We start from the raw sequence: 54,356 nt of genomic DNA on the forward strand, positions 1-54,356 counted from the left end.
TCGACCTGATCGACGACCGACAGTTTAAAAGCCAGCGTGTAATCCCGCTGACTGCGCCTTTTGCCTGAATCCATTGTGTCCTCCTGAAAATAGGTCAGAAGGTGTAAACCTTATTCAGGACGGGACACAGTAACAAAAAAGGCCAACGCTCAGCGTTGGCCTTTTTTTTCGATCGCCTCTAACCGTAAAAACTCGTTACTCGCTCACCGCCGTGACGCTTTCCAGGCGGTAGCCGTAGCCATAGATAGTCAGCAGCTGCCAGCCACGATCAGCGGTCAGGCCGAGCTTGTTGCGCAGGCGATAGATGTGGGTATCCAGGGGCCTGGAAGACACCATTTCTTCATGGGACCAGAAACGCTCATAGAGGTACTCCCGCGACAGCGGTCGGCCGAGGTTGGCAAACAGGCAGCGCGCCAGGCGGTACTCGCGTTCGGTGAAGCTGATGGGGTTGCCGGCACGGGTGACGGTCAGCTCTGCGTCATCGAACACCAGGTCATTGAAGCTCAATACTTCACTGGCCGTGCCGCGCTGCAAACCATGGCGACGCAGCACGGCGTTAACGCGGGCTTTGAGTTCATTGGGGCGAAATGGCTTGCTGACGTAATCGTCCGCTCCGGCGTTGAGCGCCTGAACGATGTCGCTTTCAGCGTCCCGGCTGGTGAGCATGATGGCGGCCGGGGGCGCCTCCATGTGCTCACGGGTCCAGCGCAGTAGCGCCAGCCCACTGATGTCGGGCAGTTGCCAGTCGAGAATCAGCAAGTCGAAGGTTTCGCGGCGAAGCTGACGCAGCAGGTCCTCTCCTCGCTCGAAACTGTGCACGCCCCAGGCATCTTCCCCGGCTTCCGGCATTTGTCGCAGTGTCTGTTCCACCCGGCGTAGCTCGGCGGGCTCATCATCCAGTATTGCGACACGCATGCGGAGTGCTTCCTTCATCTCGGAGAGTGCTGTGGGTAAATAGTCCTACAGTGCCGAGTTTAGGCTGATTGTTCGAATCTGAACAATTATGGCGATTTGCTGCAGAGGCTTCAGGGCTGGGTAGGCTGATATCAATTAGTCGGTAATCGGCAGGTATCCGCTCGAAGGTGCAAGGAAGGAACGATGGGGAACAGGCTGAATCCTCGTGCAGTGATGGCGACGATGAACCGAGGCATCGCGATGAAAGCTAGTATGTCGTTGGTGCTCATTGCCTGCCTGGGAGCCGCTTCGCCCGCGGTGAACTCAAGTCATGCCGCGTCGGATAAACCCGTGTCGCCGCGTTACTACAGCCCCGTTGTGGCGTATGCAGGCTTCAGCGACTCACGGGGATTCGCACCGGTGAGTACGTCCGGGGATGAAGCGTATTCGGCACCGCTGCACACGCAGGGGGAGCAACCACGCTGGGTGTTCTGAAATGCTGAACGGGCAATTCTGAAGAAATATTGAGAATTGCCTCACCGCGTGTGGGTGTTGGTAACTTCTCAAGTGTTGAGAGAGGCACAGGGGCATTGGGATGTGCCCCGACACAGGGAGTGTCATCGCCAGCCTGGCGGGACCGCCGATCGCCGGTTCGCTTGCGGTCTGCAGTTCAGGGGAAAAAATGGAGTGCCTTCTCACATGTTAACCGGGTCGATTCGGATTCGATCCGACACAGGGACGTGTCACTTTCCCCTTTCGAGGGGGACGCGTTCAAGGAAAATCGCGACAGCTTTTTTATATCGATGATGGCGTTATGTATAGGCACGGGCTATCTGTTGCAGAGCCCTGTCAGGTATGGTGCGCAAGGCTGACGAATCAGTGGGTCCGCCAGGTCTTCAAAAAAAGTGTGAAAAGCGAATCCTATGAACTCAATCACTTCTTTGCACTGCCGCCGTTTCGGCATCCTATTGTTGCTGGTCGCGGGCTTGTCGGGTTCGTTGACCCAGAGTGCATCTGCCGCTTTTTTCACCGCCAAGCGCCTGCCGTACATTGATGATAATCAGCAGTGTCGCGGACAACCCCTGCCTGCCACGATCGAACACCTGACGGGCGAAGCCTGGAAGCTTGATCGCAAAGGCAAGCAGGTTGCCCTGGAAGAAGGGATGACGGTGGATGAACACGAAAGTGTAAAGACCTCCCCTTCGGCCTTTGTCAGCCTGTCGCTGGGCGATGGGTCGCGCATCGTCCTGCCATCCAGTTCCCAGGTGACCTTGAGCCTTAACGAAGAGCTCAAGGTGGCACAGGTGATCCTTGATCAAGGCCAGGTCGAGTCCTATGTCATCAAGCGCGCCAGCGACTATGATCGTTTCCAGATCGTGACGCCGGTGGGCGTGCTCGGTGTTCGTGGCACGCACTTCCGGGTACGCAATGAAGACAATGGGCACTCACTGATTGAAGTGCTCAATGGCCAGGTTGCCGTTGACCGCGATGAAGGTGACGCACCGCTGAAAAAGTCGCCGGGAAAACCATCGCCCCAGGCCGATACGGATGCTGACGTGCAGGTGATGGCCCGCCAGGGATTACGGATCCAGAAGGAAGGCACGTTGATACCAACCGACCTGCTGCCTCCGCCACGATTGCTCGGACAGGCGGGACAGACCGGGCCGGCACCGGTCTGGCAACTGATCATGCAACCGGTGGAAGGCGCCACGCGCTATCGGGCGCAAGTTGCCACGGACACCTCATTCATGAACATCAAGCAGGAACAGTTTTCCAGTACGCCTGAGATAAACTTCATCGGGTTGAAGGCGTTCTACTACCATGTTCGGCTCTCTGCATTTGACGCGCAGGGGCTTGAAGGAGAAACCGGGGTATATGACATCTTCTATTACCCTCGGACCACGCGGGCTCAATAAGCGTCCGGCGCTTTGCCGATGAGGCGTTGGCCAAGGAAGGAAGGTCGCGAGCCCACTCAGGCGCAGCGATTGTTTCGCCGGTTGGTCCGTGAATGGCTATGGGTCAGCCTGATCCTGCTGCCGTTGACGGCCGTATTGTCCTTGAGCCAGGGACTGACGCTGAGCAATCTGCTGTATGACAACCTGCGGCGCCTGAGCCCACTGCCAGTTGACCCGCGCATTCTCATCATCACCATCGACGACTACAGCTTGCAGCAGTTAGGGCAATGGCCCTGGCCGCGGACAATGCACGCCGACCTGCTTGATCGGTTGTCGGCCGCCGGGCCCCGGGGCGTTCTGTTTGACGTCATCTTCAGTGAGCCGGCCAAAATCCCTGAGCATGATCTTCGCCTGGCCCAGGCGATCTGCCAGGCTGGCAATGTGTTTATCCCGTTGTTGCGTGAAGGGGTTGCCCGCTATGGGCAGCCATTGGGTGAGATCGAACCTGTTGCACCGTTGAGCCACTGCGTCAAGGGTGTCGGGCATATCAATGCCGAGGCAGACGCGGATGGCATTGTGCGCAGTGTGTACCTGCGTGAGGGCCCTGAGCGCGCCCCGAGAGCGCAATTGGCGTGGTTGCTCTACGAGACGACCACCGATGGCCCGGATGCCCTCCCCGGCTCGTCCGTGGTGTCGATGGTGCAAGGTTGGCAGCGAACCCACCGCATTCGAATTCCCTTTATCAGCATGAATGCAGGGTTTCCCAGCGTTCCGTACGTCAGCGTGCTGCGTGGTGAAGTACCGCCTCAATTGCTGCGTGATCGCCTGATCCTGATCGGTTCCACCGCACCAGGGTTAGGCGATCGCTACGTCACACCGCAATCAGCGAGTGTCGGCACGACAGCGGGTATCGAGATTCAGGCCAACCTGCTGAACGGTCTGCTCCAGCAGCGCAGCATTGTGGTGCTGGGCGATGGCTGGAGGGTTTCGCTGTCGACGGCCATGGTCGCCTTGTTGCTGGCCTTGCTGTTGTTCCGCCCACGACGAGCCTTGTGGCTGACCCTGGGCGCTATGGTAACGGCCCTGCTTACTTCGGCACTCATGCTCAGGGCGGGCTGGTGGTGGTCACCGGCCGCGAGCGTGCTGGGGATGTTGCTGGGTTACCTGATCTGGAACTGGCGCCGGCTGAGCGCTGTGCTCGCCTATTTCGGCTGGGAACTGGCACGGCTCGACAGCGAGCCAAAAGTGTTCCCCGAACGTCGTCGCACGGCCTCTCCGGCCGGTGATGTGCTGCAGGGGCAGATCGTTGCGCTGGAGCAGGCGATGAGCCGGACCCGCGACACACGGCGTTTTATCTCGGACGGTCTTGAGTACTTGCCCGTGGCCACCCTGATCAGTGGACCGGATGGGCGTATTCTGCTGGCCAATCGAAATGCCCGGAGTCTGTTTGCCGGTGACCTGGTCGGCGAAAACTTGCTGTCGCAGCTCGCGACCCTGGGTTATCCAGGCCTGCTTGAAGGGGCACGTCCCGCGCTATCGGCCCTTGAAAGCAATGAGTTCCGTGATATCCATGGCCGAAGCCTGCGCCTGGACGTGGCATCGCTGTTTCCGGCCGAAGGTGGAGCGGCGATTGGCTGGTTGCTCAGTTTCACGGATTTGAGCGTCGAACGTGAGGCCGAGGAACAACGCGCAGTGCTGATGCGCTTTCTCTCCCACGACCTGCGCGCGCCGCATTCGGCGATTCTGGCGCTGCTCGACGTCCAGCATTGCCAGGGGGCGGGAGACACGCAGTTGTTCGCCCAGATCGAGTTGCAGGTACGCAAGGCCCTGGGCCTGACCGAGGCGTTTGTACAGCTGGCCAAGGCCGAGTCCGAGGCCTACCAGTTCGAGCCGAGCATGTTCGCGATGCTGGTACTCGATGCCTTCGATCAGGCAATGAGCATCGCGCAGCTCAAGCAGATCGAGTTGCGGCATGACCTGGATGACGATGCCGAAGGCATGGTGCTGGCGGATCAGTCATTGCTGACCCGGGCGCTGTTCAACCTGCTGGAAAACGCCATCAAGTACAGCCCATCTGGCTCAAGGGTCACGGTGCGGGTGAGTTGTGCGCAGGGCTGGTTGACCTGCGACATCAGCGATCAGGGCAAAGGTCTATCGGCGGCGGAGTTGCCGGAATTGTTCAGCCAGTACCGACGTTTTGCCTCAGCGCAGGGCAGTGACGGATTGGGCCTGGGGTTGTCGATGGTCAAAGCCGTGGTGGATCGTCATGGCGGACGGATCCTTTGCGAAAGCCAGGTCGGGCAAGGCACGACCTTCAGTGTCCAACTGCCGTTGCTGGATGAATGAGAAGGGCATAAAAAACCGGCATCCAGTGCCGGTTTTTTTATGACTGCGAAAACTTATGCACGTTTTACGGCGTTTTATTAGCTTAAGAAATATGTATGTAAATCATAGATTTAGATATCAATTATGTCTTTTTCCAATGAAACCGTGCACAGGTTATCCACAGAATCTCAGATCGCTTCCTTGTCCGTTGCGGTGGACAGAGGCGGCAGCGAACCCATGTCGCGTTGGGTCTGCTCATTCCAGGCCGCGGCGCGGTCGTTGAGCTCGGCAACCGCCCGTGGCCCGCTACCCTCGGCGTACATCGGCGCACCGATGACCACCGTGATCGTGCCGGGGGTTTTCGCCCAGCCGGTCTTTGGCCAGAACTTGCCGGCGTTGTGGGCGATTGGCAGTACCGGCAACTGGGCATTGACTGCCAATGCCGTCCCGCCGCGAGAGAACTTGCCCACCGTACCGAACGGAACGCGGGTGCCTTCCGGGAAGATCAACACCCAGACGTTATCCTTGAGCAACTCATCGCCCTTCTTCGCCACGTGCTTGAGTGCGGCTTTCGGGTTGTCGCGATCGATGGCGATCGGTCGCAGCATGGCCATCGCCCAACCAAAGAACGGCACATACAGCAGTTCGCGCTTGAGCACCTGGCTCAGGGGCTCGAAATAGGCCGAGAGGAAGAACGTTTCCCAGGTGCTCTGGTGGTTCGACAGAATCACACAGGGCTGTTCAGGGACGTTTTCAGCGCCTTTGACTTCAAAGCGGATGCCCAGGAACACCTTGCTCAGCCACAGTGCGCAACGGCACCAGTAGACGTTGATGAAGCGATAACGCGCCTTGAACGGCAGGAACGGCGCGATAAAAAAGCTCAGGCTGCACCACAGCAACGAGCTGGTGCCCAGCAGCAGGTAAAAAAGAAAGGTTCTGATTGCCTGCAAGATCAACATGGTCGCGTTTACCGTTGCGGGGCAATGCCCGCCTTCTAAAAAGCGCGCTCCCGAACAGTCCTTGATCAGGATGTCAGAATCGCCCTAGTTGTTGATAAGTTCTGCGGCAATCGCCGCCAGATCGTCAAAAATCAAAGTGCCTGCCGGCAGGGTCAAGCCCTGAGTCTTCTCGCCTTTCCCGGTTTTTACCAAAACTGGCTGACAGTCGACGGCTTCTGCCGCCTTCAGGTCACCGAGACTGTCGCCGACGAACCACAGGCCCGTCAGCGCCACGTCGTAATGTGCGGCAATGGTTTTAAGCATGCCGGGTTTGGGCTTGCGACATTCACAGCCTTCGTCAGGCCCGTGGGGGCAATAGACGATCAGGCCGAGTTCACCACCCTGCTCGGCCACAAGCTGGCGCAGGCGCGCGTGCATGGCGTCCAGGGTGGCGACATCGTAGTAGCCTCGAGCAATGCCCGACTGGTTGGTAGCGACCGCTACCGTCCAGCCGGCCTTGCTCAACCGCGCGATGGCTTCGATCGAGCCGGGCAGAGGAATCCACTCCTCCACCGACTTGATGTAAGCGTCGGAGTCGTAGTTGATCACCCCGTCCCGATCGAGTATCAGCAGTTTCAAGCCGTCTTACCCCAGCAACGAAATGTCGGCAACGCCCAGGAACAGGCCACGCAGACGTGCCAGCAGCGCATAACGGTTGGCACGCACCTTGGCGTCTTCTGCGTTGACCATCACGGCTTCGAAGAACGCATCCACCGGCTCGCGCAAGGCGGCCAGGCGTGCCAGCGATTCGCTGTACTGACGGGCCGCGGCCATCGGCTGCACCGCTTGATCCGCTTGCTGGATCGCCGAGTACAGGGAGAACTCGTTGGCATTGTCGAAATACTTGGCTTCGACAGTGGTCGGCACGCTGCCTTCGAGCTTGCTCAGCAGGTTCGACACACGCTTGTTCACGGCAGCCAGTGCAGCCGCTTCCGGCAACTGGCGGAACGCTTGTACCGCTTGTACACGCTGGTCGAAGTCCAGGGCAGAACCCGGCTTCAGGGCACGTACCGACAGGTAGGTGGCCACATCCACGCCTTCGTCTTCATAGCGGGCACGCAGACGGTCGAAGATGAACTCCAGGACCGAATCGGCCAGGCCGGCGCCCTTGACCTTGGTGCCGAACGCAGCGACGGCGAATGCCACGGCATCGGTCAGGTCCAGGTCGAGCTTCTTGTCGATCAGGATCCGCAGCACGCCCAATGCGGCACGGCGCAAGGCATAGGGGTCCTTGCTGCCGGTAGGCAGCATGCCGATACCGAAGATACCGACCAGGGTGTCGAGTTTGTCGGCGATAGCCACCGCCGCCCCGGTCAGGGTGACTGGCAGTTCAGCACCGGCACCGCGCGGCATGTACTGCTCGTTCAGCGCCAGCGCGACATCTTCCGGCTCGCCATCGTTGAGGGCGTAGTAGTAACCGGCAACACCTTGCATCTCCGGGAACTCACCGACCATCTCGGTCGCCAGGTCGCACTTGGACAACAGGCCAGCACGGGCCGCCCACTGTGCGTTGCCGCCAATGTGCGGGGCAATGAAGGCGGCGAGTTTGGAAACACGCTCGGCCTTGTCGTAGACGCTGCCGAGTTTTTCCTGGAACACCACGTTCTGCAGGCGCAGGTTGAAGTCTTCGAGTTTCTGCTTCTTGTCTTGCTTGAAGAAGAATTCGGCGTCGGTCAGGCGTGGGCGAACCACTTTCTCGTTACCGTCGATGATCTGCTGCGGGTCTTTGCTCTCGATGTTGGCCACGGTAATGAAACGTGGCAGCAACTTGCCGTCGACATCCAGCAGGCAGAAGTACTTCTGGTTGTCCTGCATGGTGGTGATCAGTGCTTCTTGCGGCACATCGAGGAAGCGTTCTTCGAACGAGCAGACCAGCGGCACCGGCCATTCAACCAGGGCGGTCACTTCGTCGAGCAAGGCCGGTGGCACGATCGCGGTGCCTTCCTGCAGCGTGGCAAGCTCGGCGGTACGCTTGCTGATCAGCTCGCGACGCTCGTTGGCATCGGCCAGTACATAGGCCGCGCGCAGGTCATCGAGGTAGTTGGCAGGCGAGGTGATACGCACGCTGTCCGGGTGATGGAAGCGGTGACCACGGGAGTCGCGACCGGCCTTCTGAGCGAGGATGGTGCAGTCGACCACTTGGTCGCCGAGCAGCATCACCAGCCATTGGGTCGGACGCACGAACTCTTCCTTGCGAGCGCCCCAGCGCATGCGCTTGGGAATCGGCAGGTCGTTCAGCGAGTCTTCGACGATGGTCGGCAACAGGCTGGCGGTCGGCTTGCCGGCGATGCTTTGGCTGTAACGCAGCTTGGGCCCGCTCTGGTCGATTTCGCTCAGGTCCACGCCACATTTCTTGGCGAAGCCCAGGGCCGCTTGAGTCGGGTTGCCTTCGGCATCGAAGGCCGCCTGGCGTGGCGGGCCGTCGAGGTTGATGCTGCGATCCGGCTGCTGGGTGGCCAGCGCGGTGATCAGCACGGCCAGGCGACGCGGCGCGGCGTATACGGTTTTGCTCTCGTAATTCAGGCCAGCGGCTTGCAGGCCCTTGTCGATACCGGCCAGGAATGCCTCGGCGAGGGTGTTCAGGGCCTTGGGTGGCAGCTCTTCGGTGCCCAGTTCAACCAGGAAATCTTGAACACTCATTGTGCAGCCTCCAGCTTAGCCAACACTTCATCACGCAGATCCGGGGTTGCCATCGGGAAGCCCAGCTTGGCGCGAGCCAGCAGGTAGGCCTGGGCAACGGAACGGGCCAGGGTGCGCACACGCAGAATGTATTGCTGACGAGCGGTCACCGAGATTGCCCGGCGCGCATCCAGCAGGTTGAAGGTGTGCGAGGCCTTCAGGACCATTTCGTAGCTTGGCAGCGGCAGCGGTTGCTCCAGCTCGATCAGGCGCTTGGCTTCGCTTTCATAGAAATCGAACAGTTCGAACAGCTTCTCGACGTTGGCGTGTTCGAAGTTGTAGGTCGACTGCTCCACTTCGTTCTGGTGGAACACGTCGCCGTAGGTCACCTTGCCCATCGGGCCGTCAGCCCAGACCAGGTCGTAGACCGAGTCCACGCCTTGCAGGTACATGGCCAGACGCTCGAGGCCGTAGGTGATCTCGCCGGTCACCGGGTAGCACTCGATGCCGCCTGCTTGCTGGAAATAGGTGAACTGGGTCACTTCCATGCCGTTGAGCCAGACTTCCCAGCCCAGACCCCAGGCGCCGAGGGTCGGCGATTCCCAGTTGTCTTCGACGAAACGGATGTCGTGCACCAGCGGATCCAGGCCCACGTGCTTGAGGGAGCCCAGGTACAGTTCCTGGAAGTTGTCCGGGTTCGGCTTCAGGACTACCTGGAATTGGTAGTAGTGCTGCAGACGGTTCGGGTTTTCGCCGTAGCGGCCGTCAGTCGGGCGACGACTGGGCTGCACATAAGCGGCGTTCCAGGTTTCCGGGCCGATGGCGCGCAGGAACGTGGCAGTATGGAAAGTGCCGGCGCCTACTTCCATATCGTAGGGCTGAAGTACCACACAACCTTGCTCGGCCCAGTATTGCTGGAGGGCGAGGATCAAGTCTTGGAAGGTACGCACGGCTGGCGTAGGCTGGCTCACGAAATTCACCTGTTTCTTGGGCTGCGATTTAAAGAGCGGGAGTATACCCGATTCGTTCGTGCGCACGCCCCCTGGAGCCTTATGCCACGCTGCTTTTGGTGTTCCGACGATCCGTTGTACATGGCTTATCACGATCAGGAGTGGGGCGTACCGCTACGCGATGCGCAGCGCTTGTTCGAGTTGCTTTTGCTCGAAGGGTTCCAGGCGGGCCTGTCGTGGATCACCGTACTGAAGAAGCGCGAGCGCTACCGTGAGGTGCTGTTCGGCTTCGACGTGCAGCGCGTGGCGCAGATGAGCGACGCCGAAATAGACGATCTGATGCTCGATCCGGGGATCATTCGCAACCGTCTGAAACTCAACGCCGCCCGGCGCAATGCCCAGGCCTGGCTGGCGCTGGAAGACCCGGTGGCGTTTCTCTGGTCGTTCGTCGGGGACGCGCCTGCGATCAACCATTTCAAGGATCGCAGTCAGGTTCCGGCCGTGACGCCGGTCGCCGTGGAAATGAGCAAAGGCTTGAAAAAAGCCGGGTTCACCTTTGTCGGGCCGACCATTTGCTATGCCCTGATGCAGGCATCGGGCATGGTCATGGATCACACCACCGATTGTGATCGTTACGCCACATTGGCGGCACGCGGTTAGAATGTGCGGTTCGCACACAGCACAAGAGATCAGGAGTGACCTGTGGATAAGTTGAAAGGCGCCTTGCTGGTAGGCGCTCTGCGGTTGTTTGCCCTGCTTCCGTGGCGGGCAGTACAAACGGTCGGTGCCGCGATTGGCTGGATGATGTGGAAAATCCCCAACCGCTCCCGCGACGTGGTGCGGATCAACCTCGCCAAGTGCTTCCCTGAAATGGACGCCGCCGAGCGCGAACGCCTGGTCGGGCAGAGTCTCAAGGACATCGGTAAATCCCTGACCGAAAGCGCCTGCGCCTGGATCTGGCCGGCTCAGCGCTCCATTGACCTGGTGCGTGAAGTCGAAGGCCTCGATGTGCTCAAGGCGGCGTTGGCCTCGGGCAAGGGCGTGGTCGGCATCACCAGCCATCTGGGCAACTGGGAAGTGCTGAACCATTTTTACTGCAGCCAGTGCAAGCCGATCATTTTCTACCGCCCGCCCAAGCTCAAGGCCGTGGACGAGTTGCTGCGCAAGCAACGGGTGCAATTGGGCAACCGGGTTGCCGCTTCGACCAAGGAAGGCATCCTCAGTGTCATCAAGGAAGTCCGTAAAGGCGGGGCTGTTGGCATTCCGGCCGACCCGGAGCCGGCCGAATCCGCCGGTATCTTCGTGCCCTTCTTCGCCACCAAGGCCCTGACCAGCAAGTTTGTGCCAAACATGCTGGCCGGCGGCAAAGCCGTTGGTGTGTTCCTGCATGCCCTGCGCCTGCCGGATGGTTCAGGTTACAAAGTGATTCTGGAAGCGGCGCCAGAGGCCATGTACAGCACCGATACCGAGACCTCCTGCGCGGCCATGAGCCAGGTGGTCGAGCGGTACGTGCGCGCTTATCCGAGCCAGTACATGTGGAGCATGAAGCGCTTCAAGAAACGCCCGCCGGGTGAAGCGCGCTGGTACTGAGTTGGCCAGGCCGACCTGTGGATAACCCGGCTCAGGCGCACGCTACTCACTGCGCCTGGCGTTCGAGCTTTTTCAGAAACACGGTCATTTCCTTTTCTGCCTGCTTGTCGCCATGGACGCGGGCGGCTTCAAGTCCTTGCTCCCAGGCCTGGCGTGCGGCTGGATAATCCTTCAGCGCCAGATGGGCCTTGCCCAATAGCTTCCAGGCCGCGGAGTATTTCGGATCGAATTCGACGCAGCGCTGGAAATGTTCGGCAGCCTTGGCATTTTCCCCAAGATCCAGATAGCCCTTGCCCAACCCGAACCGCAGCAGCGAGTTATCCACACCCTTGGCGAGCATTTTTTCCAGGGATTCGAGCATGGGTAATGTCCTTCAATTGGAAGTGAAAGGCTTCTGTGGCGAGGGAGCTTGCTCCCGCTCGAGCGCGAAGCGGTCGCAATCCGCAATCCGGGTTGTACCTGACAATCCGCGATCAAAGGTTTTACGACTGCTTCGCAGCCGAGCGGGAGCAAGCTCCCTCGCCACAAATGAGCGTCAGCCGGGGATCAGAAGAAGCTCAGCCCCACGTGGAACAACTTCTCCACATCGCGAATGTGCTTTTTATCCACAAGGAACAGAATCACGTGGTCGCCCGCTTCGATCACGGTGTCGTCGTGGGCGATCAGCACTTTTTCGTCGCGAATGATCGCGCCGATGGTGGTGCCAGGCGGCAAGGCGATGTTTTCGATGGCCTTGCCGATGACCTTGCTCGACTTCATATCGCCATGGGCAATGGCTTCGATGGCTTCTGCCGCGCCACGTCGCAGGGAATGCACGCTGACGATATCGCCGCGACGTACGTGCGCCAGCAAGGTACCGATGGTCGCCAGCTGGGGGCTGATGGCAATGTCGATGTCACCGCCCTGGATCAGGTCGACATAGGCCGGGTTGTTGATGATGGTCATCACCTTTTTGGCACCCAGGCGTTTGGCCAGCAGCGACGACATGATGTTGGCTTCGTCGTCGTTGGTCAGGGCCAGGAAGATATCGGCGTCGGCGATGTTCTCTTCCATCAGCAAGTCGCGGTCCGAGGCACTGCCCTGCAGTACGACCGTGCTGTCGAGGGTGTCCGACAGGTAGCGGCAGCGCGCCGGGTTCATTTCGATGATCTTCACTTGGTAACGGCTTTCGATGGCTTCGGCCAAGCGCTCGCCGATCTGTCCGCCGCCGGCGATCACGATGCGTTTGTAGCTTTCATCGAGGCGGCGCATTTCGCTCATCACTGCACGAATATTCGCTTTGGCTGCGATGAAAAATACTTCGTCATCGGCTTCGATCACCGTATCGCCTTGCGGCAGGAGCGGGCGATCGCGTCGGAAAATCGCTGCGACGCGGGTGTCGACGTTGGGCATGTGCTCGCGCAATTGACGCAGTTGATGACCCACCAGCGGTCCGCCGTAGTACGCCTTGACCGCCACCAGTTGGGCCTTGCCCTCGGCGAAGTCGATCACCTGCAGGGCGCCGGGGTGTTCGATCAGGCGCTTGATATAGTTGGTCACCACTTGTTCCGGGCTGATCAACACGTCCACCGGAATCGCATCGTTGTCGAACAGGCCGGCGCGGGTCAGGTACGCGGCTTCGCGAACCCGGGCAATCTTGGTCGGCGTGTGGAACAGGGTGTGGGCGACCTGGCAGGCGACCATGTTGGTTTCGTCGCTGTTGGTCACCGCGACCAGCATGTCGGCGTCATCGGCGCCCGCCTGACGGAGCACGGTCGGCAACGAGCCGCGCCCTTGCACCGTCCGAATGTCGAGGCGATCACCGAGGTCGCGCAGGCGTTCGCCGTCGGTGTCGACCACGGTGATGTCATTCGCTTCACTGGCCAGGTGTTCTGCCAGCGTACCGCCAACCTGACCTGCGCCGAGGATGATGATCTTCATCCAGTCACTCCCTTAAAACCGTTTAGCCGCGTGTGGCGGCGATCTTGATCAGCTTGGCGTAATAGAACCCGTCGTGCCCACCTTCTTGCGCGAGCAACTGGCGGCCGTGGGGTTGCTTGATGCCGGCCTGGCTGGCGATGTCCAGTTCGCGAGCACCCGGGGTGCGGCCCAGGAAGGCTTCGATGACTTCGGTGTTCTCGGTGGGCAATGTGGAGCAGGTGGCGTAAAGCAGAATGCCACCGACTTCCAGGGTCGGCCACAGGGCATCGAGCAGTTCGCCCTGAAGCACCGCCAACGCCGCGATGTCATCCGGTTGACGGGTCAGCTTGATGTCCGGATGGCGGCGAATCACGCCAGTGGCCGAGCATGGCGCATCGAGCAGGATGCGCTGGAACGACTTGCCGTCCCACCAGGCTTGGGTGTCGCGGCCATCGGCGGCGATCAGTTCGGCGTTCAGCCCCAGTCGCTCAAGGTTTTCCTTCACCCGTACCAGGCGTTTGGCTTCCAGGTCCACCGCCACCACGCCCGCGAGTGCAGGCTCGACTTCGAGAATGTGGCAGGTCTTGCCGCCCGGTGCGCAGCAGGCATCGAGCACTCGTTGGCCTGGTGCCAGGTCCAGCAGGTCAGCGGCCAGTTGTGCGGCCTCGTCCTGCACGCTGATCCAGCCTTCGGCAAAGCCGGGTAGCTTGCGCACGTCACCCGGTTCCTCGAGCACGATACCGTCCTGGCTGAACAGGCACGGCTGGGCAGCCACACCCGCATCGCCCAGCAACGCGAGGTAGGCATCGCGGGCATGATGGCGACGGTTGACCCGCAGAATCATCGGTGGGTGCGCGTTGTTCGCGGCACAAATGGCTTCCCATTGCTGGGGCCAGAAGGCCTTGAGGGACTTTTGCAGCCAGCGCGGATGGGCGGTGCGAACCACCGGGTCGTGTTCAAGCTCGGCCAGCAGCGCTTCGCTCTCACGCTGGGCGCGGCGCAGTACAGCGTTGAGCAGGGCCTTGGCCCATGGTTTTTTCAGCTTGTCGGCGCACCCCACGGTTTCGCCGATGGCCGCGTGGGCCGGGACTCGGGTGTAAAGCAGCTGATACAACCCCACCAGCAGCAGCGCCTCGACATCGGCATCGGCGGCCTTGAACGGTTTTTGCAGCAGCTTGCTCGCCAGTGCCGACAAGCGCGGCTGCCAGCGTGCAGTACCAAAGGCCAGGTCCTGGGTGAAGCCGCGGTCGCGGTCTTCGACCTTGTCCATTTGCGTCGGCAAAGAACTGTTGAGCGAGGCTTTTCCGCTGAGAACGGCAGCCAATGCCTTGGCGGCGGCCAGACGTGGATTCATTGGGCGTCCACCGCTTGACCGAGCACGGTACCGATGGCGAACTTCTCGCGACGGCTGTTGAACAAATCGCTGAAGTTAAGCGCCTTGCCACCGGGCAATTGCAGGCGGGTCAGGCACAGCGTCTGCTCACCGCAGGCAACGATCAAGCCGTCCTTGCTGGCACCCAGGACTTCGCCCGGTGCGCCTTTGCCGTCGGCCAGGCTGGCTGCGAGGACTTTCAAGGCCTCGCCATTGAGCGTGCTGTGGCAGATCGGCCACGGGTTGAACGCACGAACCAGGCGCTCCAGCTCAACGGCCGGGCGACTCCAGTCGATACGTGCCTCGTCCTTGTTCAATTTGTGGGCGTAGGTGGCGAGGCTGTCGTCCTGCACTTCACCTTCCAGCGTCCCCGCTGCCAGCCCGGCAATGGCCTGGATCACGGCGGGCGGACCCATTTCGGCCAGGCGGTCGTGCAGCATGCCGCCGGTGTCCTGGGCGCTGATCGGTGTGCTGACCTTGAGCAGCATCGGCCCGGTGTCCAGGCCGGCTTCCATGCGCATCACGGTCACGCCGCTTTCACCATCGCCCGCTTCGACGGCGCGCTGGATCGGCGCCGCACCGCGCCAGCGTGGCAGCAGGGAGGCGTGACTGTTGATGCAACCCAGGCGCGGGATATCCAGCACCACCTGCGGCAGGATCAAGCCATAGGCGACCACTACCATCAAGTCCGGCTTCAGCGCCGCCAGTTCTGCCTGAGCCTCGGCATTGCGCAGGGTCGGCGGTTGCAGCACCGGGATGTTGTGTTCCAGAGCCAGTTGCTTGACCGGGCTGGGCATCAGTTTTTGCCCGCGACCTGCCGGACGGTCCGGCTGGGTGTAGACCGCGACGATCTCGTAAGGGCTGGCGAGCAGGGCCTTGAGGTGTTCGGCGGCAAATTCGGGGGTGCCGGCAAAGACGATGCGCAGTGGCTCAGTCATTGAAACTCTCGATTACAAAACGGTCACAAAAGAAAAAGGCTTGCCGCAGCAAGCCTTTGGAAGAAAGGAATCAAGCGTTCTGGCGATGGAGCTTTTCCAGCTTCTTCTTGATCCGGTCGCGTTTGAGCGTGGACAGGTAGTCGACGAACAATTTGCCGTTCAGGTGGTCGCATTCATGCTGGATGCACACCGCCAGCAGGCCTTCGGCGATGAGCTCGTACGGCTTGCCGTCGCGATCCAGGGCCTTGATCTTGACCTTCTGCGGACGATCGACGTTTTCATAGAAGCCCGGTACCGAGAGGCAGCCTTCCTGATACTGATCCATCTCGTCGGTCAGGGTTTCGAATTCGGGGTTGATGAACACCCGGGGTTCGCTACGGTCTTCGGACAGGTCCATGACCACGATACGTTTGTGCACGTTGACCTGGGTCGCTGCGAGGCCGATGCCTGGAGCTTCATACATTGTTTCAAACATGTCATCGACCAACTGCCGCACTTCGTCGTCCACTACGGTCACCGGTTTGGCGATCGTACGCAGGCGCGGGTCGGGGAATTCGAGGATGTTCAAAATGGCCATAAGCGTAATTGCTGCACGTGTGAAGTAAGGTCAGGGCCGATCGCCTGGTGGCTGCGATGAGGCCGGCGACGGCTGTAAAACGTCGCCCCCTGGGGAGCGAGCCACAGAGGCTCTGGCGTTTTACGCGAACCTACATAATAAAGGGATTCACCGCATGAGGAAATCACTACTCGCCCTGCTGCTTCTGGTCTCGGCCGGTTTCGCGCATGGGCAAGTACAACTTCGCGAGGGTTTTCCTGCGCAATACACCGTCATGGTCGGTGACACACTCTGGGACATCTCCGGCAAATACCTGCGTGAGCCCTGGAAATGGCCCGAGCTCTGGCAGGTCAACCCGCACATTGAAAACCCCAACCTCATCTACCCCGGCGACACACTGTCGCTGGTCTACATCGACGGGCAGCCACGCCTGACCCTCAATCGCGGCGCCTCGCGGGGCACCGTCAAGCTTTCACCACAGGTTCGTCGCGCACCTGTGGTCGACGCCATCGCCAGCATTCCGCTGCATGCGATCAACAGCTTCCTGCTGGGCAACCGCATCGTCGACAAGGCGCAGGATTTCGACCGCGCGCCCTACGTCGTGGCCGGTGATGACGAGCGGGTGCTCAGTGGCGGCGGTGACCGGGTGTTCGCCCGCGGCACCTTTGATCCAGCGCAGTCGGTGTACGGCATCTTCCGTCAGGGCAAGGTGTACACCGATCCGCAGAGCCAGGAGCTATTAGGCATCAACGCCGATGACATCGGCACGGGCGAGATCATCGATACCCAGGGTGATATCACCACCCTCGCCTTGCAGCGTACTACCCAAGAGGTTCGACTCGGTGATCGGCTGTTGAGTGGCGAGGAACGGGCGATCAATTCGACCTTCATGCCCGCTGCCCCCGCTTCCGAGGTTCAGGGCTTGATCATCGACGTGCCGCGGGGCGTGACCCAGATCGGTGTGCTGGATGTGGTGACCCTCAACAAGGGGCGTCGCGACGGGTTGACCGAGGGCAACGTGTTGGCGGTGATGAAGACCGGTGAGACCGTGCGCGACCAAGTGGCCGGCGATGAAGTGAAAATGCCCGATGAGCGCGCCGGTCTGTTGATGGTTTTCCGGACCTACGAAAAGCTCAGCTATGGCCTGGTGCTCAGTGCTTCACGATCCCTGGCGGTGATGGACAAGGTACGCAATCCGTAAAAGACTCAACAAGTTACCAACAGACTTATCCACAGCTTGTTCCCGGCTCTACAGGCCACTCACGATCAAGGATGATCTTATGTCGCAGTCTGCATGCGGGTCGGTTTCACCGGCGGAACTGGAAGCCCGTTTACGTTTGCATCGCCTGCCGGAGCTCGGCCCGCGACGGTTTCAAAAGCTGCTGGAAGCCTTTGGCTCGGCCTCCAAAGCCATCAGTGCGCCGGCCAGTGCCTGGCGTGCCCTGGGGTTGCCAGTGGCGTGTGCCGAGGCCCGGCGCAGTCCGCTGATTCGTGATGCTGCCTATCATGCACTGGCCTGGTTAGAGCATGAGGGCCAGCATTTATTGATGCTTGGTCAGCCAGGCTACCCGGCATTGCTGGCAGAGATCAGTGATCCGCCACCGCTGTTGTTTGTCGCGGGTGATCCCGCGATTCTGGACAAACCGCAATTGGCGATCGTCGGCAGCCGGCGCGCATCGAGACCGGGAATGGACACCGCCGTAGCATTTTCGCGCAGCCTGGCAGGCGCCGGTTTTGTCATCACCAGTGGCTTGGCGCTGGGTATCGATGCCGTCGCCCATCAAGCCGCCCTGGATGTCGGAGGGCAAACGGTCGGGGTGCTCGGCACGGGCCTGGAAAATTTTTATCCACAGCGCAATCGGCGAATTTTTGACGCGATGCTCGCGTACGGCAGTGCGGTGGTTTCCGAGTTCCCGCTGGATGCCGGTCCGCACGCCAGCAACTTCCCACGTCGCAACCGGATCATCAGTGGCTTGTCCCTCGGCGTGTTGGTGGTCGAGGCCAGTGTCGCCAGCGGCTCGTTGATCACGGCAAGGCTGGCGGCGGAGCAAGGGCGCGAGGTCTACGCGATTCCAGGGTCGATCCATCATCCCGCTGCCCGTGGCTGTCATCAATTGATTCGCGATGGCGCAGTGCTGGTGGAAACCATCGAGCACATTCTCGAAGGCCTGCGCGGTTGGCAATACCTGCCGTTATCCACAGAGGCACCGGAACCTGTCGATCACCCGCTGCTGTGCCTGCTGTTTGCCGCTGCGCACACCAGCGAAGCCTTGGCTGATGCAGCCGGTTGGCCCTTGCCCAAGGTCCTGATTGCACTGACCGAGCTGGAAATGGATGGGCGAGCGGTGTGCGAAGGCGGACGCTGGTTTGCACGCCTAAGCTAGTTTCATGAGCTGGGTTTTATAAGGAAGATCGGTAAACTGCGCGCAGCTTAATTTTGGAGAGTTGGTCATGGTCAACAGTTGGCGTGTGCAACAAGCCGCACAAGCAGTTCGCGCAGGCGCGGTGATTGCCTATCCAACCGAAGCTGTGTGGGGCCTGGGGTGCGACCCGTGGGACGAAGAGGCGGTGTATCGCTTGCTGGCGATCAAGGGGCGCTCGGTGGACAAGGGCCTGATCCTGATTGCCGACAATATTCGCCAGTTCGACTTCCTGTTCGAAGATTTTCCGGATCTGTGGCTCGATCGCATGGCCAGTACCTGGCCGGGGCCGAACACCTGGCTGGTCCCCCATCAGAACTTGCTGCCGCAATGGATCACCGGGGTCCATGAGACCGTGGCCTTGCGTGTCAGCGATCACCCGCTGGTTCGGGATTTGTGCGCGTTGGTCGGGCCACTGGTGTCGACCTCCGCCAACCCTCAGGGGCGGCCGGCGGCGCGCACGCGGATTCGCGTCGAGCAGTATTTCCGCGGGCAAGTCGACCTGGTGCTCGGCGGGAATCTGGGCGGCCGTAAAAATCCGAGCGTGATACGCGACCTGGCGACCGGTCAGGTGGTGCGCGCGGGCTGAGGCCCTGCGACGAGGGGGATGTCCCCTCGCCGCCCTTCAGGTTTAAGGCAGCAACACTGTCGACCCAGTAGTGCGTCGCGCCGACAACTCAGTCTGCGCCTTCGCCGCGTCAGCCAGTGAGTAACGCTGGCTGATGTCGACCCTGAGCTTGCCGTCGATGATCATTGCAAACAGCTCATCGGCCATCGTTTGCAGGTTTTCAGCGTTGTTGGCGTAAGTCCCCAGGGTGGGACGGGTGACATACAGCGAGCCCTTCGCCGCCAGAATCCCCAGGTTCACCCCGTCCACCGCTCCCGAGGCGTTGCCGAAGCTCACCACCAGCCCGCGTGGTGCCGTGCAATCGAGTGAGGTCAGCCAGGTGTCCTTGCCGACGCCGTCGTAGACCACCGGACATTTCTTGCCGTCCGTCAGCTCCAGCACCCGTTGAGCGACGTCTTCATGGCTGTAGTCAATCGTTGCCCAGGCACCGTTGGCCTTGGCCAGCGCGGCTTTTTCCGGAGAGCTGACGGTGCCGATCAGCTTCACGCCCAAGGCCTTGGCCCATTGGCAGGCCAACGAACCGACACCACCGGCAGCGGCGTGGAACAGGATGGTTTCGCCACCCTTGAGTTCATAGGTCTGACGCAACAGGTACTGCACGGTCAGCCCTTTGAGCATGACGCCTGCGGCCTGTTCGAAGCTGATAGCATCCGGCAGGTGCACCAGGTTGTCTTGTGGCAAGGTATGCAGGTCGCTGTAGGCCCCCAGCGGGCCGCTGCCATATGCCACGCGGTCACCGACCTTGAAGCGCGTCACGTCACGGCCCACCGCATCGACCACGCCAGCACCTTCTGCGCCAAGGCCCGATGGCAGGGCCGGCGGAGCATAGAGCCCGCTACGGAAGTAGGTGTCGATGAAGTTCAGGCCGATGGCCTTGTTGCTGACACGCACCTGCTGCGGGCCCGGTTCGGTCGGCTGATAATCCACATACTCAAGCACTTCGGGGCCGCCGTGGGCGCGGAACTGGATACGTTTGGCCATCTGCACTCTCCTTGGGTGGTATTGCGTAGCGCCCTATCGGACTCCTAAGCTTGATCTTCGTCAACTGCGGCGGGCACGGGTGCAGTGGTATGCTACGCGCCCATTTGCGCTGGCCGCCGTTCTGATCGAGCGCCGCGTAGCTTTGCCCGATTCAAGGTGATGCCATGACTACCCGCACCGAAGCCGTTAAAGCCTATCTGCTCGACCTGCAAGACCGCATTTGTGCTGCGCTGGAAACCGAAGACGGTGGCACGCACTTCGTCGAAGACGCCTGGACCCGCCCAGCCGGCGGTGGCGGTCGAACGCGGGTGATCGAGAACGGTGCAGTGATCGAGAAAGGCGGCGTCAATTTTTCCCACGTCTTTGGCAGTGGTCTACCGCCGTCCGCCAGTGCTCATCGGCCAGAATTGGCCGGACGCGGCTTCGAAGCCCTCGGCGTGTCGCTGGTGATTCACCCGCACAATCCTCATGTGCCGACTTCCCACGCCAATGTGCGTTTTTTCATCGCTGAGAAAGAAGGTGAAGAGCCGGTCTGGTGGTTTGGCGGCGGCTTTGACCTGACCCCTTACTACGGCAACATCGATGACTGCGTGCACTGGCATCGCGTGGCTGCCGAGGCGTGCGCGCCGTTCGGGCCGGACGTCTACAGCCGGTACAAGGACTGGTGCGACAGCTACTTCCACATCAAGCATCGTAATGAACCCCGGGGCATCGGCGGTCTGTTCTTCGATGACCTGAACGAGTGGGATTTCGACACCTGCTTCGCCTTTATGCGCGCCATTGGCGACGCCTACATCGACGCTTATCTGCCGATTGTGCAACAGCGCAAGACCCAGGCCTTCACCGAGCAACAGCGTGAGTTCCAGGAGTTCCGCCGTGGGCGTTACGTCGAGTTCAACCTGGTTTACGACCGAGGCACCCTGTTCGGCCTGCAATCGGGCGGGCGTACCGAATCGATCCTGATGTCGTTGCCGCCGCAAGTCCGTTGGGGCTATGACTGGAAGCCCGAGCCTGGTAGCGAAGAAGCGCGCCTGACCGAGTATTTCCTGCAAGACCGCGACTGGCTGGCTGAGGCCTGAACGAGGAATCCCGATGGACCGTTATGTCGTTTTCGGTAACCCGATTGGTCACAGCAAATCGCCATTGATCCATCGCCTGTTCGCGAAACAGACCGCTCAGCATCTGGACTACAACACCCTGTTGGCGCCACTGGATGACTTTACAGGCTGTGCCCGGGCGTTTTTCAGCGACGGGTGCGGTGCCAATGTCACGGTGCCGTTCAAGGAAGAGGCCTATCGCCTGGCCGATAGCCTGACAGCGCGGGCGCAGCGGGCCGGGGCGGTCAACACCCTGAGCAAACTGGCCGATGGCAGTCTGTTGGGGGACAACACCGATGGTGCCGGACTGGTGCGGGACCTGACGGTCAACGCCGGGTTCAGCCTGCGCGGTAAACGCATTCTGCTGCTGGGCGCGGGTGGCGCGGTACGGGGTGCGCTGGAGCCGCTACTGGCCGAGCAGCCATCGTCGGTGATCATCGCCAATCGTACGGTAGAAAAGGCTGAGCGGCTGGCTGAACTGTTCGCCGACCTGGGGCCTGTGTCTGCCAGTGGCTTCGACTGGCTGCGTGAGCCGGTGGACCTGATCATCAATGCGACGTCGGCCAGTCTGTCAGGTGATGTACCGCCCATTGCCAGCAGCCTGATCGAACCTGGCAAGACGGTGTGCTACGACATGATGTACGGCAAGGATCCCACCTCGTTCTGCCGTTGGGCCAGCGAACAGGGCGCTGCGGTGGCGATGGATGGTTTGGGCATGCTCGCCGAGCAGGCGGCCGAAGCCTTTTTCCTGTGGCGTGGTGTGCGCCCGGACACGGCGCCGGTGCTGGCCGAGTTGCGACGCCAGTTGGCGCTATAATGACTTCGCGGGCAAGCTCGCGAATGGCCACGACGCCAATGCTGGATCAGTCCTCAAACCGGATCGGGCACTTCTGCGCCCCTTCGAGTTTTCTCAGTTCCTCGACCACATGCCCACGCGCTCGGCGCAGGGTCAGGCTGCGGTCCTGCCTGAGCAACCTTCGTGCTTCCTGGTGCAGCATTTCCACGCCTGAATAGTCGATGAAGTTGATGTACTGGGCCTCAATCACCACCTTCAGGCCTTTCGTGCGTTGCAGGCGTACTTGCAGGTAATGGCTGGCGCCGAAAAAAATCGAGCCGCCAACCCGCAGAATCTCTTCATCACCTTCGCTCCATTGCTGCACGCGGGGCTGCGAGGTGCGCTTGAGGTAGAAAAACAGCGACACCAGCACCCCGGCATAGATCGCTGTTTGTAGTTCCAGCAACAGCGTGGCGACGCAGGTCAGTGCCATTACTACAAATTCGGCCCGGCTGACCCGGAACAAGGCTCGAATGCCGCGATGATCCACCAACCCCCAACAGATCAGCAAAATGCTGCCAGCCATGGCGGGGATCGGGATATGCGCGATGAGAGAAGCGCCGGCCACGGCGAACAACGCAACCCACAGCGCGGAGAACACCCCGGCCAAGGGTGAGCAGGCACCTGCCTCATAACTCAAGCCCGAACGGGTAAATGAGCCTGCCGACAAGGAGCCTGAGAAAAAACTGCCAACGATATTGGAAAGGCCCTGCGCGCGAACCTCCTGGTTCGCATCGAGCAGCTGTTGTGAACGTGCCGACAACGAGCGGGCGATCGACAGACTGGTCACCAGCCCGAGCATGCCGACGGCCACCGCGCTGGGCAGCAGACGCAACATCAGGTCCAGGTCCAGTGGCAGTGGACTCAGGGGTGGCCAGCGGCCGACGAACGAACTGACCAGATGCACATGGCCAAACATCGAGGGCCACAGCCACACGACGACTGCGCTGAGCACCAGCGTGATCAGCAGGCTCGGCCAGCGAGGCAGCAGCAGTTTCAGGGCGATGCCCACTGCCAGTGTGCCGAGCCCCAGCACCAGCGACGGTTTATCCAACGCATCGACATGACTGACCAACGACACCAGGCTGTTGAGCGCAGTCGCCTGATTCGGCAGGTCCAGCCCCAGCAGGTTGGGCAACTGCCCGAGGGCGATCACCACCGCCGCGCCCAGGGTGAACCCCAGCACCACGGAATGGGAGACGAAGTTCACCAAGGCGCCGAAGCGCAGCAGGCCGAGCAGCCACTGGAAAACGCCAGCGAGGAACGTCAGCAACAGGATCAGTGTGATGTAGTCCTGTGACTCGGGCACAGCCAGAGGACTGACACTGGCGTACAGAACAATGGAGATGGCTGCCGTAGGGCCACAGATCAAATGCCAGGAGGAGCCCCACAGACAGGCGATCAGGACCGGGACGATGGCAGCATAAAGGCCATATTCCGGCGGCAGGCCAGCGATCAGCGCATAGGCAATGGATTGCGGTAACGCAAGAATCGCCCCACTCAGGCCTACAACCAGGTCACGTCCAACGCTGGCGCGGGTTTGCCGGGGCAGCCAGCGAAGAAAGGGAAAGAGCGAATGGCGACTGGGGATTGCCATGGGGCCTCTTGGTCGGAATCGTTCAAAGGCGACAGGATAAAGCATTGTAGCGAGGGAGCTTGCTCCCGCTGGGTTGCAAAGCAACCCAAAAACCGCCCACTCCGGTTCTCTCGGGTGCAATGCGGTGTTCGGGTTTGCGACCGCTTCGCGCTCGAGCGGGGGCAAGCTCCCTCGCCACCCTTGAGGTAGCGCATATTCAGTTGCACGTTCATCGGGTGCGGGGTCCAGCCGAGAAAGGTTACGAATTTCTGTTTTTTCACCGCGCGCAGACTCGCTGACGGGCTTGGCCCTGCCGGCGATTGCGGTGTAGCGTTGTGTCAGGGAAATGAATTCCGATACACGAGAGCACTATGCAAAGGATCAAGGGCTACCACGCCCACGTTTATTTCGACGCGAACACGATCGACCAGGCGCGGGCCTTGTGTGAGCAGGCTGCGCAGCTGTTTCCGCTGAAGATGGGGCGGGTTCACGAACGGCCTGTCGGCCCACATCCGGACTGGAGTTGTCAGTTGGCGTTCGAGCCGCAGTATCTGGGCGTGGTGTTGCCGTGGCTGGCGCTCAATCGCAAAGGCTTGGTGGTGTTCTTGCATCCCGACACCGGTGATGACCTGGCCGATCACACCGACCACGCCGTCTGGATGGGCGCTATCCGGCCGCTGGATTTGTCGATGTTTTGAGCGAGCCGGATCGCTCCCACGCGCGAACGCGGGAACGATCCGGCAGGTTTCAACCGACGCGAGCGTTGCGCACGCCTTCGGACAGCGCCGAACACAGGCGTAATACGTCATCAATGGCTTGCTGCGGCGTGGCCGCATTGGCGATATGGTCGATCAGCGCCGACCCCACGACCACGCCGTCGGCCAGGCGGGCGATGGACGCCGCTTGCTCTGGGGTACGGATACCGAAGCCGATGCTGATCGGCAGGTCGGTATGGCGACGCAGACGGGCCACCGCTTCTTCGACGTGTTCCAGCGTGGCTGCACCTGCGCCCGTCACGCCTGCCACCGATACGTAGTAAACGAATCCGGAGCTGCCGTTGAGCACGGTCGGCAGGCGCACGTCGTCGGTGGTCGGGGTGGTCAGGCGGATGAAGTCGATGCCAGCCGCTTGTGCCGGGTCGCACAGCTCGCCGTTATGCTCGGGTGGCATGTCGACCACGATCAGGCCATCAACGCCGGCTTCCTTGGCCTCCGCGATGAAGCGCGGAACGCCGTAATGGTGGATCGGGTTGAAGTAACCCATCAGCACCAGTGGCGTGTCGTTGTTGCCTTCACGGAACTCGCGGACCATTTGCAGGGTTTTCGCCAGGTTCTGCTTGGCGCCCAAGGCGCGGATGTTGGCGAGCTGGATCGCCGGGCCATCGGCCATCGGATCGGTGAAGGGCATGCCCAACTCGATCACGTCGGCACCGGCCTCTGGCAGCCCCTTGAGGATCGCCAGTGAGGTGTCATAGCTCGGGTCGCCAGCGGTGACGAAGGTCACCAGGGCCGCGCGGTTCTGTTCCTTGAGTTCGGCAAAGCGCTTTTGCAGGCGGCTCATCAGTGTTTCTCCTGCTGGGACTGTTCCATATGGTGCATCACAGTTTGCATGTCTTTGTCGCCACGACCGGACAGGTTGACCACCATCAGGTGATCCTTGGGCAAGGTCGGTGCGCGTTTGAACACTTCGGCCAGGGCGTGGGCGCTTTCCAATGCAGGAATAATCCCTTCCAGGCGGCAGCATTGGTGGAAGGCTGCGAGGGCTTCGTCGTCGGTCACCGAGGTGTACTGAACGCGGCCGATGTCATGCAACCAGGCGTGTTCAGGGCCGATGCCCGGGTAGTCGAGGCCAGCGGAGATCGAGTGGGCGTCGATGATCTGGCCATCGTCGTCCTGTAGCAGGAAGGTACGGTTGCCGTGCAGTACACCGGGTACGCCGCCGTTCAGGCTGGCAGCGTGCTTGCCGGTTTCAATGCCGTAGCCGGCGGCTTCGACACCGATGATCTCGACGCTCTTGTCATCAAGGAACGGGTGGAACAGGCCCATGGCATTGGAGCCGCCGCCGATGCACGCCACCAGGCTGTCCGGCAGGCGGCCTTCCTGGGCTTGCAGCTGCTCGCGGGTTTCCTTGCCGATCACGGCCTGGAAGTCGCGGACCATTGCCGGGTACGGATGCGGGCCGGCCACAGTGCCGATCAGGTAGAACGTGCTGTCGACGTTGGTGACCCAGTCACGCAGGGCTTCATTCATCGCGTCTTTCAGGGTGCCCGTACCCGCCACTACCGGGATGACTTCGGCGCCCAGCAGTTTCATGCGGAACACGTTGGCCTGTTGGCGTTCGATGTCCGTGGTGCCCATGTAGATCACACAATCCAGGCCAAAGCGCGCGGCCACGGTGGCCGTGGCCACGCCGTGCATGCCGGCGCCGGTCTCGGCGATGATGCGTTTCTTGCCCATGCGCCGCGCCAGCAGAATCTGGCCGATGCAGTTGTTGATCTTGTGCGCGCCGGTGTGGTTCAGCTCTTCGCGCTTGAGGTAAATCTTGGCGCCACCGCAGAATTCGGTCAGGCGTTCGGCAAAGTACAGCGGGCTTGGGCGTCCGACGTAATCGCGCTGGAAGTAGGCCAATTCTTCCTTGAATGCAGGATCTTCCTTGGCGGCTTCGTATTCGCGGGCCAGGTCGAGGATCAACGGCATCAGGGTTTCGGCAACGTAGCGGCCGCCGAACGCGCCAAACAGGCCGTTGGCATCAGGGCCGTTGCGCAGATTAGTCTGGGTCATGGGGCGCTCCAGGTGAATGCATGAAGTGACAATGGGGTTCACTCTACCCCTGACGTTCTGCGCTGAAAACCGATAAGATCGCCACAACCTGTCAGGAAAACTCACAGATAAAATGAGCCACGACCTTCCCCCGCTCAATGCCTTGCGCGCCTTCGAGGCGACGGCCCGCTTGAACAGCGTCAGTCAGGCGGCGGAGCAATTGCATGTCACCCATGGTGCGGTCAGCCGGCAATTGAAAGTGCTGGAGGCGCATCTGGGGGTCAGCCTGTTCGTCAAGGACGGACGCGGCCTGAAACTCACAGATGCGGGTGTGCGTTTGCGCGATGCCAGCGGCGAGGCTTTTGAGCGTTTGCGCACGGTGTGCAGCGAACTGACCCAAGGCCATGCCGATGCGCCGTTCGTGCTCGGGTGTTCAGGCAGCTTGCTGGCGCGCTGGTTCATACCACGCCTGGGCCGGCTGAATGCCGACCTGCCGGATCTGCGCTTGCACCTGTCGGCGGGTGAAGGCGATCTTGATCCGCGTCGACCGGGGCTGGATGCCTTGTTGGTGTTTGCCGAGCCGCCCTGGCCGGCGGACATGCACGTATATGAGCTGACCAGCGAGCGCATCGGCCCGGTGCTGAGCCCCCGCTTCGCTGGTTACGAAGCGCTGCGCCAGGCACCGGCCAGCGCCCTGCTCAACGAACCCTTGCTGCACACCACCTCACGCCCGCAGGCCTGGCCCAGCTGGGCACAACGTAATGACCTCGACGCCAGGGCGTTGAAGTACGGGCAGGGCTTCGAGCATTTGTACTACCTGTTGGAGGCGGCGGTGGCCGGTCTGGGGGTGGCGATTGCCCCGCAGCCGCTGGTGGCCGAGGATTTGAAGGCCGGTCGCCTGGTGGCGCCCTGGGGTTTTTCCGAAACCCCGGCGCAACTGGCATTGTGGCTACCCAAGCGCGCCGCGGATGGGCGCGCTCGGCAGTTGGCGCAATGGCTCAAGAACGAGCTGCAGCAGACGCTTTAGCGACTGCGTTTGCACAGCAGATAAGCCGCCAGCAAACCCAGTGCGCCGACCGCGACACCGGTCGTGGTCCATGGGTGTTGCTGAGCATAATCGCGGGTCGCGATCCCGGTTTCACGGGTTTTGACTTTGACTTCTTCGTACGCATCGCTGAGCAGGCTGCGCGAGTGTCTCAGCGCGTTCTCGGCGTTGCTTTTCAGGCTTTTGAGGGTTTTCAGCGACTCGTCCGAGGCATCACTCTTCAGGTTTTCCAACGACTTGAGCAGACTCTCGATCTCAGCTTCCATGCTTTGCAATGAGGCTTTACGTAGCGAGGTGTTGGCCATGGTGACTCTCCTGCATTGATTGAGTGGCGTGTGTGGGTTGGGACTCCAGCCGTTCCTGAAAGTGCAGAAAATCTGAACCGGTCCATGGCCGTGGCCTGCAGAAGAAATACAAAAAATCACTGCTAGGCTGTAGGTACCTTCAAGGAGAACGCCATGACTGACCATCACACTTACAAGAAAATCGAACTGGTTGGCTCGTCCCCCACCAGCATAGAAGAGGCCATCAATAACGCACTGGCCGAGGCCAGCAAGAGCATCAAGCATATGGAGTGGTTCGAGGTGACTGAAACCCGGGGCCACATCAAGGACGGCAAGGCGGAGCATTTTCAAGTGACACTCAAGGTCGGTTTCCGGATTGCCAATAGCTGAGGTTGAACTAGGCTTTTGAACTTATGCGCTGGCCGATTGCCACAGGAGATGGCAATGCGCTATTTGGCCTTGGGCGTTCATCGCCTGAGCATCGAGGTTCATCCTTTTGATCTAACCAGGGAACGTGACCGATGAAGAAGTTGATTCTGGCTGTAGGTTTGCTGAGCATGGCGGGAACAGTCTTTGCGGCAGGCAAGCCGTGTGAAGAGCTGAAAGCCGAAATTGCCGCGAAACTGGATGCCAAGGGTGTTTCCGGTTATTCGCTGGAGATCGTCGACAAAGGTACTGCCGCTGGCGGAAAAGTCGTAGGTACCTGTGAAGGCGGTGCCAAGGAAATCGTCTACAAGAAGTAGACCGAGTACACGCTGCAGTTGAAAGCCGACGCCAGCGCGTCGGCTTTTTTCTGGCCGCTGTCTGAGCCTTAGCCCTTCATCACCTGCGCCAGCAATTCGTAGGAGTGCAAGCGGTCGGCGTGTTCGTACAGGTCGCAGGTGAAGATCAGCTCATCGGCCTGGGTCTGTTCGATCAATACCTCAAGCTTGCCGCGAATCTTCGCCGGGCTGCCGACCATCGCCAGCCCCAGGAAATCGCCTACGGCTTGTTTTTCATGAGGCAGCCACAGGCCGTCCATGCTGTTCACCGGGAGGCGCTGAACCAGGCTTTGCCCGCGCATTAGCGCCAGAATCCGTTGGTAGACCGAGGTGGCCAGGTAGTCCGCCTGCTCGTCGGTGTCGGCGGCCACCAGCGGCACGCCGAGCATGACGTAGGGTTTATCCAGTACTGCAGATGGCTTGAAGTGATTGCGGTAGACGCGAATCGCTTCGTGCAGGTAGCGCGGTGCGAAATGCGAGGCAAAGGCGTAAGGCAGACCCCGTTCGCCCGCCAGTTGTGCGCTGAACAGACTGGAGCCCAATAACCAGACCGGGACGTTGGTGCCGGTGCCGGGCATGGCGATGATGCGTTGATCGGGTGTACGTGGGCCGAGGTAACGGACCAGTTCGGCGACATCTTCTGGAAAGTCGTCGGCGCTGCCGCCGCGTTCGCGGCGCAAGGCACGAGCGGTCATTTGGTCAGAACCCGGGGCGCGTCCCAGTCCAAGGTCGATGCGGCCTGGGTACAGGCTTTCCAGGGTGCCGAACTGCTCGGCGATCACCAGCGGTGCATGGTTGGGCAGCATGACGCCCCCTGAGCCGACCCTGATGCTCGATGTCCCGCCGGCCAGGTAACCCAGCAATACCGAGGTCGCGGAGCTGGCGATACCGTCCATGTTGTGGTGTTCAGCCACCCAGAAGCGGTTGTAGCCCCATTTTTCAACGTGTTGCGCCAGGTCCAGCGAGTTGCGCAGCGATTGGGCGGGGCTGCCGTTCTCGCGAACGGGTACCAGGTCCAGGGTTGAGAATTTGATCTCGGACAGCTGTTTCATGGCCTGCTTCTCCAATGGGGGGCGCAGGCTTTTCTCTCGAATGAAAACCTGCCGAATGTGAAGGCGTGTTTCATGCAATGTGGGCATATACCCGAGTTTCAATAGCCGAGCTGAAATTGCCTACCCGATCAACGGCTCGATTCGACAGGATGAACCTTGCCCGGCCTTCTATCCTCAGAATCCCTGACAACCGAAAACCATCAAGGCGCGGTCGCTCGCGCCAGTGAGGAGGCAAAGATGAGCATCAAGAAGAGAGCATCGGCGCATTGGGTCGGCGATCTGAAAACCGGCCTGGGTTCTATCTCGACCGAAACCGGTGTCCTGAAAAATGCACCCTATGGCTTTAAGGCGCGTTTCGAAGGTGGCCCAGGCACCAACCCGGAAGAACTGATCGGCGCCGCTCACGCAGGCTGTTTCTCCATGGCCTTTTCGATGATCCTCGGCGAGGCTGGCCTCAAGGCCACCACCATCGATACCCATGCTGAAGTCACGCTGGATCAGGTCGAGGGTGGTTTTGCGATCACGGTGGTGCACCTGATTCTCAAGGCGAAAATCCCCGGCGCCAGCCAGCAGCAATTTGAAGAGCTGAGCAAAAAGGCCAAGGAAGGCTGTCCGGTGTCCAAGGTGCTGAATGCCACCATTACCCTTGATGGCACACTCGTCAGCTGACAGCGCCTTTGTGGAGTTGCCACAAATCAGAACTCGCCGGGCAAAACTGTGGTCGAATGAATGGCAGCGGCTTAAGTGTATGTTCGTACGCGCTGCTTCAAGGGAGCTTCAACCATGAAACGTTTTGCCTTGGCGGTTTTCTGCGGTGCGTTGGCCACATCGGCCATGGCTGCGCCGAAACCCTGCGAAGAACTCAAGGCCGAGATCGAAGCCAAGATCCAGGCCAACAACGTATCCTCTTACACGCTGGAAATCGTCAGCAATGACGAAGTGCATGACCAGAACATGGTGGTCGGTACTTGCGAAAATGGCACCAAGAAAATCATCTATCAGAAGAACGACAACTGATCAGCCTTATGGCACACAGTTGACCTGACGTTCTTCGGCGACGATCTTGCGCTGGGCGTTGTACAGCCGGGCGCTGGGTGTGAAGGCGAGCGAGCGGGCTTCGAGCCGATAGCGTTGGCCCGCTTCAAAATGATCATAGCGAAGGGTCAGATAGCACAGCCGTTCCTGTGGGTCGGTGTTCATGCTCATCCCGCCACCGAATACCTCGAAATCAAATCGAACCATAAGCTCATGACTGCCAGGCGGGACCTGGAAGAACCGTCCATCGCGCTGCGGCTGGTTGTCCAGGCGCTCAGCCATCAATACCTTTCCGCCGGGCGTGGGCATGGCGAAGTCGACCCAGGCCATCGCCGGGTTGACGTCCGGCAAGGGGCTGGCACAGGCGGCCAGCGAACTGACGGCAAATAACAACAAATACCTTCGCATGCTCAATTTCCGGGCGGTAATTGGCTAAGCATAGCGCCGATCAAGTGCCCTGGCAGCCTGCCGGTTGCGCCTGGCCTACGACTTTTCGCTGCTGATCGTAAAGTTTGGCCCACGGCCGAAAACCGATATTCCCTGCTTGTAGCTGATAGCGTTGGCCGGCATTGAACTCGCTGAACTTCACGCTCAGCTGGCAATCGCGCCACAGCGGCTGGGCATCGGGACCAATGTTGGTCGGCTGCACCGCAAACTGATAGCGCACCTTCAATTCGTGACGGCCCGGCGAGACTTCGAAGTAGCGTTTATCAAGGGTCGCCTTATCGTCGACTTCCAGCGCATGCAGTGTGGTGTCTTCCGGATGGGGGGCCAGGTCGATCCATGCTTGTGTAGGGTCGGGTTGGGGCAGTCCAGCACAGCCGGCCAACATCAGCAGGCCTCCAGTCAGCAGTAACACGCGCATAGCGAAGCTCCAGTCAGGCGAGATAGTCTTGCGGGCAGAATTCCCAAGGATGATTCGATGTGATCAGGCTGCTTCCAAGCCATCGGTTACTTGATCGCGTTTTGCGCGTTTTGTTTCCGGCTGTGCTGTTTTTATGGCTGAACGGTTGTGCGAGTGTCAGTTACTACGGCCAGTTGGCCAGTGGCCAGCTGCAATTGCTGCGGGCGCGCGAGCCTGTGAGCACGGTGATCAGCGACCCGGCCAGCGATGCAACACTGCGCGCGCATCTCAGGCAATCACAAAAAGCCCGGGACTTCGCCAGCCAGCACATGCACTTGCCGGATAACCAGAGCTATCGCCTCTACGCCGATATTGGCCGGCCTTATGTGGTGTGGAATGTGTTCGTCACGCCGGAATTTTCCCTCAACCCGCAGAACTATTGCTTTCCCATAGCCGGGTGCGTGGCCTATCGCGGGTACTACAGCCAGAGCGCCGCGAGGGGGGAAGCGGCGTTGCAGCGTCTGCAAGGCATGGATGTCTCGATCGGCGGGGTGGAGGCCTATTCAACCCTGGGCTGGTTCAATGACCCGATCATGAATTCGATGCTCGGTTGGGGCGATGAGCGCCTGGCGACCCTGATTTTTCACGAGCTGGCGCATCAGCGTTGCTATGTGAAGGACGACACCGAGTTCAACGAGTCGTTCGCCACGTTTGTCGAACAGGAAGGCACCCGCCAATGGCGCACGGCAAGGGGCTTGCCGCCGGCCAGTAAGGTCCAGGAGCAGCAACGCGAACAGTTTGTCCGACTGGTTCTGGATACCCGCACCCGCCTGGAAAAACTCTATGCGCTACCCTTGGCGCCGGAGCCGATGCGCCAGCGCAAAGCCGCCGAATTCGAACGCATGCGCAGCGACTATCGAACCCTGCGCGACAGCCTTTGGGCCGGTAACAAGCGCTTCGATACCTGGATCAACGCCCCGATGAACAACGCCCGGTTGCTGCCGTTCGGGCTGTATGACCAATGGGTGCCGGCGTTTGCCGAACTGTTCAAGCAGTCGGGTGGTGATTGGACGACGTTTTATGCGGCGGTCGAGAGACTGGGAGGGTTGCCGATCGAACAGCGCAAGGCGGCGTTGAAAGCCTTGGCAGTGCCAGAAAAGCCAGGTGGCTGAACGGGTCTTTGCATGGCACGCCAGCCCCACACTGGGTGCTGGTGTGCCCGCAATTGAACTAGCGCGGCAAAAATGCCTGATGCAACTGGCTCAGGGTCTCGAAGTGATACGCCGGTTGTTCAGCACTTAGCTCTTCATGGCTGCCAAAACCATAACCCACGGCTGCCGCGTCCAGCCCGTTGCGTCGAGCGCCGATCAGGTCATGTTTGCGGTCGCCGATCATCAGGGTGGTGCTCGGGTCCAGGCCCTCTTCGGCCATCAGGTGGGCAATCAGCTCGACCTTGTCGGTGTGGGTGCCGTCCAGTTCGCTGCCGTAGATCACCTTGAAGTGCCGGGCGAAGTCGAAGTGCCGGGCAATTTCCCGGGCGAAAATCCACGGTTTTGATGTCGCGATGTACAGCTGCCGGCCCTGCCCGCAGAGGGTTTCCAGCAGGGGTGTCACGCCGTCAAACACACGGTTCTCATACAGTCCCGTGACCTTGAAGCGCTCGCGATAGAAATTGACCGCTTCCCAGGCCTTGGCCTCGTCGAAGTCGTAGAACTGCATGAAGGCCTGCAGTAAGGGCGGGCCGATGAAGTGTTCGAGCCTGGTCAGGTCCGGCTCGTCGATCCCCAGCTTGCTCAGGGCGAATTGGATGGAACGGGTGATGCCCTCTCGCGGGTCGGTCAGGGTGCCATCAAGGTCGAATAAAACGCTTTGGTAATGCATGAAAATTCCTGGGTGAGAGTCAGAGCTGGTCGTAGCCTTCGGCCAGATGCAGGTCTTTGAGCTTGACGTAGTTGGCAGCGCTGTAGGTAAAAAAGGCCCGCTCCTTGTCAGTTAAAGGGCGAGCCTGCTTCACCGGGCTGCCCACATACAGGTAGCCGCTTTCCAGGCGTTTGCCCGGTGGCACCAGGCTGCCGGCGCCGACGATCACGTCGTCCTCGACGACGGCACCGTCCATGACGATGCTGCCCATGCCGATCAGAATCCGGTTGCCCACCGTGCATCCGTGCAACATGACCTTGTGCGCAATGGTCACGTCATCGCCGATCAGCAACGGGAAGCCGTCCGGGTTGAACGGGCCGGCGTGGGTGATGTGCAGCACGCAGCCATCCTGCACGCTGGTGCGCTGGCCAATCCGGATACGGTGCATGTCACCGCGAATCACGGTCAACGGCCAGACCGAGCTGTCCGCGCCTATTTCGACGTCGCCGATCACCACCGCCGAGCCGTCGACAAAGGCGCCGTTGCCGAGCATGGGGGTGTGGTTCTGGTACTTGCGAAGGGACACGATAGGCTCTCTCTCTGTTGCTGATAGCTGCGGTTGGCGCCGATTGTAATTAAGATGGGGCAATGTTTCTTCCAGCCAAGGTGCCAACCGTGAGCGTGAACAACCCTCTTTTGCAGTCCTACGACCTGCCGCCGTTCTCGGCGATCCGCGCCGAGCACGTACAACCGGCCATCGAACAGATCCTCGCCGACAACCGCGCCGCCATTGCCGGGATCCTCGAGACCCAGGGCAAACAACCGACCTGGGCCGGCCTGGTGCTGGTGATGGACGAGCTCAATGACCGTCTGGGGGCCGCCTGGAGCCCCGTCAGCCACCTCAATGCGGTGTGCAACAGCGCTGAGTTGCGTGAAGCGTACGAGTCCTGCCTGCCTGCCCTGAGCGCCTACTCCACCGAGCTGGGCCAGAACCGTGAACTGTTCCAGGCGTTCGAAGCCTTGGCCACCAGTCCGGAAGCCGCCTGTTTTGACGTTGCCCAGAAAACCATCCTCGAACACTCGCTGCGTGACTTCCGCCTGTCGGGTATCGACCTGCCGGAAGCCGAACAGAAGCGTTACGCTGAGGTGCAGAGCAAACTGTCCGAACTGGGCAGCCGTTTCTCGAATCAACTGCTCGATGCCACCCAGGCCTGGACCAAACACATCACCGATGAAGCCGCCCTCGCCGGCCTGACCGATTCGGCCAAGGCGCAGATGGCTGCCGCGGCGCAAGCCAAGGGCCTGGACGGTTGGCTGATCAGCCTGGAATTCCCGAGCTATTTCGCGGTGATGACCTACGCCCATGACCGCGCGCTGCGCGAAGAAGTCTACGCCGCTTACTGCACCCGTGCGTCGGACCAAGGCCCGAACGCCGGTCAGAACGATAACGGCCCCGTGATGGAAGAAATCCTCGACTTGCGTCAGGAGCTGGCAAAACTCTTGGGCTACAGCAGTTTCGCGCAGCTGAGCCTGGCCACCAAAATGGCCGAATCCAGCGATCAGGTGCTGAGCTTCCTGCGCGACCTGGCCAAACGCAGCAAGCCATTTGCCGCACAGGATCTGGAGCAGTTGAAGGCGTACGCCGCTGAACAGGGCTGCTCGGACCTGCAAAGCTGGGACAGCGGTTTCTATGGGGAAAAACTCCGTGAGCAGCGCTACAGCGTTGCCCAGGAAGCACTGCGTGCATACTTCCCGATCGACAAGGTACTGAGCGGCCTGTTCGCCATCGTACAGCGCCTGTACGGCATCGAAATCGCCGAGCAGGAAGGGTTCGACACCTGGCACCCGGATGTTCGCCTGTTCGAAATCAAGGAAAACGGTGAGCACGTCGGTCGTTTCTTCTTCGACCTCTATGCGCGCGCCAACAAGCGCGGCGGTGCCTGGATGGACGGCGCTCGCGACCGTCGCCGTACCGCCGCAGGCGTGCTGCAAAGCCCGGTGGCCAACCTGGTGTGCAACTTCACCCCGGCCGACAGCGGCAAGCCCGCGCTGCTGACTCACGATGAAGTCACCACGCTGTTCCACGAGTTTGGCCATGGCCTGCATCACCTGCTGACCCGCGTCGAGCATGCGGGTGTGTCCGGTATCAATGGTGTTGCCTGGGATGCGGTCGAGCTGCCGAGCCAGTTCATGGAGAATTGGTGCTGGGAGCCGGAAGGCCTGGCGCTGATCTCCGGCCATTATGAAACCGGCGAGCCGCTGCCTCAGGACCTGTTGCAGAAGATGCTAGCGGCGAAAAATTTCCAGTCCGGCCTGATGATGGTCCGTCAGCTGGAGTTTTCGTTGTTCGACTTTGAACTGCACGCCACGCATGGCGATGGCCGTAGCGTGCTGCAGGTGCTCGAAGGCGTGCGTGATGAGGTCTCGGTCATGCGGCCACCGGCCTACAACCGTTTCCCGAACAGCTTCGCGCATATTTTTGCCGGCGGTTACGCGGCGGGTTATTACAGCTACAAGTGGGCTGAAGTACTGTCGGCCGACGCGTTCTCCAGGTTCGAAGAGGAAGGCGTGCTCAACGCCGCCACCGGTCGGGCATTCCGCGAGGCGATCCTGGCCCGCGGCGGTTCTCAGGAGCCTATGGTGCTGTTCGTCGACTTCCGCGGACGTGCGCCGTCGATTGACGCACTCTTGCGCCACAGCGGCCTCGACGAGGACGCGGCAGCATGAGTGACGGGCCTGTGAGCAAAACCAAGAAACGCTTTATCGCCGGCGCGGTCTGCCCGGCGTGCAGCGAGCCGGACAAGTTGATGATGTGGAGCGAAGACGATGTGCCGCACCGCGAGTGCGTGGCCTGCGGTTACTCCGATACGCTCAATGAACAAGGGTTGTCAGTGCCCAAGGAGTTGGGTACGCGGGTGAATACCAGCGCATTGAAGGTACCGGACGCGAAGGTCCAGACCGTGCAGTTTTTTGTGAACCCGAAGCTGAAGAAAAAAACCGACGACGCGTAATCCCCTTCCGTAAAACGCAACCGGCCCTTATTGGGGCCGGCTTGCTCAATCGATTGGCTAGAGCTTGAAACATATTCAGGCACGGCTCGACAGTTCTCTATTAGTTGCGTGCTACGTGCCGTGCCCGAAGGGTTAATACCCCTCAATGGCGGGCCGAACGGTACTGGCTGGTCTATGTATTCTCCGGTACTGTATGGATGTACAGCCAGAGAGATCTAATAATGATCACGCCCCTGCCCCCGCGTGGCCGCGGTACCGCGACCAACCCGCACAACCGCTTTGCACCGAACCGCTCGGTCGCCGAAGACGACGGTTGGTATCAGGAAGTGCCGCTGACCCAAGGTACTGAAGTGCGCATCGAAACGGCGAAAACCATCATCACCCGCAACAACTCACCCGATCTGCCCTTCGATCGCTCGATCAATCCCTATCGGGGCTGCGAGCACGGTTGCATCTACTGTTATGCGCGGCCCAGCCATGCTTATTGGGACCTGTCGCCCGGGCTCGATTTCGAGACCCGGCTAATTGCCAAAAGCAATGCCGCCGACGTGCTTGAGCAACAGTTATCCAAGCGTGGTTATCAGTGTGCACCGATCAATCTCGGTTCCAACACCGACCCTTATCAGCCGATCGAGCGCGAACACAGGATTACCCGTCACATCCTTGAAGTGCTGCTGCGCTACCGGCATCCGGTGACCATCATTACCAAGGGGTCGCTGATTCTTCGCGATCTGGATCTGTTGTCCGAATTGGCCGAGCGGCGATTGGTGGCGGTGATGATCAGCCTGACGAGCCTGGACGACGAACTCAAACGCATTCTTGAACCGCGAACCGCGGCACCCAAGGCACGCTTGAGGGCGATTCGGGTCATGCGAGAGGCTGGCATTCCGGTCGGTGTGTTGTGTTCGCCGATGATTCCGATGATCAACGACAGCGAACTGGAAAGCCTGCTGACCGAAGCCCATGCGGCCGGTGCCCAGAGTGCGGCTTACATGATGTTGCGCCTGCCGCTGGAGGTTGCACCGCTGTTCGAGGAGTGGCTGTCGGCCCACTACCCGCAACGCGCAGCCCATGTCTTGAGTCTGATTTGCCAAAGTCGTGGTGGTGAGTTGTATGACAGTCGCTTCGGGGCTCGCATGCGCGGTGAAGGGCCTTTTGCCGACTTGCTGGCGCAACGCTTTGCCAAGACAATAAAACGTCTAGGGCTCAACCAGCGCGAAGGCTTCAATCTGGATTGCCAGGCCTTTTGTCCGCCGGGTGCCCAGATGTCGCTGCTATAGCGGCTATTGGCCTATGGTTGAGTAGTATGCAAAGTGCGGACTTTGTACGCTGGTCACGCATTGTGTGGCCTGGAACACGGGAAGATTCCCCTACTGCGTCAAAGAGGAAGAATGATGAGTGACAAGGATAAACAGCCGTTGGCTGCGTCGGCTTCTGGCCTGCCAGAGGTCGAAAGCGCCGATGCAGCGCTGAAGCATATCGTTGACGGCTTTTTACATTTTCATCGCGACGTCTTTCCAGAGCAGGAAGAACTCTTCAAGAAACTCGCCACGGCCCAGCGGCCACGAGCAATGTTTATCGCGTGTGCCGACTCGCGCATCGTCCCGGAGCTCATCACCCAAAGCGCCCCAGGCGACCTGTTTGTCGCGCGCAATGTGGGTAACGTCGTACCCCCTTACGGGCAAATGAATGGCGGTGTTTCCACGGCCATCGAGTACGCGGTACTGGCGTTGGGTGTGCAGCACATCATCATTTGCGGACATTCCGATTGTGGTGCCATGCGGGCGGTCCTGAACCCGCAGACCCTGGAAAAAATGCCCACGGTAAAGGCCTGGTTGCGCCACGCTGAAGTCGCGAAAACCATGGTCCAGGAAAACTGCAATTGCGCTGATGAAAACGAAAGTATGCAGGTGCTGACCGAAGAAAACGTGATCGCCCAGCTGCAGCATTTGCGCACTCACCCCTCCGTGGCTTCGCGCATGGCCAACGGTCAGCTGTTCATCCATGGCTGGGTCTACAGCATCGAAACCAGTGAAATAAAAGCCTACGACGCGGACAAGGGCTGCTTCCTGCCTTTGGATGGTAGCCTTCCGATCCCCATGGCGACGCCCAAGGCGCGCTTCTAGATCTTCCGAGCAACCGCCTTTTCGCAGGCTGGCTGGTCGAGACTGCTGAAAAAGCGTCCAGGCTTCGCCACACCGGAGTCAATCCGGGGGAAGTTTTCATGGAGGGGGCGACTGAAAGAGGTTCAGCCGGTTAAATGTCCTTGTGGGAGCAAGCAAGGCTGCTCCCACAAGTATTGGAGGGGCTCAGGCGGCCGGCTGATCCAGATCCAGCCCTACGCCAAGCTGGCGTGACAGGCATGGCCAGCGCTTCCAGGCAGCACCGGTGTCCGGGCTGTTCAGTTTTTCCCGGTAGGCCTCGACGGATTCCAGTGCGAAGCTTTCTTCGCTGAGCATTTCGTCAACGGCGTGATGAACAGCCTCATCCAGCTGGTTGGCGAACGCTTCGCCGATCAGTTGGTGGGCAATCAGGTTGGCGACAGTCATGTCCAATGGGATCAGTGGCTGGCCGAAATGTTTGATGTAGAGGTCGTTCACCTCTTCTACCAGGCGATGGGCCAGGTAGGACTCGTCCAGCAGGCTATCCAGGCCTACGTGACCGGTCATGATTGCCGGTGGCTGGATGAAGAATTGCTCGGCGATCTTCAGCACCGGCTTGATCTGGGATTCGATACCGGCTTCGCGCGCGACCGCATTGGCGGCGTCGAGCAGGTCCGGTACCTGGTCTATATAGGCGGCAACAAAACGGGTCATCACGCCCTTGGCGTCGACGTCCGGTATCTGGATGGCGGAGTGCAGGTGTGGCAGTTGGACTTCCAGCTGACGGGTCAGCTGACCGGTTTCGGTTTCATGTTGTTGGGCAAGTTTGATCTGCTCGCGCAATGCGGCGGTGTTCATGAAAACTCCAGTAAACGAAGGCAAGGAAATAGGGGAAGACATAAGTTAGCTTGCTTATGAAAGCCGCTAAGACGTATTTGTCATAATTGTTTCACCTTTGATGCGACTACGTTATATCGATTTGCCATCACCTATCCCTCATCCTTCTCCATCCGTGGCCTGTAGTGCAAGCCCCGGGTGTTTCAGTTGATTTACGACATCGCGTTGCGAGGTCGGACTCGCTGTCTATACTCGGTCTTGAATGGAGTTAGCTGATGACGCCCGACTGCATAGGCAGCAAGGCCCGGCGATTCAAGTTCGTAGTCTGAAAAGTGCCGCTCCCTTGCCGCAGGTGAAAGCCGGCGGGATAACAAGAACGATAAGGGGAACCCGCAATGATGCGACATCCACATGTCTGGATGGGCCTCCTGTTGTGGTCGATTTTCAGTCAGGCGCAAGCGGCCTGGACTGTGAATATGGCGCCTGGAGCGACTGAAATCAGTCACGCAGTATTTGACCTGCACATGACCATCTTCTGGATCTGTGTGGTGATCGGCATCATCGTTTTCGGCGCCATGTTCTGGTCGATGATGATGCACCGGCGCTCCACCGGGCAGGAAGCTGCCAAGTTCCATGAAAGTACGACGGTCGAGATCCTCTGGACCATCGTGCCTTTCATCATTCTCGTCGCCATGGCCGTTCCGGCGACCGCCACCCTGATCAAGATGTACGACGCCAGTGAGTCGGATATCGATATCCAGGTCACCGGTTATCAGTGGAAGTGGCAGTACAAATACCTGGGCCAGGACGTCGAGTTCTTCAGCAACCTGGCCACACCGCAAGAGCAGATCAACAACAAGAGCGCCAAGGGCGAACACTACCTGCTGGAAGTCGACCAGCCATTGGTGCTGCCGACGGGGGCCAAGGTGCGCTTCCTGGTGACGTCCGCCGACGTTATCCACTCCTGGTGGGTGCCGGCGTTTGCGGTCAAGCGCGATGCGATTCCCGGGTTCGTCAACGAGGCCTGGACCCGTGTCGAGAAGCCCGGCATCTACCGGGGACAGTGTGCGGAGTTGTGTGGCAAGGATCACGGCTTCATGCCGATTGTGGTCGATGTCAGAAGCAAGGCCGACTACGACACCTGGCTGGCCGAACGCAAAGTCGAGGCCGCCCAGCTCAAGGAGCTGACCAGCAAGGAATGGACCCTGGACGAGCTCAAGGCACGTGGCGACAAGGTGTACCACACCTCCTGCGTGGCCTGTCACCAGGCCGAAGGTCAGGGCTTGCCGCCGATGTTCCCGGCGCTCAAGGGCTCGAAAATAGCCACCGGGCCGAAAGAGGATCACCTGGGAATCGTGTTCCATGGCAAACCCGGCACCGCCATGGCCGCATTCGGCAAGCAGTTGTCGGAAGTCGATATCGCGGCCGTCGTGACCTACGAACGAAATGCGTGGGGCAACAACAAAGGCGACATGGTCACCCCGAAAGACGTGCTGGCCCTCAAACAGGCGCAAAGCAAATGACCCGGTCTATTGCGCGTTCCCGTGAAGGTTTGGGGCGCAATGCGCCCGAGCCGCCCAGCCCATCCGATTCCAGGAGTCAGGACATGAGTGCAGTGATCGATGACCATGGCCATGCGGACCACGCCCACGGTCCTGCCAAGGGCTTGATGCGTTGGGTACTGACCACCAACCACAAGGACATCGGCACATTGTATCTGTGGTTCAGTTTCATCATGTTCCTGTTGGGTGGCTCGTTTGCCATGGTGATCCGCGCCGAGCTGTTCCAGCCCGGCCTGCAGATTGTCCAGCCGGAGTTCTTCAACCAGATGACCACCATGCATGGTCTGGTGATGGTCTTCGGTGCGGTGATGCCCGCCTTTGTCGGCTTGGCCAACTGGATGATTCCGCTGATGGTCGGCGCGCCGGACATGGCGTTGCCGCGAATGAACAACTTCAGTTTCTGGCTGCTGCCGGCGGCGTTTTTGCTGCTGATCTCGACGCTGTTCACGCCGAGTGGCGGACCGAACTTCGGCTGGACCTTCTACGCGCCGCTCTCCACGACCTATGCGCCGGAAAGCGTGACCTTCTTCATCTTTGCCATTCACATGATGGGGATCAGTTCGATCATGGGGGCGATCAATGTGATTGCCACCATTCTCAACCTGCGTGCGCCGGGCATGACCTTAATGAAAATGCCGCTGTTCGTCTGGACCTGGCTGATCACCGCGTTCCTGTTGATTGCGGTGATGCCGGTGCTGGCCGGCTGCGTGACCATGATGCTGATGGACATCCATTTCGGCACCAGCTTCTTCAGTGCGGCCGGTGGTGGTGATCCGGTGCTGTTCCAGCACGTGTTCTGGTTCTTCGGCCACCCGGAGGTGTACATCATGATCCTGCCGGCCTTCGGTGCCGTCAGCGCGATCATCCCGACCTTCTCGCGCAAGCCGCTGTTCGGCTACACCTCGATGGTCTACGCAACGGCGAGTATCGCCTTCCTGTCGTTTATCGTCTGGGCCCATCACATGTTCGTGGTCGGTATCCCGCTGGTGGGCGAATTGTTCTTCATGTATGCGACGTTGCTGATCGCGGTGCCCACCGGGGTCAAGGTGTTCAACTGGGCCAGTACCATGTGGCAAGGCTCGCTGACCTTCGAGACACCGATGCTGTTTGCGGTGGCGTTCGTGATTCTGTTCTCGATCGGCGGCTTCTCCGGGTTGATGCTCGCCATTGCCCCGGCGGACTTCCAGTACCAGGACACTTATTTCGTGGTCGCGCACTTCCACTACGTGCTGGTGCCAGGGGCGATCTTCGGGATCTTCGCTTCGGCGTATTACTGGCTGCCGAAATGGACCGGCCACATGTACGACGAAACCCTCGGCAAGCTGCATTTCTGGTTATCTTTCATCGGCATGAACATGGCGTTCTTCCCGATGCACTTTGTCGGGCTGGCGGGGATGCCGCGGCGGATTCCCGACTACAACCTGCAATTCGCCGACTTCAACATGGTGTCGTCCATCGGTGCCTTTACCTTCGGGGCCACGCAAATCTTCTTCCTGTTCATCGTGATCAAGACCATTCGCGGCGGTCCTGCGGCCCCGGCGAAACCCTGGGAAGGTGCCGAAGGACTGGAGTGGAGCATTCCGTCACCGGCCCCGTACCACACCTTCACCACACCGCCGGAAGTGAAATGAACAGCGTTGGCCTTGTGGTGACGGGCTCGCCCGCTTCTTCCACAGGGTTTTGTGTGGAGGACGTACACCATGGCTGACTCGATCTCGATGAAGAAACTGGTCACCCGCTTGTTGATGGTGGTGGTGGCGATGTTTGTCTTTGGCTTTGCGCTGGTGCCGATCTATGACGTGATGTGCAAGGCGCTGGGTATCAACGGCAAGACGGGTGGGCAGTATCAGGGCGAGCAACAGGTCGACGCGTCGCGGCAGGTGCGGGTGCAGTTTCTGTCGACCAATGCCATCGACATGGTGTGGGAGTTTTATCCCAAGTCCGACGACATTGTGGTCAACCCCGGTGCGGTGAACGAGATGATCTTCATCGCACGCAACCCCAGCCAGCACCCGATGAGTGCCCAGGCGGTCCCGAGTATTTCACCGAGCAGTGCGGCGATGTACTTCCACAAGACCGAATGTTTCTGTTTCACCCAGCAAGTGCTGCAGCCCGGTCAACAGATCGAGATGCCGGTACGTTTCATCGTTGACCGCGACATGCCCAAGGATGTGAAGCACCTGACGCTGGCTTACACGCTGTTCGATATCACCGCGCGTCATCCGCCCGTGGCTGTAACTGAAAAGACCGGTGGCTAGACGTTCAAGCGTGCCCGATAAGGAGAACAATAAATGGCAACTCATGAGCATTATTACGTTCCCGCCCAGAGCAAATGGCCGATCATCGCCACGGTCGGCATGTTCGTCACCATGTTCGGTCTCGGTACCTGGTTCAACGACCTGAAGGCGGTGCGCCCCGAGTCCCATGGCCCGCTGATCTTCTTCGTGGGCAGCCTGTTGCTGGCCTACATGCTGTTCGGCTGGTTCGGCACCGTGATCAAGGAAAGCCGTGCGGGGTTGTACAGCGCCCAGCTGGATCGCTCGTTCCGTTGGGGCATGAGCTGGTTCATCTTTTCCGAGGTGATGTTCTTCATCGCGTTCTTCGGTGCGCTGTTTTATGTGCGCACCATTGCCGGTCCGGCGCTCGGTGGCGAAGGCACCAAAGGCATTGCCCACATGCTCTGGCCGAACTTCGAATTCACTTGGCCGCTGCTCAGCAACCCCGACTCGACACTGTTCCCACCTCCCCGGGAAGTCATCAGTCCATGGGGGCTGCCGCTGCTCAATACCGTCATTCTGGTGAGCTCCAGCGTCACGGTGACCATTGCCCACCATGCCTTGAAAAAGGGCCATCGTGGCGCGCTGAAAGTCTGGCTGGCGCTGACGGTACTGCTGGGGTGCGCATTCCTGGGCTTCCAGGCCGAGGAATACATCCACGCCTATCACGAACTGGGACTGACCCTGGGTTCGGGTATCTACGGGGCCACCTTCTTCATGCTGACCGGCTTCCACGGCGCCCACGTGACCATCGGCACGATCATTCTGTTCGTGATGCTGATGCGGATCATGCGCGGGCATTTCGATGCCGACCATCAGTTCGGCTTCGAGGCCGCGAGCTGGTATTGGCACTTCGTGGACGTGGTGTGGATCGGCTTGTTTGTCTTCGTCTATGTGCTCTGACACCGGCTACCAGGGGACGTGAGAAACCAGCTGGCCACTGAAGAAGCCCCAGGCGATCAGGCCGAGGGTAATGGCGGCCAGGCTGACGCGAACACTCAGGGCGATGACCAGGCGATTGGAGTGGCTGTCGTCCTTGACCAGAAAAAACAGGCCGCTGAACAGGCTGACAACCGTGGCAATCAGCATCAGGACGATGGCTGCTTTGAGCATGCTGTGACTCCGGGGGAAACGCGATGTATTTGAGTATAGCGAGCTCACCCGCTGACTTTGCGGCGCTGTCATGAAAGGTTTCCGGCCGGGGTTCGTACCGACACTGGTGGTGGCGCTGTTGCTGCCCTTGCTGGTGTCGCTGGGATTCTGGCAATTGGGTCGTGGCGAGCAGAAACAGCAATTGCTCGAAAGCTACGCCGAGCGTCGGACAGCCGAGCCGGTGCCTGTCGCTCGGTTGCTGGACAACCCGGACCCTGCCTTCCAGCGGGTACGGCTGCACGGTCATTTCGACGCCGAACACAGCGTGCTGCTGGATAACCGCCAGCGTTACGGCAGGGTGGGTGTCGAGTTGCTGCAACCGTTTCTCGACCAGGCCAGCGGCCAGTGGCTGCTGGTCAATCGTGGCTGGCTGCCATGGCCGGACCGGCGCGTGCCGCCTGTGTTCAGCACCCCGGAACAGGAGTTGGATCTGGTCTCGTGGGTCTATGTCGCGCCCGGTGCAACCTTTCAATTGCAGGCCGATCCGGCAGGTGCGAACTGGCCCCGGCTGGTGACGGCGATCGAGCCGGGCAAGCTGTGGCGTGAACTTGACCGCCGTGGTTTTACCTATGAACTACGGGTTCAAACAGGTCCTGCGTCCTACCTGGCGGATTGGCCAGTGGTGGCCATGGGGCCGGAAAAACACCTCGGTTATGCCGTGCAGTGGTTCGCCCTGGCGTTCGCCCTGTTCGGTCTCTATCTGTACCTCGGATGGCACAACGCAAGGGAGAAACACCATGGGAGCGGCCATGAATCCACCCAACATGTCTGAAACAGGTGCGCCACAGCGTCGTCGCGGGCGCTGGCAGTTGATCCTGATTGTACTGATGGTGGTCGGTCCGATGATCCTCGCCACGGGCATGTACAAATTGCAGTTCTGGGTACCGGAAGGTCGCAGTTATCACGGCGAGCTGATTGGTAACGGTCAGAGTCGTGCCGAGCTGGGCGTGCAGGCGGACGAGGTTCGCTGGCAGCTATTGGTCACCGCGCCGCAGGAGTGCTCGGTGGATTGCCAGCAACTGGTGTACCTGGCCCGGCAGATCCAGGTCGGCCTGGGGCGCGAGGCCTCGCGCGCCAGCCATGCACTGGCCGTCGCGCACCCGCTGAGCGCCGACTACGACGCCAAGCTGAGCCGTGAATACCCGCAATTGCAGCGTTATCCACTGGACCTTTCGACCTACACTAAAACTGTTCAGGGCAAAGGTCCGGCGCAGCTGTGGATCATCGACCCGCACGGCAATCTGGTACTGCGCTACGGTCCCACCGTCAAAGGCAAGGACCTGCTCAACGATCTGCGTCATCTGTTGAAACTGTCGAATATCGGATAAGGGCTTCGTCATGGCCAAACCTGGATTTCGCCTTGCGCTGTTTGCCACCTTGCTGGCACTGATTGTCGTCTTGCTGGGCGCCTATACCCGGTTGACCCACGCCGGCCTGGGCTGTCCCGACTGGCCGGGTTGCTATGGCTTTGTCAGCGTGCCGCAAAGCGAAGCCCAACTGGCCCATGCCGAACGGCATTTTCCCGATACACCGGTTGAGGCCCACAAGGGCTGGAACGAGATGATCCATCGCTACTTCGCCGGCACCCTGGGGCTGCTGATCGTGTTGCTGGCGGCACGCGCCTGGACTCATCGCCATCATCAGGACCAACCCCTGAAGCTGCCGTTGTTCTTGCTGGTGGTGGTGGTCGCCCAAGCCGCCTTCGGCATGTGGACCGTGACGCTCAAGCTCTGGCCACAGGTGGTGACGGGGCATCTGCTGGGTGGTTTTGCCACCTTGAGCCTGTTGTTCTTGCTGACCTTGCGCCTGTCTGGCGTCTTGCCGGCGTTGATCGTGCCGCGACGCCTGCAGTATTGGGCGACGGCCGGCTTGCTGCTGGTGATCGGCCAGATCGCCCTGGGTGGCTGGGTCAGTTCCAACTACGCGGCGGTGGCCTGTATCGACTTCCCCACCTGCCACGGGCAATGGCTGCCACCGGCTGATTTCGCCAACGGCTTTCACCTGACCCAGCACATCGGCCCCAACTACCTGGGCGGGCAACTGGACAGTGATGCGCGCACGGCCATCCACCTGACGCACCGGATCGGCGCCTTGCTGGTCACCCTGGTGTTATTGGGCCTGGCCTGGCAACTGCGGAGCGTTGGCATGACCCGGCTTGCCGGGTTGGTGCTGGTGGCGCTGGCGGCACAGATCACCCTGGGCATCAGCAACGTGCTGTTTCACCTGCCCTTGCCCGTGGCCGTTGCCCATAACGCCGGTGGCGCGGCGCTGCTGCTGAGCATGGTGCTGGTCAATTATCACGCACGAACCAGTCTGGTCCGGGTCAAGCAACAAGCGCTCGGGCGCTGGCGCCTGAGCCCTCGTAGGCACACCGCTGGGCCCATCACCATAAAAGGAGAAATGCCATGGCGACTCTGATCGGCGAGCGTCACAGTCAGGCAACCTGGCGTGACTATCTGGAGCTGACCAAACCCAAGGTGGTGGTGTTGATGCTGATCACCTCGCTGGTGGGCATGTTTCTCGCCACGCGTGCGGGAGTGCCGTGGACGGTGCTGGTGTTCGGCAACCTAGGGATCGCCCTGTGCGCCGGTGGCGCGGCGGCGGTCAACCATGTGGTGGATCGGCGGATCGACGCGGTCATGGCCCGCACCCACAAGCGGCCATTGGCCGAAGGCCGGGTGTCCCCCGCGGCCGCGCTGACGTTTGCGTTGATCCTGGCGGTGAGCGGGCAGGCCGTGCTGCTGGTGTTCACCAATCCGCTGACAGCGTGGCTGACCCTCGCGTCTTTGCTGGGGTATGCGGTGGTCTATACCGGTTTCCTCAAGCGTGCGACACCACAAAACATCGTGATCGGCGGGCTGGCCGGTGCCGCGCCGCCCCTGCTCGGCTGGGTGGCGATCACCGGGCATGTCAGTGCTGAGCCCTTGCTGCTGGTGCTGATCATCTTCGCCTGGACCCCGCCGCATTTCTGGGCGCTGGCGATTCATCGCAAGGAGGAGTATGCCAAGGCCGACATACCCATGCTGCCAGTGACCCATGGCGAGCACTACACCAAGGTCCACATCCTGCTCTACACCTTCGTCCTGCTGGCGGTGAGCCTGATGCCCTATGTGATCCACATGAGCGGCCTGCTTTATCTGGCCTGTGCCCTGGGCCTGGGCGCGAGGTTTCTGCAATGGGCCGTGGTGCTGTACCGTGGCACTCGGCCGCATGCGGCGATCAATACCTTCAAGTACTCTATTTACTACTTGTTCCTGCTGTTCATCGCCCTGCTCGTAGACCACTACCTAATGTTGAACCTATGACACGAACCCAGAAAACCGTCTTCATACTTGTTGCCCTGATTGCGCTGGTGCTGGGGCTGACCATCAACAAAGTGCTGAATGGCAAGGGGCAGGGCGATCCCACTGCGTTGATCGATGCCGGGATCATCCTGTTGCCGCAAAGCCGTAACCTGCCGGACGTGCAGATGACCAACCAGGACGGCCAGCCGGTCACGGTCAACGAATTGAAGGGTAAATGGAGCCTGGTGTTTTTCGGCTACACCTTCTGCCCGGACATCTGCCCGACCACCTTGGCGCAGTTGCGCCAGATCAAAGGCGAACTGCCGGCCGATGCGGTCGACAAACTGCAGATCGTCCTGGTCAGCGTCGACCCGAACCGCGACACGCCCAAGCAGCTCAAACAGTACCTGGGCTATTTCGACCCGCAGTTCATCGGCCTGACGCCGAACTCGGTAGAGGAGCTGCAAAAAGTCGCCAACGCGATGAGCATTCCGTTTATCCCTGCCGACACCAGCAAACCCAACTACACCGTTGACCACAGCGGTAACCTGGCGGTGATCGGCCCGGATGGCACCCAGCGCGGCTTCATTCGTGCGCCGTTGAATAACCAGAAGCTGGTGGTGCAACTGCCGGAGATGCTCAAGCGTCAATAAGGCGACACGTAATCTGTGGGAGCGAGCAAGCTCGCTGTCACAACGTCAGTGTTTCAGGCAAAAAAAATGGGGCGCAATGAATGCGCCCCATTTTTTTGTTAAAGCGTCAGATCAGAACGCTGGCAATACCGCGCCTTTGTACTTCTCGAGAATGAACGCTTTCACTTCTGGCGTATGCAGGGCTGCAATCAGCTTCTTCATGGCCTCGCTGTCCTTGTCGTCCGGACGGGCAACCAGGATGTTCACGTAAGGCGAGTCTTTGCCTTCGATGGTCAGCGCGTCCTTGGACGGGTCAAGCTTGGCTTCCAGCGCGTAGTTGGTGTTGATCAGCGCCAGGTCGACCTGGGTCAGCACGCGCGGGATGGTCGCGGCTTCCAGTTCACGGAACTTCAGGCCCTTGGCGTTCTCGGTGATGTCCTTGACGGTCGACAGGATGTTGTTCGAGTCCTTCAGCTTGATCAGGCCGGCCTTGTCCAGCAACAGCAGCGCGCGGCCACCGTTGGTGGCGTCGTTCGGGATAACCACGGTGGCGCCGCCTGGCAGGTCAGCCAGTGCCTTGAACTTGCTGGAGTAAGCGCCCAGCGGTTCGATGTGCACACCGGCCACGCTCACCAGGTGAGTGCCCTTGGCCTTGTTGAACTCATCGAGGTACGGCTGGTGCTGGAAGAAGTTGGCATCCAGGCGTTTTTCGGCCACCTGTACGTTCGGCTGTACGTAGTCGGTGAAGACCTTGACCTTGAGGTCCACGCCTTCCTTGGCCAGGGCTGGCTTCACGAATTCGAGGATTTCCGCGTGCGGTACCGGAGTCGCGGCGACCGTCAGGGTTTCAGCGGCATTGGCGGCGAACGAGGCAACGGCAGCGAACGCGACGAGTAGTTTTTTCATTCAGCAAACTCCTTTTGAGGCGCCCTTTTCGGGCGCCTGCCAGCGTGATGCCGGCGATTGCATTTATTTTCGGGAAAAGTGCACCACCAGCTTATCGCCGACGGTTTGCAGAACCTGGACCAGCACCAGCAGCAACACCACGGTCACCACCATCACATCCGTCTGGAAGCGCTGGTAACCGAAGCGGATCGCCAGGTCACCCAGGCCACCGGCGCCCACCACACCGGCCATGGCCGTGTAGGACACCAGCGTGATCGCAGTCACCGTGATCGCCGCGAAGATGCCCGGACGGGCTTCCGGCAGCAAGGCGTTGGTGATGATCTGGCGCGTGGTCGCGCCCATGGCCTGGGTCGCTTCGATGATGCCGCGATCGACTTCACGCAGGGCGGTTTCCACCAGGCGGGCGAAGAATGGCGTCGCGCCAACCACCAGAGGCGGGATCGCGCCACCGACACCCAGCGAGGTGCCGGTGATCAGTACGGTGAACGGGATCATCACGATCAACAGAATGATGAACGGCAGCGAGCGCAGGATGTTCACGATCAGCGACAGCAGCGCGTAAACACCTTTGGCTTCCAGCAACTGGCGTGGGCTGCAAAGGAATAGCAGGACGCCCAGCGGCAGGCCGAGCAATACGGTGAACAGCAGCGAGCCACCGAGCATCAGCAAGGTGTCGCCGGTGGCCAGCCAGATTTCATACCAGTCGATATTGGCGAAGAAACTTGTCAGCAGTTCCATTAGCGCAGCACCTCCATGTGGACATCCGCTGCGGTGAAGTGGGCAAAGGCCGCTTCCATGTCACCGCCGGTGATGGCCAGGGTCAGTTGCCCGTAAGGGACGTCTTTGATGCGGTCGATACGGCCGGCGAGGATGCTGTAGTCCACCCCCGTTTCGCGGGCGACGGTGCCCAGCAAGGGTGCGTAGGTCGAATCACCCTGGAAGGTCAGGCGCACGATACGGCCCGGCACGTGCGCGAAGTCATCACGCTGCTCGCTTTCGTCGATGTGCTCGTCTTCCTGAACAAACCGCTTGGTGGTTGGATGCTTGGGGTGCAGAAACACCTCGGCCACCGGACCCTGTTCGACGATCGAGCCGGCATCCATCACGGCCACTTGATCGCAAACGCGACGAATCACGTCCATTTCATGGGTGATCAGCACGATGGTCAGCTTCAGCTCGCGGTTGATCTCGGCCAACAGTTGCAGGACCGACGCAGTGGTTTGCGGGTCCAGGGCGCTGGTGGCTTCGTCGCACAGCAGGATTTTCGGCTTGGTTGCCAGGGCGCGGGCGATGCCGACGCGCTGCTTCTGGCCACCGGACAACTGCGCCGGGTACTTCTTGGCGTGGTCGGACAAGCCTACCCGCGCCAGCAACTCGGCCACGCGCAGGTCGATCTCGCTGCGCGACAGCTCGCCGGCCAGATTCAACGGCAGGGCCACGTTGTCCGCGACTGTCTTGGAGGCCAGCAGGTTGAAGTGCTGAAAGATCATCCCGACTTGTTGACGGAAGCGGCGCAGCGCATTGGCGTCCAGCGCGGTGACTTCCTCGCCATCCACGGTGATCTTGCCGCCGCTGGCATCCTCCAGGCGGTTGATCAGGCGCAACAGGGTACTTTTTCCCGCGCCGGAATGGCCGATCAGGCCAAACACCTGGCCGTTCTCAATCGTCAGACTGGTCGGGTTCAGTGCGGGAATATCCTTACCGGCAACGCGGTAGGTTTTATGGACGTTTTGAAACTCGATCACGTAGCGAACCTTGTGGGGCGCGTTGGAAAAGGATCAGCGGTTAGCCGGGCGGGCATTTTAGCGTGTCCGTATAGAGGTTCTTAGCATTTATTTTGCGTTCGTCATGCCATTTGGCGATAACGAAACAACCGTAAATGCACAAGATCGCCGCGTGGCCAGCGTGTTCTTCTCGATGAAGACGCTGGCCACGCGGCGATCTCACTTACGGTTTGCGCGGTGACAACACCATTTGCGCCGGGACGTGCCGCAGGATTTGTCGCTCGATGTCCAGGTCGAAGCCTGGGTCCAGCTTTTGCACACGTTTGGTCAGCAACGTGGCCAGCCAGGGGTAATCCTCGGTGCGCGGGGCCTGGATGCTCACGTCGCACTGGTAATTCACCACGTCAGCGGCAATCGCGTCGAGTTGCCGGCGTAGTTGCTTGCTATCGGTGATGTTCAGCGCAATTGTTGTGCTTTCAGCCGTTGGGTCGATGACTTTGGCAACCGGTTTGGCGGCGGCTGCCTGGAGGGCGGCCTCGGCTTTTTCCAGCTCGGCTTTACGGGCTTGGGTGATAGCGCCGTTGACACCACCGGTCAGTGCCGGGGCCTTGGGCATCAGGACACGAGCCCGGCTCAGGGCCGTAGCGGCGGCATTGACATCACCTTTTTGCAGCATGATCTGGCTGCGTTGCAGATAGGCTTCGGCGAGTTGTCGTTGGTAGGGCTCCAGCGACGGATCATTGGGTGATTGCGCCTGTAGGGCGGCCAATTGATCTTCGGCAGTGGCCAGCTCACTGCTGGCCAGGCTTTGCTCCAGCTGCGCGATTGCCGGCGCCCGCGCGTCCGGGGCCTCGGGGGGCGGTGTGCTCTGGCAGGCACCCAGCAGCAAAAATGCAACAAGGAGCAGATAACGGGAGGCGAACGGCTTCATTCCTGCGACTCTCTGATTGCGCAAAAAACGAGCAAGTCTACACCCCTCGACGGGGCAGGACAAAACTCAGCAAAAACAGCGCGGCGGCGGCGACCACAATCGATGGGCCAGCCGGCGTGTCCTTGAACCACGACAGCGCCAGGCCACCGCAGACCGCGAGTATACCCAGCAAACTCGCGCCCAAGGCCATCTGCTCGGGCGATCGCGCGTGACGTTGTGCCGCCGCCGCCGGAATGATCAGCAACGAAGTAATCAGCAGCACGCCGACGATTTTCATCGCCACCGCGATCACGACCGCAATCAACAGCATCAAGGCCAGGCGCAGCCCGGCTACGGGCAAGCCTTCGACCCTGGCCAACTCTTCATGCACGGTAATCGCCAGCAGCGGCCGCCACAGCGCCACCAGTAACAGCAGAACCGCTGCGCTGCCGCCGAGAATCCACGCAAGATCGCTAGGGCTGATCGCCAGCAGGTCGCCGAACAGGTAAGCCATCAGGTCGATCCGCACTTCATGCATGAAGCTTAGTACCACCAGGCCCAGAGAGAGCGTGCTCGGTGCAAGAATCCCCAGCAAGGTGTCGGAAGCCAGTGGCTGGCGCTGTTGCAGGGTCACCAGGAGCACGGCCAGCAACAGGCAGCCGACCGTGACCGCGATGGTCGGGCTGACATCCAGCAAAAAGCCCAGCGCCACGCCGAGCAAGGCCGCGTGGGACAAGGTGTCGCCAAAATAAGCCATGCGCCGCCAGACCACGAAGGATCCCAGGGGGCCCGCGACGACAGCCAGGGCCAGGCCTGCAAGCAGGGCATACAACAGAAAATCAGCCATGCTTGCAGCCATCTCCGTGAACGTGGGTGTGAGCGGACGGTGCCGCGCTGACCACCGAGCCATGCAGGTCGTGGGCATGGTCGTGATGGTGGTGATAGATCGCCAGGCTTTGCGCGTTCTTGCCGAACAGTTCGACGAACGCCGGATCGCCGCTGACCTGCTCGGGATGTCCGGAGCAGCAGACGTGGCGATTGAGGCAGACCACCTGGTCGGTGGTGCTCATCACCAGGTGCAGGTCGTGGGAAACCATCAGCACGCCGCAGCCGTGGCGATCACGCAGGCGCGTGATCAGGCTGTACAGCTCGGCTTGCCCGGCCACGTCGACGCCTTGCACCGGTTCGTCGAGGACCAGCAACTCCGGCTCGCGCAGCAAGGCACGGGCCAACAGAACGCGCTGCATTTCACCGCCAGAGACGCTCTGTACCGGGCTGTCGATGACCTGTTCGGCACCGACTTCCTTGAGTGCGGCCAGGGCCCGGGCGCGATCGACGCCGGGGACCAGGCGCAGAAAACGCAGTACCGACAGCGGGAGGGTCGGGTCGACGTGCAGTTTCTGCGGCATGTAGCCGACTCTCAGCTTTGGCTTGCGCCATACGCTGCCGCTGTCGGGCTTGAGCAGGCCGAGCACGGCACGCACCAGGGTGGTCTTGCCGGCGCCGTTGGGGCCGATCAGAGTGACAATCTGTCCCGGCTCGACACTCAGCTCGATGTTGTCCAGCACGGTTTGCCCGGCAAAGGTCACCGCAACTTGCTCAAGGCGGATCAACGCTGTGCTCATCAAGCCCCCTGGCAACCGGCGCAGAGACCGACCACTTCGACGGTCTGGCCTTCAACCACGAACCCGACGTCGCTGGCGCTGTGGATGATGGCGTCGCTGATGGAGGTTTGCTCCAGCTCGATGGCGGCATGGCACTCGCGGCAAATCAGGAACTGCCCCTGATGGGCGTGCCCCGGATGGTTGCAGCCGACAAAGGCGTTGAGCGACGAGATCCGATGCACCAGGCCGTTATCCAGCAGGAAATCCAGGGCGCGGTAGACCGTCGGCGGTGCTGCGCGGCGGCCATCCTGCTCGCTGAGCACCGCCAGGATGTCGTAGGCCCCCAGCGGCTTGTGGCTTTGCCACACCAGTTCCAGTACCCGCCGACGCAATGCGGTCAGGCGCAACCCTTGGCGTGCGCAGATGGCATCGGCCTCGGACAGTGCGCTGTGCACGCAATGTGAGTGGTCGTGGGGACGGCTGGCGAGCGGTGTGATAGGCATGAGCGGCGACGAGTTTTGTGAGAGACGTTATTATGTTACTCGTTCTCGCCCCTTTGAGTGGTTATCGTGCCCAGACTTTTTGCCATCCTTGTCACATTTACTGCCAGTTTGTTCGCTTTCAGCGCCGCTCACGCCGAAGTCAAAGTGCTCACCAGCATCAAGCCGCTGCAACTGATTGCCGCTGCGGTGCAGGATGGCGCGGGGGTGCCGGAAGTCCTGCTGCCACCGGGTGCATCGCCACATAACTATGCCTTGCGGCCTTCCGACGTACGGCGCGTGCAGTCGGCGGACCTGCTGTACTGGATCGGGCCGGACATGGAGGGCTTCCTGCCCCGCGTACTCAAGGGGCGCACCTTGCCATCGGTGGCCGTGCAGGACCTGCCAGGCTTGAAGCTGCGCCATTTTGGCGAAGACAACCACGCCCACGCCGAAGAGGCTGACGAGCATGACCATGATCACCGCCCCGGTAGTCTCGATGCCCACTTGTGGCTGTCGCCGGTCAATGCGCGTGTCATCGCCGCTAAAATCGCCGCCGACCTGAGTGCAGTCGATCCGGCCAATGCTGGGCGCTACCAAGGCAACCTCAAGGCATTCGATGAGCGACTGGATGCGCTGGATCTGCGATTGAAAGCCCGCCTGG

60 protein-coding genes and 1 pseudogene (1 of these 61 running past the window's edge) are annotated in these 54,356 nt (G+C 60.5%); 31 read left to right on the forward strand and 30 right to left on the reverse strand.

Translation table 11 applies throughout. The annotated features are described in order from the left end of the window. Window positions 1-195 precede the first annotated feature (195 nt). On the reverse strand, window positions 196-915 hold the full coding sequence (locus CKW07_RS21855; protein WP_095147003.1) for a response regulator transcription factor: 720 nt from the start codon (window positions 913-915) through the stop codon (window positions 196-198). A gap of 252 nt (window positions 916-1,167) precedes the next feature. On the opposite strand from CKW07_RS21855, the gene CKW07_RS21860 reads away from it, so the two are divergent. From CKW07_RS21860 to CKW07_RS21870, 3 genes are all read left to right on the forward strand, one after another. Further along, window positions 1,168-1,389, forward strand: a complete 222-nt coding sequence (locus CKW07_RS21860; protein ID WP_141234470.1) for a hypothetical protein — start codon at window positions 1,168-1,170, stop codon at window positions 1,387-1,389. Between the two features lie 428 nt (window positions 1,390-1,817). After that, window positions 1,818-2,810 carry a FecR domain-containing protein gene (locus CKW07_RS21865; RefSeq protein ID WP_095147005.1) on the forward strand — a complete coding sequence of 331 codons (993 nt, stop codon included), beginning with the start codon at window positions 1,818-1,820 and terminating at the stop codon, window positions 2,808-2,810. 18 nt (window positions 2,811-2,828) lie between these two features. After that, window positions 2,829-5,135, forward strand: a complete 2,307-nt coding sequence (locus tag CKW07_RS21870; protein ID WP_095147006.1) for a CHASE2 domain-containing protein — start codon at window positions 2,829-2,831, stop codon at window positions 5,133-5,135. A gap of 167 nt (window positions 5,136-5,302) precedes the next feature. On the opposite strand, the gene CKW07_RS21875 is transcribed toward CKW07_RS21870, so the two are convergent. The 4 genes from CKW07_RS21875 to glyQ all read right to left on the reverse strand — a co-directional run bounded on the left by CKW07_RS21875 (window position 5,303) and on the right by glyQ (window position 9,702). Next, entirely contained in the window at window positions 5,303-6,073 is a 771-nt protein-coding gene (locus CKW07_RS21875) for a 1-acyl-sn-glycerol-3-phosphate acyltransferase (protein ID WP_095147007.1), read from the reverse strand. An 84-nt stretch (window positions 6,074-6,157) separates the two neighbouring features. Further along, window positions 6,158-6,691: a D-glycero-beta-D-manno-heptose 1,7-bisphosphate 7-phosphatase gene (gmhB, locus tag CKW07_RS21880; protein ID WP_095147008.1), complete on the reverse strand. Its 534-nt coding sequence runs from the start codon at window positions 6,689-6,691 to the stop codon at window positions 6,158-6,160. Window positions 6,692-6,697: 6 nt separating this feature from the next. Beyond that, entirely contained in the window at window positions 6,698-8,752 is a 2,055-nt protein-coding gene (gene glyS / locus CKW07_RS21885; RefSeq protein WP_095147009.1) for a glycine--tRNA ligase subunit beta, read from the reverse strand. Further along, entirely contained in the window at window positions 8,749-9,702 is a 954-nt protein-coding gene (glyQ, locus tag CKW07_RS21890; protein WP_064680830.1) for a glycine--tRNA ligase subunit alpha, read from the reverse strand. Before glyQ ends, glyS begins: the two co-directional genes overlap by 4 nt. A gap of 81 nt (window positions 9,703-9,783) precedes the next feature. Here glyQ and CKW07_RS21895 point away from each other — a divergent pair, with 81 nt between their 5' ends. After that, on the forward strand, window positions 9,784-10,341 hold the full coding sequence (locus CKW07_RS21895) for a DNA-3-methyladenine glycosylase I (RefSeq protein WP_095080994.1): 558 nt from the start codon (window positions 9,784-9,786) through the stop codon (window positions 10,339-10,341). Between the two features lie 42 nt (window positions 10,342-10,383). After that, entirely contained in the window at window positions 10,384-11,271 is an 888-nt protein-coding gene (locus CKW07_RS21900) for a lysophospholipid acyltransferase (protein ID WP_095147010.1), read from the forward strand. Window positions 11,272-11,317: 46 nt separating this feature from the next. Here CKW07_RS21900 and CKW07_RS21905 read toward each other — a convergent pair whose 3' ends face one another. From CKW07_RS21905 to def, 5 genes are all read right to left on the reverse strand, one after another. Beyond that, window positions 11,318-11,632, reverse strand: coding sequence for a tetratricopeptide repeat protein (locus CKW07_RS21905; RefSeq protein WP_095080990.1), 315 nt, complete (start codon window positions 11,630-11,632; stop codon window positions 11,318-11,320). 185 nt (window positions 11,633-11,817) lie between these two features. Then, window positions 11,818-13,191 carry a Trk system potassium transporter TrkA gene (gene trkA / locus CKW07_RS21910; protein WP_095147011.1) on the reverse strand — a complete coding sequence of 458 codons (1,374 nt, stop codon included), beginning with the start codon at window positions 13,189-13,191 and terminating at the stop codon, window positions 11,818-11,820. A gap of 22 nt (window positions 13,192-13,213) precedes the next feature. After that, window positions 13,214-14,524, reverse strand: a complete 1,311-nt coding sequence (rsmB, locus tag CKW07_RS21915) for a 16S rRNA (cytosine(967)-C(5))-methyltransferase RsmB (RefSeq protein WP_095147012.1) — start codon at window positions 14,522-14,524, stop codon at window positions 13,214-13,216. After that, the gene (fmt, locus tag CKW07_RS21920) at window positions 14,521-15,480 is read right to left on the reverse strand and encodes a methionyl-tRNA formyltransferase (protein WP_095147013.1); all 960 of its coding nucleotides are present in this window, start codon (window positions 15,478-15,480) and stop codon (window positions 14,521-14,523) included. Before fmt ends, rsmB begins: the two co-directional genes overlap by 4 nt. 70 nt (window positions 15,481-15,550) lie before the next feature. After that, a complete protein-coding gene (gene def / locus CKW07_RS21925; RefSeq protein ID WP_095080986.1) occupies window positions 15,551-16,057 on the reverse strand; it encodes a peptide deformylase in 507 nt (168 codons plus the stop codon). A gap of 154 nt (window positions 16,058-16,211) precedes the next feature. Here def and CKW07_RS21930 point away from each other — a divergent pair, with 154 nt between their 5' ends. The 3 genes from CKW07_RS21930 to CKW07_RS21940 all read left to right on the forward strand — a co-directional run bounded on the left by CKW07_RS21930 (window position 16,212) and on the right by CKW07_RS21940 (window position 19,045). Beyond that, on the forward strand, window positions 16,212-17,237 hold the full coding sequence (locus CKW07_RS21930; RefSeq protein WP_095147014.1) for a LysM peptidoglycan-binding domain-containing protein: 1,026 nt from the start codon (window positions 16,212-16,214) through the stop codon (window positions 17,235-17,237). 79 nt (window positions 17,238-17,316) lie between these two features. After that, complete coding sequence (gene dprA, locus CKW07_RS21935) at window positions 17,317-18,420, forward strand: DNA-processing protein DprA (RefSeq protein ID WP_095147015.1); 1,104 nt, start codon at window positions 17,317-17,319, stop codon at window positions 18,418-18,420. 67 nt (window positions 18,421-18,487) lie between these two features. Then, on the forward strand, window positions 18,488-19,045 hold the full coding sequence (locus CKW07_RS21940; protein WP_095147016.1) for an L-threonylcarbamoyladenylate synthase: 558 nt from the start codon (window positions 18,488-18,490) through the stop codon (window positions 19,043-19,045). Between the two features lie 42 nt (window positions 19,046-19,087). Here CKW07_RS21940 and CKW07_RS21945 read toward each other — a convergent pair whose 3' ends face one another. Then, window positions 19,088-20,065, reverse strand: coding sequence for an NADPH:quinone reductase (locus tag CKW07_RS21945; protein WP_095147017.1), 978 nt, complete (start codon window positions 20,063-20,065; stop codon window positions 19,088-19,090). A 164-nt stretch (window positions 20,066-20,229) separates the two neighbouring features. On the opposite strand from CKW07_RS21945, the gene hemF reads away from it, so the two are divergent. Further along, window positions 20,230-21,144: an oxygen-dependent coproporphyrinogen oxidase gene (hemF, locus tag CKW07_RS21950; protein ID WP_095147018.1), complete on the forward strand. Its 915-nt coding sequence runs from the start codon at window positions 20,230-20,232 to the stop codon at window positions 21,142-21,144. 13 nt (window positions 21,145-21,157) lie between these two features. After that, complete coding sequence (aroE, locus tag CKW07_RS21955) at window positions 21,158-21,979, forward strand: shikimate dehydrogenase (RefSeq protein WP_095147019.1); 822 nt, start codon at window positions 21,158-21,160, stop codon at window positions 21,977-21,979. A 46-nt stretch (window positions 21,980-22,025) separates the two neighbouring features. Here the strand turns inward: aroE and CKW07_RS21960 are convergent, their stop codons facing one another. Together CKW07_RS21960 and CKW07_RS21965 are read right to left on the reverse strand one after the other, a co-directional pair. Next, entirely contained in the window at window positions 22,026-23,594 is a 1,569-nt protein-coding gene (locus CKW07_RS21960; RefSeq protein ID WP_095147020.1) for a SulP family inorganic anion transporter, read from the reverse strand. 166 nt (window positions 23,595-23,760) lie between these two features. Beyond that, window positions 23,761-23,860: pseudogene (locus tag CKW07_RS21965) on the reverse strand (glycine betaine ABC transporter substrate-binding protein); the annotation flags it as partial. A gap of 84 nt (window positions 23,861-23,944) precedes the next feature. On the opposite strand from CKW07_RS21965, the gene CKW07_RS21970 reads away from it, so the two are divergent. Next, the gene (locus tag CKW07_RS21970; RefSeq protein ID WP_095147021.1) at window positions 23,945-24,271 is read left to right on the forward strand and encodes a DOPA 4,5-dioxygenase family protein; all 327 of its coding nucleotides are present in this window, start codon (window positions 23,945-23,947) and stop codon (window positions 24,269-24,271) included. 49 nt (window positions 24,272-24,320) lie between these two features. Here the strand turns inward: CKW07_RS21970 and trpA are convergent, their stop codons facing one another. Both trpA and trpB read right to left on the reverse strand, forming a co-directional pair. After that, on the reverse strand, window positions 24,321-25,133 hold the full coding sequence (gene trpA / locus CKW07_RS21975) for a tryptophan synthase subunit alpha (protein ID WP_095147022.1): 813 nt from the start codon (window positions 25,131-25,133) through the stop codon (window positions 24,321-24,323). After that, window positions 25,133-26,353, reverse strand: coding sequence for a tryptophan synthase subunit beta (gene trpB / locus CKW07_RS21980; RefSeq protein ID WP_095147023.1), 1,221 nt, complete (start codon window positions 26,351-26,353; stop codon window positions 25,133-25,135). The genes trpA and trpB overlap by 1 nt, the downstream gene beginning before the upstream one ends. A 112-nt stretch (window positions 26,354-26,465) precedes the next feature. On the opposite strand from trpB, the gene CKW07_RS21985 reads away from it, so the two are divergent. Then, on the forward strand, window positions 26,466-27,359 hold the full coding sequence (locus CKW07_RS21985) for a LysR family transcriptional regulator (protein ID WP_095147024.1): 894 nt from the start codon (window positions 26,466-26,468) through the stop codon (window positions 27,357-27,359). Here CKW07_RS21985 and CKW07_RS21990 read toward each other — a convergent pair. Then, on the reverse strand, window positions 27,356-27,682 hold the full coding sequence (locus CKW07_RS21990) for a YqjD family protein (protein ID WP_095147025.1): 327 nt from the start codon (window positions 27,680-27,682) through the stop codon (window positions 27,356-27,358). The genes CKW07_RS21985 and CKW07_RS21990 overlap by 4 nt on opposite strands. Window positions 27,683-27,835: 153 nt before the next feature. Between CKW07_RS21990 and CKW07_RS21995 the strand changes: the two genes are divergently transcribed. Next, complete coding sequence (locus CKW07_RS21995; protein WP_095147026.1) at window positions 27,836-28,051, forward strand: dodecin; 216 nt, start codon at window positions 27,836-27,838, stop codon at window positions 28,049-28,051. Between the two features lie 131 nt (window positions 28,052-28,182). Continuing rightward, window positions 28,183-28,404, forward strand: coding sequence for a DUF1161 domain-containing protein (locus CKW07_RS22000; protein ID WP_095147027.1), 222 nt, complete (start codon window positions 28,183-28,185; stop codon window positions 28,402-28,404). 68 nt (window positions 28,405-28,472) lie between these two features. Here CKW07_RS22000 and CKW07_RS22005 read toward each other — a convergent pair whose 3' ends face one another. Then, entirely contained in the window at window positions 28,473-29,474 is a 1,002-nt protein-coding gene (locus CKW07_RS22005) for an LLM class flavin-dependent oxidoreductase (protein WP_095147028.1), read from the reverse strand. A gap of 237 nt (window positions 29,475-29,711) precedes the next feature. On the opposite strand from CKW07_RS22005, the gene CKW07_RS22010 reads away from it, so the two are divergent. Together CKW07_RS22010 and CKW07_RS22015 are read left to right on the forward strand one after the other, a co-directional pair. Further along, window positions 29,712-30,143, forward strand: coding sequence for an OsmC family protein (locus tag CKW07_RS22010; protein WP_095147029.1), 432 nt, complete (start codon window positions 29,712-29,714; stop codon window positions 30,141-30,143). Window positions 30,144-30,257: 114 nt separating this feature from the next. Then, window positions 30,258-30,491, forward strand: a complete 234-nt coding sequence (locus CKW07_RS22015; RefSeq protein ID WP_095080959.1) for a DUF1161 domain-containing protein — start codon at window positions 30,258-30,260, stop codon at window positions 30,489-30,491. A 6-nt stretch (window positions 30,492-30,497) separates the two neighbouring features. Here the strand turns inward: CKW07_RS22015 and CKW07_RS22020 are convergent, their stop codons facing one another. Next, the gene (locus tag CKW07_RS22020) at window positions 30,498-30,917 is read right to left on the reverse strand and encodes a hypothetical protein (RefSeq protein WP_095147030.1); all 420 of its coding nucleotides are present in this window, start codon (window positions 30,915-30,917) and stop codon (window positions 30,498-30,500) included. Between the two features lie 40 nt (window positions 30,918-30,957). Then, a complete protein-coding gene (locus CKW07_RS22025) occupies window positions 30,958-31,374 on the reverse strand; it encodes a hypothetical protein (RefSeq protein ID WP_095080955.1) in 417 nt (138 codons plus the stop codon). Window positions 31,375-31,433: 59 nt separating this feature from the next. Between CKW07_RS22025 and CKW07_RS22030 the strand changes: the two genes are divergently transcribed. Next, a complete protein-coding gene (locus CKW07_RS22030; protein WP_095147031.1) occupies window positions 31,434-32,525 on the forward strand; it encodes an aminopeptidase in 1,092 nt (363 codons plus the stop codon). A gap of 58 nt (window positions 32,526-32,583) precedes the next feature. Here the strand turns inward: CKW07_RS22030 and CKW07_RS22035 are convergent, their stop codons facing one another. Together CKW07_RS22035 and CKW07_RS22040 are read right to left on the reverse strand one after the other, a co-directional pair. Further along, window positions 32,584-33,234 carry an HAD family hydrolase gene (locus tag CKW07_RS22035; protein WP_095147032.1) on the reverse strand — a complete coding sequence of 217 codons (651 nt, stop codon included), beginning with the start codon at window positions 33,232-33,234 and terminating at the stop codon, window positions 32,584-32,586. Between the two features lie 19 nt (window positions 33,235-33,253). Then, window positions 33,254-33,799, reverse strand: a complete 546-nt coding sequence (locus CKW07_RS22040; RefSeq protein WP_095147033.1) for a gamma carbonic anhydrase family protein — start codon at window positions 33,797-33,799, stop codon at window positions 33,254-33,256. 62 nt (window positions 33,800-33,861) lie between these two features. Here CKW07_RS22040 and prlC point away from each other — a divergent pair, with 62 nt between their 5' ends. The 4 genes from prlC (at window position 33,862) to CKW07_RS22060 (ending at window position 38,350) form a co-directional block, all read left to right on the forward strand. Continuing rightward, window positions 33,862-35,940: an oligopeptidase A gene (gene prlC, locus CKW07_RS22045; protein ID WP_176465362.1), complete on the forward strand. Its 2,079-nt coding sequence runs from the start codon at window positions 33,862-33,864 to the stop codon at window positions 35,938-35,940. Continuing rightward, the gene (locus tag CKW07_RS22050) at window positions 35,937-36,224 is read left to right on the forward strand and encodes a YheV family putative zinc ribbon protein (RefSeq protein ID WP_095147034.1); all 288 of its coding nucleotides are present in this window, start codon (window positions 35,937-35,939) and stop codon (window positions 36,222-36,224) included. The genes prlC and CKW07_RS22050 overlap by 4 nt, the downstream gene beginning before the upstream one ends. Before the next feature lie 221 nt (window positions 36,225-36,445). Next, window positions 36,446-37,504, forward strand: coding sequence for a PA0069 family radical SAM protein (locus CKW07_RS22055; protein ID WP_095147035.1), 1,059 nt, complete (start codon window positions 36,446-36,448; stop codon window positions 37,502-37,504). 114 nt (window positions 37,505-37,618) lie between these two features. Continuing rightward, entirely contained in the window at window positions 37,619-38,350 is a 732-nt protein-coding gene (locus CKW07_RS22060; RefSeq protein ID WP_095147036.1) for a carbonic anhydrase, read from the forward strand. 183 nt (window positions 38,351-38,533) lie between these two features. On the opposite strand, the gene CKW07_RS22065 is transcribed toward CKW07_RS22060, so the two are convergent. Beyond that, the gene (locus tag CKW07_RS22065; protein WP_095147037.1) at window positions 38,534-39,184 is read right to left on the reverse strand and encodes a hypothetical protein; all 651 of its coding nucleotides are present in this window, start codon (window positions 39,182-39,184) and stop codon (window positions 38,534-38,536) included. 374 nt (window positions 39,185-39,558) lie between these two features. Here CKW07_RS22065 and coxB point away from each other — a divergent pair, with 374 nt between their 5' ends. The 4 genes from coxB (at window position 39,559) to CKW07_RS22085 (ending at window position 43,904) form a co-directional block, all read left to right on the forward strand. Continuing rightward, window positions 39,559-40,686, forward strand: a complete 1,128-nt coding sequence (gene coxB / locus CKW07_RS22070; protein WP_095147038.1) for a cytochrome c oxidase subunit II — start codon at window positions 39,559-39,561, stop codon at window positions 40,684-40,686. Window positions 40,687-40,769: 83 nt separating this feature from the next. Beyond that, on the forward strand, window positions 40,770-42,356 hold the full coding sequence (gene ctaD / locus CKW07_RS22075) for a cytochrome c oxidase subunit I (protein WP_095147039.1): 1,587 nt from the start codon (window positions 40,770-40,772) through the stop codon (window positions 42,354-42,356). A gap of 69 nt (window positions 42,357-42,425) precedes the next feature. Continuing rightward, complete coding sequence (locus CKW07_RS22080) at window positions 42,426-42,983, forward strand: cytochrome c oxidase assembly protein (protein ID WP_095080898.1); 558 nt, start codon at window positions 42,426-42,428, stop codon at window positions 42,981-42,983. A gap of 33 nt (window positions 42,984-43,016) precedes the next feature. Beyond that, window positions 43,017-43,904 carry a cytochrome c oxidase subunit 3 gene (locus tag CKW07_RS22085; RefSeq protein ID WP_095080896.1) on the forward strand — a complete coding sequence of 296 codons (888 nt, stop codon included), beginning with the start codon at window positions 43,017-43,019 and terminating at the stop codon, window positions 43,902-43,904. A gap of 6 nt (window positions 43,905-43,910) precedes the next feature. On the opposite strand, the gene CKW07_RS22090 is transcribed toward CKW07_RS22085, so the two are convergent. Next, a complete protein-coding gene (locus tag CKW07_RS22090; protein WP_095080895.1) occupies window positions 43,911-44,114 on the reverse strand; it encodes a twin transmembrane helix small protein in 204 nt (67 codons plus the stop codon). Window positions 44,115-44,184: 70 nt separating this feature from the next. Between CKW07_RS22090 and CKW07_RS22095 the strand changes: the two genes are divergently transcribed. Genes CKW07_RS22095 through CKW07_RS22115 form a run of 5 tightly spaced genes read left to right on the forward strand, consistent with a single transcriptional unit; the run spans window position 44,185 to window position 48,090 of the window. Further along, a complete protein-coding gene (locus tag CKW07_RS22095; protein WP_095147040.1) occupies window positions 44,185-44,925 on the forward strand; it encodes an SURF1 family protein in 741 nt (246 codons plus the stop codon). Beyond that, complete coding sequence (locus CKW07_RS22100) at window positions 44,891-45,481, forward strand: hypothetical protein (RefSeq protein WP_095147080.1); 591 nt, start codon at window positions 44,891-44,893, stop codon at window positions 45,479-45,481. The genes CKW07_RS22095 and CKW07_RS22100 overlap by 35 nt, the downstream gene beginning before the upstream one ends. Window positions 45,482-45,491: 10 nt before the next feature. Continuing rightward, entirely contained in the window at window positions 45,492-46,571 is a 1,080-nt protein-coding gene (locus CKW07_RS22105) for a heme A synthase (protein WP_095147041.1), read from the forward strand. Further along, window positions 46,559-47,458, forward strand: a complete 900-nt coding sequence (gene cyoE / locus CKW07_RS22110; protein WP_095147042.1) for a heme o synthase — start codon at window positions 46,559-46,561, stop codon at window positions 47,456-47,458. The genes CKW07_RS22105 and cyoE overlap by 13 nt, the downstream gene beginning before the upstream one ends. Beyond that, window positions 47,455-48,090, forward strand: a complete 636-nt coding sequence (locus tag CKW07_RS22115) for an SCO family protein (protein WP_095147043.1) — start codon at window positions 47,455-47,457, stop codon at window positions 48,088-48,090. The genes cyoE and CKW07_RS22115 overlap by 4 nt, the downstream gene beginning before the upstream one ends. A 111-nt stretch (window positions 48,091-48,201) precedes the next feature. On the opposite strand, the gene CKW07_RS22120 is transcribed toward CKW07_RS22115, so the two are convergent. The 7 genes from CKW07_RS22120 to CKW07_RS22150 all read right to left on the reverse strand — a co-directional run bounded on the left by CKW07_RS22120 (window position 48,202) and on the right by CKW07_RS22150 (window position 53,716). Further along, window positions 48,202-48,975: a MetQ/NlpA family ABC transporter substrate-binding protein gene (locus CKW07_RS22120; RefSeq protein WP_095147044.1), complete on the reverse strand. Its 774-nt coding sequence runs from the start codon at window positions 48,973-48,975 to the stop codon at window positions 48,202-48,204. A 63-nt stretch (window positions 48,976-49,038) separates the two neighbouring features. Next, window positions 49,039-49,713, reverse strand: coding sequence for a methionine ABC transporter permease (locus tag CKW07_RS22125; RefSeq protein WP_027616612.1), 675 nt, complete (start codon window positions 49,711-49,713; stop codon window positions 49,039-49,041). Next, window positions 49,713-50,720: a methionine ABC transporter ATP-binding protein gene (locus tag CKW07_RS22130; RefSeq protein ID WP_095147045.1), complete on the reverse strand. Its 1,008-nt coding sequence runs from the start codon at window positions 50,718-50,720 to the stop codon at window positions 49,713-49,715. Before CKW07_RS22130 ends, CKW07_RS22125 begins: the two co-directional genes overlap by 1 nt. A 202-nt stretch (window positions 50,721-50,922) precedes the next feature. Next, entirely contained in the window at window positions 50,923-51,630 is a 708-nt protein-coding gene (locus CKW07_RS22135) for a PA5502 family lipoprotein (RefSeq protein WP_095147046.1), read from the reverse strand. 37 nt (window positions 51,631-51,667) lie between these two features. Continuing rightward, a complete protein-coding gene (gene znuB / locus CKW07_RS22140; protein WP_095147047.1) occupies window positions 51,668-52,456 on the reverse strand; it encodes a zinc ABC transporter permease subunit ZnuB in 789 nt (262 codons plus the stop codon). Next, window positions 52,449-53,234, reverse strand: coding sequence for a zinc ABC transporter ATP-binding protein ZnuC (gene znuC / locus CKW07_RS22145; RefSeq protein WP_095083462.1), 786 nt, complete (start codon window positions 53,232-53,234; stop codon window positions 52,449-52,451). Before znuC ends, znuB begins: the two co-directional genes overlap by 8 nt. Continuing rightward, the gene (locus tag CKW07_RS22150) at window positions 53,234-53,716 is read right to left on the reverse strand and encodes a Fur family transcriptional regulator (RefSeq protein ID WP_095083460.1); all 483 of its coding nucleotides are present in this window, start codon (window positions 53,714-53,716) and stop codon (window positions 53,234-53,236) included. Before CKW07_RS22150 ends, znuC begins: the two co-directional genes overlap by 1 nt. A 57-nt stretch (window positions 53,717-53,773) precedes the next feature. Between CKW07_RS22150 and CKW07_RS22155 the strand changes: the two genes are divergently transcribed. Next, window positions 53,774-54,356, forward strand: partial view of a zinc ABC transporter substrate-binding protein gene (locus CKW07_RS22155; RefSeq protein ID WP_095147048.1) — the 5' portion only. It continues 347 nt past the right edge of the window; only the first 583 of its 930 coding nucleotides appear in the window; its start codon is at window positions 53,774-53,776; its stop codon lies beyond the right edge, outside the window.

The sequence above is a fragment of the Pseudomonas sp. Irchel s3b6 genome (assembly GCF_900187415.1).
In the GTDB taxonomy this organism is placed as follows: domain Bacteria; phylum Pseudomonadota; class Gammaproteobacteria; order Pseudomonadales; family Pseudomonadaceae; genus Aquipseudomonas.

Coding starts and splice junctions, on each gene's coding strand:
- CKW07_RS21855 (WP_095147003.1), bottom strand. CDS start 915: ATGCGTGTCGCAATACTGGATGATGAGCCCGCCGAGCTACGCCGGGTG.
- CKW07_RS21860 (WP_141234470.1), top strand. CDS start 1,168: ATGTCGTTGGTGCTCATTGCCTGCCTGGGAGCCGCTTCGCCCGCGGTG.
- CKW07_RS21865 (WP_095147005.1), top strand. CDS start 1,818: ATGAACTCAATCACTTCTTTGCACTGCCGCCGTTTCGGCATCCTATTG.
- CKW07_RS21870 (WP_095147006.1), top strand. CDS start 2,829: ATGAGGCGTTGGCCAAGGAAGGAAGGTCGCGAGCCCACTCAGGCGCAG.
- CKW07_RS21875 (WP_095147007.1), bottom strand. CDS start 6,073: ATGTTGATCTTGCAGGCAATCAGAACCTTTCTTTTTTACCTGCTGCTG.
- glyS (WP_095147009.1), bottom strand. CDS start 8,752: ATGAGTGTTCAAGATTTCCTGGTTGAACTGGGCACCGAAGAGCTGCCA.
- CKW07_RS21895 (WP_095080994.1), top strand. CDS start 9,784: ATGCCACGCTGCTTTTGGTGTTCCGACGATCCGTTGTACATGGCTTAT.
- CKW07_RS21905 (WP_095080990.1), bottom strand. CDS start 11,632: ATGCTCGAATCCCTGGAAAAAATGCTCGCCAAGGGTGTGGATAACTCG.
- trkA (WP_095147011.1), bottom strand. CDS start 13,191: ATGAAGATCATCATCCTCGGCGCAGGTCAGGTTGGCGGTACGCTGGCA.
- rsmB (WP_095147012.1), bottom strand. CDS start 14,524: ATGAATCCACGTCTGGCCGCCGCCAAGGCATTGGCTGCCGTTCTCAGC.
- fmt (WP_095147013.1), bottom strand. CDS start 15,480: ATGACTGAGCCACTGCGCATCGTCTTTGCCGGCACCCCCGAATTTGCC.
- def (WP_095080986.1), bottom strand. CDS start 16,057: ATGGCCATTTTGAACATCCTCGAATTCCCCGACCCGCGCCTGCGTACG.
- CKW07_RS21930 (WP_095147014.1), top strand. CDS start 16,212: ATGAGGAAATCACTACTCGCCCTGCTGCTTCTGGTCTCGGCCGGTTTC.
- dprA (WP_095147015.1), top strand. CDS start 17,317: ATGTCGCAGTCTGCATGCGGGTCGGTTTCACCGGCGGAACTGGAAGCC.
- CKW07_RS21940 (WP_095147016.1), top strand. CDS start 18,488: ATGGTCAACAGTTGGCGTGTGCAACAAGCCGCACAAGCAGTTCGCGCA.
- CKW07_RS21945 (WP_095147017.1), bottom strand. CDS start 20,065: ATGGCCAAACGTATCCAGTTCCGCGCCCACGGCGGCCCCGAAGTGCTT.
- hemF (WP_095147018.1), top strand. CDS start 20,230: ATGACTACCCGCACCGAAGCCGTTAAAGCCTATCTGCTCGACCTGCAA.
- aroE (WP_095147019.1), top strand. CDS start 21,158: ATGGACCGTTATGTCGTTTTCGGTAACCCGATTGGTCACAGCAAATCG.
- CKW07_RS21960 (WP_095147020.1), bottom strand. CDS start 23,594: ATGGCAATCCCCAGTCGCCATTCGCTCTTTCCCTTTCTTCGCTGGCTG.
- CKW07_RS21970 (WP_095147021.1), top strand. CDS start 23,945: ATGCAAAGGATCAAGGGCTACCACGCCCACGTTTATTTCGACGCGAAC.
- trpA (WP_095147022.1), bottom strand. CDS start 25,133: ATGAGCCGCCTGCAAAAGCGCTTTGCCGAACTCAAGGAACAGAACCGC.
- trpB (WP_095147023.1), bottom strand. CDS start 26,353: ATGACCCAGACTAATCTGCGCAACGGCCCTGATGCCAACGGCCTGTTT.
- CKW07_RS21985 (WP_095147024.1), top strand. CDS start 26,466: ATGAGCCACGACCTTCCCCCGCTCAATGCCTTGCGCGCCTTCGAGGCG.
- CKW07_RS21990 (WP_095147025.1), bottom strand. CDS start 27,682: ATGGCCAACACCTCGCTACGTAAAGCCTCATTGCAAAGCATGGAAGCT.
- CKW07_RS21995 (WP_095147026.1), top strand. CDS start 27,836: ATGACTGACCATCACACTTACAAGAAAATCGAACTGGTTGGCTCGTCC.
- CKW07_RS22000 (WP_095147027.1), top strand. CDS start 28,183: ATGAAGAAGTTGATTCTGGCTGTAGGTTTGCTGAGCATGGCGGGAACA.
- CKW07_RS22005 (WP_095147028.1), bottom strand. CDS start 29,474: ATGAAACAGCTGTCCGAGATCAAATTCTCAACCCTGGACCTGGTACCC.
- CKW07_RS22010 (WP_095147029.1), top strand. CDS start 29,712: ATGAGCATCAAGAAGAGAGCATCGGCGCATTGGGTCGGCGATCTGAAA.
- CKW07_RS22015 (WP_095080959.1), top strand. CDS start 30,258: ATGAAACGTTTTGCCTTGGCGGTTTTCTGCGGTGCGTTGGCCACATCG.
- CKW07_RS22020 (WP_095147030.1), bottom strand. CDS start 30,917: ATGCGAAGGTATTTGTTGTTATTTGCCGTCAGTTCGCTGGCCGCCTGT.
- CKW07_RS22025 (WP_095080955.1), bottom strand. CDS start 31,374: ATGCGCGTGTTACTGCTGACTGGAGGCCTGCTGATGTTGGCCGGCTGT.
- CKW07_RS22035 (WP_095147032.1), bottom strand. CDS start 33,234: ATGCATTACCAAAGCGTTTTATTCGACCTTGATGGCACCCTGACCGAC.
- prlC (WP_176465362.1), top strand. CDS start 33,862: ATGTTTCTTCCAGCCAAGGTGCCAACCGTGAGCGTGAACAACCCTCTT.
- CKW07_RS22050 (WP_095147034.1), top strand. CDS start 35,937: ATGAGTGACGGGCCTGTGAGCAAAACCAAGAAACGCTTTATCGCCGGC.
- CKW07_RS22055 (WP_095147035.1), top strand. CDS start 36,446: ATGATCACGCCCCTGCCCCCGCGTGGCCGCGGTACCGCGACCAACCCG.
- CKW07_RS22060 (WP_095147036.1), top strand. CDS start 37,619: ATGAGTGACAAGGATAAACAGCCGTTGGCTGCGTCGGCTTCTGGCCTG.
- CKW07_RS22065 (WP_095147037.1), bottom strand. CDS start 39,184: ATGAACACCGCCGCATTGCGCGAGCAGATCAAACTTGCCCAACAACAT.
- coxB (WP_095147038.1), top strand. CDS start 39,559: ATGATGCGACATCCACATGTCTGGATGGGCCTCCTGTTGTGGTCGATT.
- ctaD (WP_095147039.1), top strand. CDS start 40,770: ATGAGTGCAGTGATCGATGACCATGGCCATGCGGACCACGCCCACGGT.
- CKW07_RS22080 (WP_095080898.1), top strand. CDS start 42,426: ATGGCTGACTCGATCTCGATGAAGAAACTGGTCACCCGCTTGTTGATG.
- CKW07_RS22085 (WP_095080896.1), top strand. CDS start 43,017: ATGGCAACTCATGAGCATTATTACGTTCCCGCCCAGAGCAAATGGCCG.
- CKW07_RS22090 (WP_095080895.1), bottom strand. CDS start 44,114: ATGCTCAAAGCAGCCATCGTCCTGATGCTGATTGCCACGGTTGTCAGC.
- CKW07_RS22095 (WP_095147040.1), top strand. CDS start 44,185: ATGAAAGGTTTCCGGCCGGGGTTCGTACCGACACTGGTGGTGGCGCTG.
- CKW07_RS22100 (WP_095147080.1), top strand. CDS start 44,891: ATGGGAGCGGCCATGAATCCACCCAACATGTCTGAAACAGGTGCGCCA.
- CKW07_RS22105 (WP_095147041.1), top strand. CDS start 45,492: ATGGCCAAACCTGGATTTCGCCTTGCGCTGTTTGCCACCTTGCTGGCA.
- cyoE (WP_095147042.1), top strand. CDS start 46,559: ATGGCGACTCTGATCGGCGAGCGTCACAGTCAGGCAACCTGGCGTGAC.
- CKW07_RS22115 (WP_095147043.1), top strand. CDS start 47,455: ATGACACGAACCCAGAAAACCGTCTTCATACTTGTTGCCCTGATTGCG.
- CKW07_RS22120 (WP_095147044.1), bottom strand. CDS start 48,975: ATGAAAAAACTACTCGTCGCGTTCGCTGCCGTTGCCTCGTTCGCCGCC.
- CKW07_RS22125 (WP_027616612.1), bottom strand. CDS start 49,713: ATGGAACTGCTGACAAGTTTCTTCGCCAATATCGACTGGTATGAAATC.
- CKW07_RS22135 (WP_095147046.1), bottom strand. CDS start 51,630: ATGAAGCCGTTCGCCTCCCGTTATCTGCTCCTTGTTGCATTTTTGCTG.
- znuB (WP_095147047.1), bottom strand. CDS start 52,456: ATGGCTGATTTTCTGTTGTATGCCCTGCTTGCAGGCCTGGCCCTGGCT.
- znuC (WP_095083462.1), bottom strand. CDS start 53,234: ATGAGCACAGCGTTGATCCGCCTTGAGCAAGTTGCGGTGACCTTTGCC.
- CKW07_RS22150 (WP_095083460.1), bottom strand. CDS start 53,716: ATGCCTATCACACCGCTCGCCAGCCGTCCCCACGACCACTCACATTGC.